This is a genomic window from Duganella sp. CF402 (assembly GCF_900109645.1).
Taxonomy (GTDB): domain Bacteria; phylum Pseudomonadota; class Gammaproteobacteria; order Burkholderiales; family Burkholderiaceae_D; genus Rugamonas.
In genome coordinates, this window is sequence record NZ_FOBG01000001.1 from 3,512,789 (window position 1) to 3,570,071 (window position 57,283).

General features: G+C 64.6%; 49 protein-coding genes and 1 tRNA gene (2 of these 50 cut by a window edge). 22 read left to right on the top strand and 28 right to left on the bottom strand.

The window, feature by feature from the left end; translation table 11 throughout:
* The 5 genes from BMZ70_RS15780 to BMZ70_RS15800 form a co-directional block, all read right to left on the bottom strand.
* Window positions 1-45, bottom strand: partial view of a formimidoylglutamate deiminase gene (locus BMZ70_RS15780; RefSeq protein WP_092276152.1) — the start only. Its footprint begins 1,338 nt before the window's first position; 45 of the gene's 1,383 nt are visible here — the first part of the coding sequence; its start codon is at window positions 43-45; its stop codon lies beyond the left edge, outside the window.
* The gene (gene hutG, locus BMZ70_RS15785) at window positions 42-824 is read right to left on the bottom strand and encodes an N-formylglutamate deformylase (protein ID WP_092276155.1); all 783 of its coding nucleotides are present in this window, start codon (window positions 822-824) and stop codon (window positions 42-44) included. The genes BMZ70_RS15780 and hutG overlap by 4 nt, the downstream gene beginning before the upstream one ends.
* A gap of 11 nt (window positions 825-835) precedes the next feature.
* Window positions 836-2,374 (bottom strand): histidine ammonia-lyase, encoded by a 1,539-nt coding sequence (gene hutH / locus BMZ70_RS15790; protein ID WP_229205422.1) that lies wholly within the window; start codon window positions 2,372-2,374, stop codon window positions 836-838.
* An 8-nt stretch (window positions 2,375-2,382) separates the two neighbouring features.
* The gene (hutU, locus tag BMZ70_RS15795) at window positions 2,383-4,086 is read right to left on the bottom strand and encodes a urocanate hydratase (RefSeq protein ID WP_092276161.1); all 1,704 of its coding nucleotides are present in this window, start codon (window positions 4,084-4,086) and stop codon (window positions 2,383-2,385) included.
* A gap of 85 nt (window positions 4,087-4,171) precedes the next feature.
* On the bottom strand, window positions 4,172-5,824 hold the full coding sequence (locus tag BMZ70_RS15800) for an amidohydrolase (RefSeq protein ID WP_373922495.1): 1,653 nt from the start codon (window positions 5,822-5,824) through the stop codon (window positions 4,172-4,174).
* Window positions 5,825-5,919: 95 nt separating this feature from the next.
* On the opposite strand from BMZ70_RS15800, the gene msbA reads away from it, so the two are divergent.
* A complete protein-coding gene (msbA, locus tag BMZ70_RS15805) occupies window positions 5,920-7,761 on the top strand; it encodes a lipid A export permease/ATP-binding protein MsbA (RefSeq protein WP_092276167.1) in 1,842 nt (613 codons plus the stop codon).
* An 85-nt stretch (window positions 7,762-7,846) separates the two neighbouring features.
* Here the strand turns inward: msbA and BMZ70_RS15810 are convergent, their stop codons facing one another.
* The 4 genes from BMZ70_RS15810 to ada form a co-directional block, all read right to left on the bottom strand.
* Complete coding sequence (locus BMZ70_RS15810) at window positions 7,847-8,572, bottom strand: 3-oxoacyl-ACP reductase family protein (protein WP_092276170.1); 726 nt, start codon at window positions 8,570-8,572, stop codon at window positions 7,847-7,849.
* A gap of 91 nt (window positions 8,573-8,663) precedes the next feature.
* Window positions 8,664-9,242 (bottom strand): TetR/AcrR family transcriptional regulator, encoded by a 579-nt coding sequence (locus BMZ70_RS15815; RefSeq protein WP_092276173.1) that lies wholly within the window; start codon window positions 9,240-9,242, stop codon window positions 8,664-8,666.
* A 13-nt stretch (window positions 9,243-9,255) separates the two neighbouring features.
* Window positions 9,256-10,038, bottom strand: coding sequence for a 2OG-Fe(II) oxygenase (locus BMZ70_RS15820; protein ID WP_092277894.1), 783 nt, complete (start codon window positions 10,036-10,038; stop codon window positions 9,256-9,258).
* A 58-nt stretch (window positions 10,039-10,096) separates the two neighbouring features.
* A complete protein-coding gene (ada, locus tag BMZ70_RS15825) occupies window positions 10,097-11,152 on the bottom strand; it encodes a bifunctional DNA-binding transcriptional regulator/O6-methylguanine-DNA methyltransferase Ada (protein ID WP_092276176.1) in 1,056 nt (351 codons plus the stop codon).
* 126 nt (window positions 11,153-11,278) lie between these two features.
* On the opposite strand from ada, the gene hutC reads away from it, so the two are divergent.
* From hutC to BMZ70_RS15860, 7 genes are all read left to right on the top strand, one after another.
* Complete coding sequence (gene hutC, locus BMZ70_RS15830; protein ID WP_092276179.1) at window positions 11,279-12,001, top strand: histidine utilization transcriptional repressor HutC; 723 nt, start codon at window positions 11,279-11,281, stop codon at window positions 11,999-12,001.
* A gap of 217 nt (window positions 12,002-12,218) precedes the next feature.
* Window positions 12,219-16,508, top strand: coding sequence for a PAS domain S-box protein (locus BMZ70_RS15835; protein ID WP_092276182.1), 4,290 nt, complete (start codon window positions 12,219-12,221; stop codon window positions 16,506-16,508).
* A 1-nt stretch (window position 16,509) separates the two neighbouring features.
* A complete protein-coding gene (locus BMZ70_RS15840; RefSeq protein ID WP_092276185.1) occupies window positions 16,510-16,905 on the top strand; it encodes a response regulator in 396 nt (131 codons plus the stop codon).
* 195 nt (window positions 16,906-17,100) lie between these two features.
* Window positions 17,101-17,427: a thioredoxin TrxA gene (gene trxA / locus BMZ70_RS15845; protein ID WP_090182984.1), complete on the top strand. Its 327-nt coding sequence runs from the start codon at window positions 17,101-17,103 to the stop codon at window positions 17,425-17,427.
* 120 nt (window positions 17,428-17,547) lie between these two features.
* Complete coding sequence (gene rho / locus BMZ70_RS15850) at window positions 17,548-18,810, top strand: transcription termination factor Rho (protein WP_092276188.1); 1,263 nt, start codon at window positions 17,548-17,550, stop codon at window positions 18,808-18,810.
* Between the two features lie 245 nt (window positions 18,811-19,055).
* Window positions 19,056-19,325 (top strand): type B 50S ribosomal protein L31, encoded by a 270-nt coding sequence (locus BMZ70_RS15855; protein WP_092276192.1) that lies wholly within the window; start codon window positions 19,056-19,058, stop codon window positions 19,323-19,325.
* Window positions 19,326-19,426: 101 nt separating this feature from the next.
* Window positions 19,427-21,163: an ArnT family glycosyltransferase gene (locus tag BMZ70_RS15860; RefSeq protein WP_092276195.1), complete on the top strand. Its 1,737-nt coding sequence runs from the start codon at window positions 19,427-19,429 to the stop codon at window positions 21,161-21,163.
* A gap of 2 nt (window positions 21,164-21,165) precedes the next feature.
* Here BMZ70_RS15860 and BMZ70_RS15865 read toward each other — a convergent pair whose 3' ends face one another.
* Complete coding sequence (locus BMZ70_RS15865) at window positions 21,166-21,558, bottom strand: hypothetical protein (RefSeq protein WP_092276197.1); 393 nt, start codon at window positions 21,556-21,558, stop codon at window positions 21,166-21,168.
* A gap of 385 nt (window positions 21,559-21,943) precedes the next feature.
* Between BMZ70_RS15865 and BMZ70_RS15870 the strand changes: the two genes are divergently transcribed.
* Complete coding sequence (locus BMZ70_RS15870) at window positions 21,944-23,914, top strand: AAA family ATPase (RefSeq protein ID WP_092277896.1); 1,971 nt, start codon at window positions 21,944-21,946, stop codon at window positions 23,912-23,914.
* Here the strand turns inward: BMZ70_RS15870 and BMZ70_RS15875 are convergent.
* Complete coding sequence (locus tag BMZ70_RS15875; protein ID WP_092276200.1) at window positions 23,820-25,781, bottom strand: APC family permease; 1,962 nt, start codon at window positions 25,779-25,781, stop codon at window positions 23,820-23,822. The two genes, BMZ70_RS15870 and BMZ70_RS15875, sit on opposite strands and share 95 nt — an antisense overlap.
* A 156-nt stretch (window positions 25,782-25,937) precedes the next feature.
* On the opposite strand from BMZ70_RS15875, the gene BMZ70_RS15880 reads away from it, so the two are divergent.
* Window positions 25,938-26,022, top strand: a tRNA-Leu gene (locus BMZ70_RS15880).
* Between the two features lie 84 nt (window positions 26,023-26,106).
* Here BMZ70_RS15880 and BMZ70_RS28880 read toward each other — a convergent pair.
* Together BMZ70_RS28880 and BMZ70_RS15890 are read right to left on the bottom strand one after the other, a co-directional pair.
* Window positions 26,107-27,033, bottom strand: coding sequence for a VOC family protein (locus BMZ70_RS28880; protein WP_229205423.1), 927 nt, complete (start codon window positions 27,031-27,033; stop codon window positions 26,107-26,109).
* Window positions 27,034-27,035: 2 nt separating this feature from the next.
* Window positions 27,036-27,752, bottom strand: coding sequence for an SDR family NAD(P)-dependent oxidoreductase (locus BMZ70_RS15890; protein ID WP_092277900.1), 717 nt, complete (start codon window positions 27,750-27,752; stop codon window positions 27,036-27,038).
* Between the two features lie 196 nt (window positions 27,753-27,948).
* Here BMZ70_RS15890 and BMZ70_RS15895 point away from each other — a divergent pair, with 196 nt between their 5' ends.
* Window positions 27,949-28,230, top strand: a complete 282-nt coding sequence (locus BMZ70_RS15895) for a TehB family protein (RefSeq protein ID WP_092276203.1) — start codon at window positions 27,949-27,951, stop codon at window positions 28,228-28,230.
* 72 nt (window positions 28,231-28,302) lie between these two features.
* A complete protein-coding gene (locus BMZ70_RS15900) occupies window positions 28,303-28,950 on the top strand; it encodes an alternative oxidase (RefSeq protein ID WP_092276206.1) in 648 nt (215 codons plus the stop codon).
* 54 nt (window positions 28,951-29,004) lie between these two features.
* Here BMZ70_RS15900 and BMZ70_RS15905 read toward each other — a convergent pair whose 3' ends face one another.
* The 6 genes from BMZ70_RS15905 to BMZ70_RS15930 form a co-directional block, all read right to left on the bottom strand.
* Complete coding sequence (locus BMZ70_RS15905; RefSeq protein WP_092276208.1) at window positions 29,005-30,369, bottom strand: YncE family protein; 1,365 nt, start codon at window positions 30,367-30,369, stop codon at window positions 29,005-29,007.
* A complete protein-coding gene (locus tag BMZ70_RS15910; protein ID WP_092276211.1) occupies window positions 30,366-30,779 on the bottom strand; it encodes a DUF305 domain-containing protein in 414 nt (137 codons plus the stop codon). The genes BMZ70_RS15905 and BMZ70_RS15910 overlap by 4 nt, the downstream gene beginning before the upstream one ends.
* Before the next feature lie 93 nt (window positions 30,780-30,872).
* The gene (locus BMZ70_RS15915) at window positions 30,873-31,895 is read right to left on the bottom strand and encodes a zinc-binding dehydrogenase (protein WP_092276213.1); all 1,023 of its coding nucleotides are present in this window, start codon (window positions 31,893-31,895) and stop codon (window positions 30,873-30,875) included.
* A 10-nt stretch (window positions 31,896-31,905) separates the two neighbouring features.
* Window positions 31,906-33,144, bottom strand: a complete 1,239-nt coding sequence (locus tag BMZ70_RS15920; RefSeq protein WP_092276216.1) for an epoxide hydrolase family protein — start codon at window positions 33,142-33,144, stop codon at window positions 31,906-31,908.
* A gap of 15 nt (window positions 33,145-33,159) precedes the next feature.
* Window positions 33,160-34,455, bottom strand: a complete 1,296-nt coding sequence (locus BMZ70_RS15925; RefSeq protein ID WP_092276219.1) for an epoxide hydrolase family protein — start codon at window positions 34,453-34,455, stop codon at window positions 33,160-33,162.
* Between the two features lie 13 nt (window positions 34,456-34,468).
* The gene (locus BMZ70_RS15930; RefSeq protein WP_373922496.1) at window positions 34,469-35,218 is read right to left on the bottom strand and encodes an SDR family oxidoreductase; all 750 of its coding nucleotides are present in this window, start codon (window positions 35,216-35,218) and stop codon (window positions 34,469-34,471) included.
* Window positions 35,219-35,350: 132 nt separating this feature from the next.
* Between BMZ70_RS15930 and BMZ70_RS15935 the strand changes: the two genes are divergently transcribed.
* Window positions 35,351-36,280 (top strand): LysR family transcriptional regulator, encoded by a 930-nt coding sequence (locus BMZ70_RS15935; RefSeq protein ID WP_092276222.1) that lies wholly within the window; start codon window positions 35,351-35,353, stop codon window positions 36,278-36,280.
* A gap of 39 nt (window positions 36,281-36,319) precedes the next feature.
* Window positions 36,320-36,946 carry a response regulator gene (locus BMZ70_RS15940; RefSeq protein WP_165403464.1) on the top strand — a complete coding sequence of 209 codons (627 nt, stop codon included), beginning with the start codon at window positions 36,320-36,322 and terminating at the stop codon, window positions 36,944-36,946.
* Here the strand turns inward: BMZ70_RS15940 and BMZ70_RS15945 are convergent.
* Complete coding sequence (locus tag BMZ70_RS15945; protein ID WP_229205483.1) at window positions 36,933-39,917, bottom strand: sensor histidine kinase; 2,985 nt, start codon at window positions 39,915-39,917, stop codon at window positions 36,933-36,935. The genes BMZ70_RS15940 and BMZ70_RS15945 overlap by 14 nt on opposite strands.
* 81 nt (window positions 39,918-39,998) lie before the next feature.
* Window positions 39,999-40,913, bottom strand: a complete 915-nt coding sequence (locus tag BMZ70_RS15950; RefSeq protein WP_092276230.1) for an alpha/beta fold hydrolase — start codon at window positions 40,911-40,913, stop codon at window positions 39,999-40,001.
* A 195-nt stretch (window positions 40,914-41,108) separates the two neighbouring features.
* On the opposite strand from BMZ70_RS15950, the gene BMZ70_RS15955 reads away from it, so the two are divergent.
* Both BMZ70_RS15955 and BMZ70_RS15960 read left to right on the top strand, forming a co-directional pair.
* The gene (locus BMZ70_RS15955; protein ID WP_092276233.1) at window positions 41,109-41,405 is read left to right on the top strand and encodes a hypothetical protein; all 297 of its coding nucleotides are present in this window, start codon (window positions 41,109-41,111) and stop codon (window positions 41,403-41,405) included.
* A 99-nt stretch (window positions 41,406-41,504) separates the two neighbouring features.
* Complete coding sequence (locus tag BMZ70_RS15960; RefSeq protein WP_092276236.1) at window positions 41,505-42,014, top strand: glycine zipper 2TM domain-containing protein; 510 nt, start codon at window positions 41,505-41,507, stop codon at window positions 42,012-42,014.
* A 1-nt stretch (window position 42,015) separates the two neighbouring features.
* Here BMZ70_RS15960 and BMZ70_RS15965 read toward each other — a convergent pair whose 3' ends face one another.
* Genes BMZ70_RS15965 through BMZ70_RS15980 form a run of 4 tightly spaced genes read right to left on the bottom strand, consistent with a single transcriptional unit; the run spans window position 42,016 to window position 45,174 of the window.
* On the bottom strand, window positions 42,016-42,738 hold the full coding sequence (locus BMZ70_RS15965) for a TorF family putative porin (protein ID WP_165403462.1): 723 nt from the start codon (window positions 42,736-42,738) through the stop codon (window positions 42,016-42,018).
* Window positions 42,690-43,955, bottom strand: coding sequence for a S8 family peptidase (locus tag BMZ70_RS15970; RefSeq protein ID WP_092276242.1), 1,266 nt, complete (start codon window positions 43,953-43,955; stop codon window positions 42,690-42,692). Before BMZ70_RS15970 ends, BMZ70_RS15965 begins: the two co-directional genes overlap by 49 nt.
* On the bottom strand, window positions 43,952-44,626 hold the full coding sequence (locus BMZ70_RS15975) for a zf-HC2 domain-containing protein (protein ID WP_092276245.1): 675 nt from the start codon (window positions 44,624-44,626) through the stop codon (window positions 43,952-43,954). The genes BMZ70_RS15970 and BMZ70_RS15975 overlap by 4 nt, the downstream gene beginning before the upstream one ends.
* A complete protein-coding gene (locus BMZ70_RS15980) occupies window positions 44,623-45,174 on the bottom strand; it encodes an RNA polymerase sigma factor (protein WP_229205424.1) in 552 nt (183 codons plus the stop codon). Before BMZ70_RS15980 ends, BMZ70_RS15975 begins: the two co-directional genes overlap by 4 nt.
* Before the next feature lie 168 nt (window positions 45,175-45,342).
* Here BMZ70_RS15980 and mrtJ point away from each other — a divergent pair, with 168 nt between their 5' ends.
* Genes mrtJ through dsbD form a run of 6 tightly spaced genes read left to right on the top strand, consistent with a single transcriptional unit; the run spans window position 45,343 to window position 52,408 of the window.
* Complete coding sequence (gene mrtJ / locus BMZ70_RS15985) at window positions 45,343-45,681, top strand: JDVT-CTERM system glutamic-type intramembrane protease MrtJ (protein ID WP_229205425.1); 339 nt, start codon at window positions 45,343-45,345, stop codon at window positions 45,679-45,681.
* Window positions 45,682-45,698: 17 nt separating this feature from the next.
* Complete coding sequence (locus BMZ70_RS15990) at window positions 45,699-48,329, top strand: choice-of-anchor D domain-containing protein (protein ID WP_092276250.1); 2,631 nt, start codon at window positions 45,699-45,701, stop codon at window positions 48,327-48,329.
* Window positions 48,326-48,547 carry a DUF4266 domain-containing protein gene (locus tag BMZ70_RS15995; protein WP_092276253.1) on the top strand — a complete coding sequence of 74 codons (222 nt, stop codon included), beginning with the start codon at window positions 48,326-48,328 and terminating at the stop codon, window positions 48,545-48,547. Before BMZ70_RS15990 ends, BMZ70_RS15995 begins: the two co-directional genes overlap by 4 nt.
* 11 nt (window positions 48,548-48,558) lie before the next feature.
* Window positions 48,559-49,692 carry a DUF3570 domain-containing protein gene (locus BMZ70_RS16000; protein WP_092276256.1) on the top strand — a complete coding sequence of 378 codons (1,134 nt, stop codon included), beginning with the start codon at window positions 48,559-48,561 and terminating at the stop codon, window positions 49,690-49,692.
* Window positions 49,686-50,582 carry an FAD:protein FMN transferase gene (locus BMZ70_RS16005; RefSeq protein ID WP_092276259.1) on the top strand — a complete coding sequence of 299 codons (897 nt, stop codon included), beginning with the start codon at window positions 49,686-49,688 and terminating at the stop codon, window positions 50,580-50,582. The genes BMZ70_RS16000 and BMZ70_RS16005 overlap by 7 nt, the downstream gene beginning before the upstream one ends.
* Window positions 50,579-52,408, top strand: a complete 1,830-nt coding sequence (gene dsbD / locus BMZ70_RS16010; protein WP_092276262.1) for a protein-disulfide reductase DsbD — start codon at window positions 50,579-50,581, stop codon at window positions 52,406-52,408. The genes BMZ70_RS16005 and dsbD overlap by 4 nt, the downstream gene beginning before the upstream one ends.
* On the opposite strand, the gene BMZ70_RS16015 is transcribed toward dsbD, so the two are convergent.
* The 3 genes from BMZ70_RS16015 to BMZ70_RS16025 form a co-directional block, all read right to left on the bottom strand.
* Window positions 52,392-53,762, bottom strand: a complete 1,371-nt coding sequence (locus tag BMZ70_RS16015; protein ID WP_092276265.1) for an enolase C-terminal domain-like protein — start codon at window positions 53,760-53,762, stop codon at window positions 52,392-52,394. The two genes, dsbD and BMZ70_RS16015, sit on opposite strands and share 17 nt — an antisense overlap.
* A gap of 85 nt (window positions 53,763-53,847) precedes the next feature.
* Window positions 53,848-56,919, bottom strand: coding sequence for a TonB-dependent receptor (locus BMZ70_RS16020; RefSeq protein ID WP_373922497.1), 3,072 nt, complete (start codon window positions 56,917-56,919; stop codon window positions 53,848-53,850).
* Between the two features lie 234 nt (window positions 56,920-57,153).
* On the bottom strand, window positions 57,154-57,283 hold the final stretch of the coding sequence (locus BMZ70_RS16025) for a S10 family peptidase (RefSeq protein WP_092276271.1). Its footprint extends 1,403 nt past the window's final position; the window shows 130 of its 1,533 coding nt (coding positions 1,404-1,533); its start codon lies beyond the right edge, outside the window; it ends in the stop codon at window positions 57,154-57,156.

Genomic DNA, 57,283 nt, shown 5'->3' on the forward strand with positions numbered 1-57,283 from the left:
CCAGCCGTCCGGCAGCAGCGCATGGCGTGCAAACAGCTTGCTCATGCGCGCACCCAGTCGGCAGCGGCCTGCATCATCGCGCGCAGCGGCTGCTGCACCTGCGACGCCAGATCCGCACGATAGCCATACGGCGCATCTTCATCCATATAAGTAGACTGGCACATCTCCAGCTGAATCGCATGCACGCCCTTTGCCGGCTCGCCGTAAAAGCGCGTGATATGCCCGCCCTTGAAGCGGCCATTGACGGCAACGGTGTAGCCGTCGCCAACACGCTCCACTACGGTCTCGGTCAGGCCGGGCGCGCAACTCTTGCCATCCGCTGTACCAAAGTTCAGATCCGGCAGCTTGCCCTCGAAGAAGCGCGGAACATGCGACGCAATCGAATGCGCATCCCACAGCAACACGCGGCCGTGCAGCGCCAGCAAACGGTCCAGCTCCGCGCGCAGTTGATCGTGATACGGCTTCCAGTAAGCCTGCAAGCGGCGCTGCACCTCCGCCTCGTCCGGCGCACGGCCCGGCAAATACAACGGCTCGCGATGGAAGGTATCGACCGGGCACAAGCCCGTCGTATCCTGCCCCGGATACAGATTGGTGTTCTCCGGCGGCCGATTCAAATCAATCACATAGCGCGACCAGCGCGCCGACAACACCGACGCGCCCATCTCGCCCAAAAACTCATACAAACGGACCAGATGCCAGTCCGTATCCTGCTTATCGACGGCGGCCGGTGTCATCGCCGCCAGCACGTCGTCGGGAATCTCGGTGCCCACGTGCGGCATGGACACCAGCAAGGGAATACTGCCTGCTTTGAACTGATAGTCCATGCCAACCTCCCTTACGGATGCAGCGCCGTGAACAGCTCTTTGCACGATGCGCTCAACTCGCCGCGCATTACCATACCCTTGGCCGCTTCGATATCCGGCGCGAAGAAGCGGTCCTGATCGTAGAACGGCACCTTCTGGCGCAACTGCTCGTGCACATGCTCCAGATGCGGCGAAGTTTTCAGAGGACGATGGAAATCAATACCCTGCGCCGCCGCCAGCAGTTCAATACCGATGATGACAGCAGTATTCTGCGCCATGTCATCCAGACGACGCGCCGCATAAGTCGCCATGCTGACGTGGTCTTCCTGATTGGCCGAAGTAGGAATCGTGTCCACACTGCCCGGATGCGCAATCGACTTATTCTCCGACGCCAGCGCCGCAGCAGTAACGTGCGCAATCATGAAGCCCGAGTTCACGCCCGGATCACGCACCAGGAACGGCGGCAGGCCGGACAAGGTCGCGTCGATCAGCAGCGAAATGCGGCGCTCCGAAATCGAACCGATTTCCGCAATCGCCAGCGCCAGCGTATCGGCGGCAAACGCCACCGGCTCGGCGTGGAAGTTACCGCCCGAAACCACCACCGACAGCTCGCCATCCTTGAACAGCAGCGGATTGTCGGTCACCGCATTAGCTTCAATCAGCAGCGTGCGCGCGGCGTTGTTGATGATGTCCCAGCAGGCGCCCATGACTTGCGGCTGACAGCGCAGGCAGTAAGGATCCTGCACGCGCTCATCGCCGACCAGGTGCGATGCGCGAATCGCGCTGTCCGACACCAGCTGGCGATAAATCGACGCAGCGGCAATCTGGCCCGGCTGGCCGCGCACCTCGTGCACGCGCGCGTCGAACGGCGAATCCGAACCCTTGGCCGCATCCAGCGACAGCGCGCCGGACACCATGCCCGCTTCCAGCAGTCGCTCGGCCATGAACAGGCCATGCAGCGCCAGCGCAGCCGACACCTGCGTACCGTTGATCAGCGCCAGGCCTTCCTTCGCGGCCAGCACCACCGGCGCGATGCCGGCGGCCTTCAGCGCGGCGGTGGCATCTACCAGCTCACCCTTCACGCGCACCTGGCCCACGCCCATAATCGCCAGCGTCATGTGCGACAGCGGCGCCAGGTCGCCGGATGCACCGACCGAACCCTTGGCCGGAATCGCCGGCATGATGCCCGCGTTATAAATCGCGATCAGCGTATCGATAATCAGCGGACGCACGCCCGAGTAGCCGCGCGCCAGGCTGCCGATCTTCATCAGCATGATCAAGCGGCACACCGCATCCGACACCAGCTCGCCCGTGCCCACCGAGTGCGACAGGATCAGGTTACGCTGCAGCTGTTCCAGCTTGTCATCCGGGATGCGGGTCTTGGCCAGCAGGCCAAAGCCGGTGTTAATGCCGTAAGCCGCGTCGCCCTTGGCGACGATGGCCTGCACGGCGGCAGCCGATGCTTCAATCACAGGATAGGCTTCTTCGGCCAGTTTCAGCGGGCCTGCTGCGTTCCACACGGAGCGCAGTTCGGAGAGCGTCATTGCGCCCGGTTTCAGAATCAAGGTCATAGTCAAACTCATTTAATCATTGGGAGGTTCAGGCCATTGCGCTTGGCGCATGCGACCGCAGTTTCGTAGCCCGCATCGGCGTGACGCATCACACCCGAGCCGCTGTCGTTGACCAGCACGCGCGCCAGACGCTTGGCTGCGGCGTCGGTGCCATCGGCCACGATCACCACGCCGGAGTGCTGCGAGTAGCCCATGCCTACGCCACCGCCGTGGTGCAGCGACACCCAGGTCGCGCCGCCGGCGGTGTTCAGCAATGCGTTCAGCAGCGGCCAGTCGGAGACGGCGTCGGTGCCGTCCTTCATCGCTTCCGTTTCGCGGTTAGGGCTGGCCACCGAGCCGGTGTCCAGATGGTCGCGGCCAATCACGATCGGCGCTTTCAGTTCGCCGTTGCGCACCATCTCGTTGAAGGCCAGGCCGGCGATGTGTCGCTCGCCCAAGCCCAGCCAGCAGATACGCGCCGGCAGGCCCTGGAAAGCGATGCGCTCGCGCGCCATGTCCAGCCAGCGGTGCACCTGCGCGTGATGCGGGAACAGCTCCTTGATCTTGGCGTCGGTCTTGTAGATATCTTCCGGATCGCCGGACAGCGCCACCCAGCGGAACGGGCCGCGGCCTTCGCAGAACTGCGGACGGATATACGCTGGCACAAAGCCGGGGAAGTCAAACGCATTCTTCACGCCGTGGTCGAACGCCACCTGACGGATGTTGTTGCCGTAGTCGACCACCTTGGCGCCCAGCGCCTGGAAGTCCAGCATGGCTTGCACGTGCACCGCGCAGCCGGCGGTGGCGGCGGCCTTCAGTTCAGGGTGGCGCGACGCATCCTGCTGCGCGGCCTTCCACTGCTCCACGGTCCAGCCTTGCGGCAGGTAGCCGTTGATCAGGTCATGCGCCGAGGTCTGGTCGGTCACCACATCCGGCACAATGCCGCCGGCCTTGGCGCGGCGCACCAGCTCCGGCAGCACATCGGCCGCGTTGCCCAGCAGGCCGATGGAGATCGCATCGCCATTCGCCTTGTGCAGCTTGATCATCTCCAGCGCTTCGTCGATGGAAGCGGCTTGCTTGTCGAGGTAGCGGGTGCGCAGGCGGAAGTCGATGCTGCTCTGCTGGCACTCGATGGTCAGCGACACCGCGCCTGCCATCGTCGCCGCCAGCGGCTGCGCGCCGCCCATGCCGCCCAGGCCTGCGGTCAGCACCCAGCGGCCTTTCAGGTCGCCGCCGAAATGCTGGCGGCCCGCTTCGGCGAAGGTCTCGAAAGTGCCTTGCACAATGCCCTGCGTACCGATGTAAATCCAGGAACCGGCCGTCATCTGGCCGTACATGAACAGGCCTTTGCGATCCAGTTCATTGAAGTGTTCCCAGTTGGCCCACTTCGGCACCAGATTCGAATTGGCGATCAGCACACGCGGCGCGTCTTCGTGGGTCTGGAACACGCCCACCGGTTTGCCGGACTGGATCAGCAAGGTTTGATTGTCTTCCAGCTCGCGCAGCGATGCCAGGATCTGGTCGTAGCACTCCCAGTTGCGGGCCGCGCGGCCAATGCCGCCGTAGACAACCAGATGTTTGGGATTCTCCGCCACTTCCTTGTCCAGATTATTCTGGATCATGCGGTACGCGGCTTCCGCGCCCCAGCTCTTGCAGGTGCGCTCAGGGCCGCGCGGCGCGCGGATCTCGCGGCTGGCGTCGTAACGTGGGTCGTTGTCGAAGTGGCTGCTCATAGGATCTCCTGCTGCGATGAATGGGAATCATCACAGCATAAGTTGTATATACAACCAAGTCAACAGATTTTTGGCGGTGCCGCTTCTACTTGCGGCCGTAGACCTTCCGTCCGCCCATCCACGTCTGCAGCACTTGTGTTTTACCCAACTGTTCCGGCGCAATCTTGAAGATATCGCGGTCGACCAGGATGAAATCGGCCCACTTGCCCGGCTCCAGCGAGCCAATCACCTTGTCCTGGTTGGCTGCGTAGGCCGCGTCCAGCGTGAAGCAGCGGAACGCTTCGAGCATGGTCATGGCCTGGTTCTTGTACCAGCCGCCCAGCGGCACGCCGGCGTTGTTCTGGCGCGTAACCGCCGCGTGCAGGCCCTCGAATGGATTCGGCGACTCGATCGGGAAATCCGAACCGCAGGCGATCTGCGAACCCTGGTCGAGGAAGCTGCGCCACGCATACGCGCCCTTGATGCGCTCACGGCCGACGCGCTGCTCGGCCATGTTCTGGTCCGAGGTGGCGTGGGTCGGCTGCATCGACGGGATGATGCCGAGCTGCTTGAAGCGCGGGATATCATCCAGCGTCACCACCTGCGCGTGCTCGATGCGATGGCGCAGGCCGACGTTGTTATATTGCGGGATCAACGCGGCGTAGGCGTCCAGGATCTGGTGGTTGCCGGCATCGCCGATGGCGTGGATGTTGACCTGATAGCCAGCCTTCATGGCCTTGTTCATCTTGGCGCGCATCTCGGCGTCCGGGTAGAACAGCAGCCCTTTGGTGGAAGGCATGTCCGAGTACGGCGCCAGCAAGGCCGCCCCACGGCTGCCCAGCGCACCGTCCGAATACAGCTTGACCGCCGCCAGCGCATACACGTCGTTGGCGTAGGACTTCAGCGGACCATCCTTGGACAGCTCATCGAAATCGCCGGCCGTGTCGCCGATCATGGCGTAGACGCGGGTGGTCAGCTTGCCGTGGTCGGCGTAGTCGCGGTAGATATCGTCCTGCGCCACCTTGATGCCGGCATCGTGCACGCTGGTCAGGCCGACCTTGGCCAGCGACGACAGCGCCACATCCAGCGTGGCGCGCGCCTCGGCCGGCGTTGGCAATGGCACCACGCGGTTGACCAGTTCCATCGCCGCGTCCACCAGCACGCCGGTCGGACGGCCGGCGGCGTCGCGCTCGATCTTGCCGCCCGAAGGATCGGCCGTGTTCTTGTCGATGCCCGCCATTTCCAGCGCCTTGGTGTTGACCCAGACCGCATGGCCGTCCACGCGGTGCAGCAGCACCGGACGGTCATTGACCACCGCATCCAGCTCGGCGGCGGTAGGGAAACGGCCGAGTTTCCAGATCTCCTGGTTCCAGCCAAAACCGATGATCCATGCCTTTTTCGGATGCGAGCGGGCGAAATCCGCCACCGCCTTCACCGCCGCATTGAGCGTCGTTGGGCTGTACAGCTCCACACCGGAGGCAATTTCGCCCAGCTCGAACACGTGGCCGTGGGCGTCGATCAGGCCAGGCAGCAGGGTCTTGCCCTGCGCGTCGATGTGCTCCGCCTTCGGCAGCGCGGCCGCCGTTTGCGCCTCGCTGCCCACCGCCACGATGCGGCCCAGGTCATCGAAGGCCAGCGAGGTAAAGCGCTGTAGCTGGCCGGCGGCGTTCAGCGTATAGCCATTGGCGCGGTCGATGATGGTGTCGGCATGGGCCGGCAGGGCCGCCAGCGCGGCGGCGATGATCAGGGGAATGCGCATCGAAATCTCCATTCAGCAGCAAGTTTCAGAGTGTAGCGGAATTTGGCGGCCGGCCGGGTACAATGTCAAAAGTATTAGCTCTAGCGAATAGCCCTGTGTCCAGCCGCCTACTTTATCTCCGCCTCCTCAAGGAATTCCGCCCTTACGCGTGGATCGCCGCCGTCACGCTGTTCGCGGTCGGCCTGGCCGCCGCCACCGACGTGCTGCTGATCCGCCAGTTGCAGAACGTGGTGGACGCGCTGGCGCCCGCGCACAGCTTCGGCCCGGCCAAGGCGCCGGCTACCGGCATCCTCGCAGCGGTGCAGGATGCGTTGGGCCATCTGCTGCCCAAGGATCCGGTCAACGTGGCGCTGTGGACCATCCCGGCGGTGATCTTCGGGCTGGCGGTGATGCGCATGGTGTCCAGCTTCGCCGGCGAATACGGCGCGGCGTGGCTGAGCAGCCGGGTGCAGGCCAACCTGCGCGAGGTCATGTTCGCCCGCATCATGCGGCTGCCGAACGGCTATTTCGACCAATCCTCCACCGGCACCACCCTGTCGCGCGTGGCGTTTGACGCGGCGCAGGTGGCGCAGGCCGGCCTCACCGTGGTCAACGTCGCGGTGCGCGATTCGGTGGCCACCGCAGGCTATCTGATTACCCTGTTCACCATCGACTGGCAGCTGGCGGTGTTCTGCCTTGGCCTGCTGCCGCTGGTGGCGGCCATCGTCACCTTCGCCGGCCGCCGCATGCGCAAGTTGAGCAAGAGCGCGCAGGCCGCGATGGGCGATTTGACCAACGTGCTGGATGAAAGCATCAGCGGCCAGCGCGTGGTGAAGATCTTCGGCGGCCAGAAATATGAGCAGGAGCGCTTCGACGGCGTGGTCAAGCTGAATCGCCAGCTGGCGGTCAAGCATGCGGCGACGTCGGCGCTCAACTCCGGCATCATCATGATGCTGATCGGGATTACGCTGTCGTCGGTGATTTACTTTGCGCTGCTGCGCGCACAGGCTGGCGCGCTGTCGCCGGGCGCGTTCGTGGCCTTCATGTCGTCACTGATGGCGATGCAGTCGCCGATCAAGAACCTGACCAAAATTAATGAACCGATGCAGCGCGGGTTGGCGGCGGCGGAGTCGGTGTTCGGCTTGATCGATCTTGAATCGGAAGCCGACAAGGGCACCAAGACCATTGCCCGTGCAGAGGGCCGCTTGTCGGTGCAGGATGTGAGCTTCCATTATCGCGGCGCCGATGGCAAGCCGCTCGATCCGGATGAACGTCCGGCGCTGGATCACGTGTCGCTCGATATCGCGGCTGGCGAAACGGTTGCGCTGGTGGGCAGCTCGGGCAGTGGCAAGAGCACACTGGCTGGCTTGCTGCCGCGTTTCTACGATGTCAGCGGCGGCAGCATCCAGCTGGATGGCGTCGATTTGCGCGATTACACGATGGCTTCGCTGCGCCAGCAGATTGCGCTGGTGTCGCAGGATGTGGTGCTGTTCAACGACACGCTGGCGGCCAACATCGCTTACGGCGATCCGGCGCCGTCGATGGAACGGATTGAAGCTGCGGCGCGCGCGGCGCACGCCCATGAATTCATTGTGCGCCAGCCGGAAGGCTACAACTCGCCGGTGGGCGAAAACGGCACGCGCCTGTCAGGCGGCCAGCGCCAGCGCCTGGCGATTGCGCGCGCGCTGTACAAGAATGCGCCGATTCTGATTCTGGACGAGGCGACCAGCGCGCTGGATACGGAATCGGAACGTCTGGTGCAGCAAGCGCTGGAAGTGTTGATGAAAGGCCGCACCACGGTGGTCATCGCGCACCGCCTGTCGACCATCGAGAATGCGGACCGCATCGTGGTACTGGATCGCGGCCGCATCGCCGAAGCGGGCAGCCACGATGCGCTGCTGGCGCAGAACGGCATCTACGCCCGCCTGTATCAAACGCAAAAGACCATTCAAACTTAATCGCCGTCGCTCCGGCGAAGGCCGGAGCCCAATTGGACGCGCGCAAGGCGCGCAACTAGATTCCGGCCTGCGCCGGAATGACACGTCAGGCGGTATAACCGCCATCGACGGTGAAGCTGGCGCCGGTCACGAAGCCCGCTTCACCGCTCACCAGATACGCCACCATCCCCGCCACTTCTTCCGGCTTGCCGAAACGGCGCGCCGGAATCATGGTTTGCAACGCCGCGGCGTGCGGACCGTCGGCTGGATTCATATCGGTTTCGGTCGGTCCCGGCTGCACGTTGTTCACCGTGATGCCGCGTGAAGCAAGGTCGATCGCCGCGCCGCGCACCAGCGCCGCCACCGCGCCCTTGGTCATCGAGTACACGCTGGACGTCGGGAACGCCACGCGCACGCTGGCGATACTGCCGATGGTGACGATACGGCCGCCCTCCTTCATCACCTTGGCCGCCGCCTGCATGGCGACAAACACGCCGCGCACATTGGTGGCCACCATGCGGTCGAAATCTTCCAGCGGATAGTCTTCGATCGGCGCCAGGTTCAGGATGCCGGCATTGGTGACGAGGATATCCAGCTTGCCGAAATGTTCCACCGTTTGCGCCACGGCCGCCTGCACGGCTGCCGCGTCGGCGCTGTCGGCGCGGATGGCCAGCGCTTTGCCGCCGCTGGCGTTAATGGTGGCGGCAAGGTCGTTGGCCTTGTCCGGCGAGGATACGTAGGTGAAGGCCACGGCCGCGCCGTCCTGCGCCAGCCGTTTGACGACCGCTGCGCCGATGCCGCGCGCGCCGCCGGTTACCAGAGCTACTTTCATGATGTTTCCTTTCGTTTTGGATCGATTAGTCAAAAACCAAGGTCATGTTAGGATTTCTGGATCAATCGGTCAAGTAAACGTTTTGTGATAATTAGCTACGCAGGCCCTGCACGGCGAAGCTGGCGATGGCGCGCAGAGTGGCGATGGAGGCGCCGGCCTTGGCGCTGATTTTCATGCCGGACAGGGTAGCGGCCACGAAGGCGGCCGCTTGCGCGATATCGGTATCGGCGGCGATTTCGCCATCGGCGGCGGCTTTGCGCAGCCGCGCTTCCAGCGCGTGATGAAGGCGTTTGGCGCTGGCGTCACGCAGGGCGTTGACTTCCTCGTCGCCGGTGCCGAATTCCGCAATCGCGTTGACGCCCATGCAGCCCTTGGCGTTGTCGCGCTTGGGACGGGAGGCGAAGGCTTGCAGCATATTGTCGATGGCCGCCAGCGGGGTGTCGCCTTCCAGGTGGCGCAGCAGGTCGTTGACGCTGGCTTCGTTGTAGCGCTGCAGCGCTTCCAAATACAGCGAACGCTTGTCGCCGAAGGTGTCGTACATGCTTTGGCGGCCGATCTGCATGGCGTCCAGCAGGTCGCTGGTGGAGGTGGCGGCGTAGCCATTTTGCCAGAACACTTCCAATGCCTTGTCCAGCGTATCGATGCGGTCGAACTCTCTTTGCCTTGCCACGGATATTCCTTTGTTAGTTCGCGTCGTGGAAGATGATGCCCAGCGTGTGGCGTGATCCGGACCGCAGCCGGCTCACGCCATGCCGCAGGTTGACGCGGTAGATGCCACGCGTGCCCTGTACGGGACGGTGGTTGACGGCGAAGATTACCATGTCGCCGCGCTTCAGTGGCACCACTTCAACGCGCGATTGCATGCGCGGACGCTGTTCGGTCAGCACGAACTCCCCGCCTTCGAAATCCTTGCCCGGCTGCGACAGCAGCACTGCGGCTTGCAGGGGGAAGACGTGTTCACCGTACAGGTCCTGATGCAGGCAGTTGTAGTCGCCGGCGCGATATTCGAGCAGCAGCGGCGTGGGGCGTTGCTGGCCGGCGGCGTGGCAGCGGGCCAAGAAGTCGGCATGGTCGGCGGGGAAGCGCTCGGGCAGGTCCATCAACTCGTGCCAGCGGTTGGCGATGGCGGCCAGCGGGCCATACAGGGCGTTGCGCAGGGCGGAGATCATGGACGGCAGCGGGTAGCGGAAGTACTGGTACTCGCCGCTGCCGAAACCGTGCTGCGACATCACCACGCGGCTGCGGAACAGTTGCGGTTGAGCGTAATGCGCGGCCATGTCGCGGCATTCGTCGGCGGTCAGCAGGCCGGGGATGATGGCGTAGCCGTAGGCGTTGAGCTGATCGGCAATGCCCTGCCAGTCCAGCGCCGCCACATGCACCGCAATTCCCGCCGCCGCACCAACCGCCTTGCGCGCGGCAGCGTGCACGGCGGCATCGGCCGCGTCGGCGACGACGGTCGGCGGCACGATGCGCGGCTTGCGTTCGTCCTGCGGATCGCCGAAATTCAGCTCACCATTACTTGCATTACTCACTGAGCGCCTCCCGGTTCAACAACTCCGCCTTGCGGTCCACGCCCCAGCGATAGCCGGAAATCGATCCATCATTGCGCACCACCCGGTGGCACGGAATCGCCACCGCGATGGCATTGGCCGCGCAGGCCGACGCCACGGCGCGTGCACCTCGCGGCACGTCGGCCAACTCCGCCAGCTCCGCATAGGTCACGCGCCGGCCGGCCGGTATCGCCCGCAGCACCTGCCACACGCGCTGCTGGAACGCCGTGCCGCGCACGTCGAGCGGCAAGTCCAGTCCCAGCGACGGCTGCTCGACCATGCCCACCACGCGCGACACCACCTGCTCATACTCCGGCTCCGCACCGATCAACTCCGCCTTGGGGAAGCGGTCCTGCAAATCCTTCACCAGAAAATCCGGATCATCATCAATCAGGATCGCGCAAATGCCCTGCGCCGTGCTGGCCACCAGGATCGGCCCCAGCGAACACTCGGCAATTGCAAACTTGATCCGTTCCCCGGCCCCGCCGGCGCGGAACGCCGACGGCTTCATGCCCAGCACCGCCGGCGACTGCGCATAAAACCGCCCGCTCGAATTGAAGCCGGCCGCGTACATCGCATCCGTCACCGACGCCTTGGCCGCCAGTCCGTCCTGCACCCGCTTCGCCCGCGCCGCGTTGGCGTAGGCCTTGGGCGTAATCCCGGTCACCGCCTTGAACATGCGATGGAAATAGAAGCGGCTCACGCCCACCGCCTCCGCCAGCGCGTCCAGATCCGGCGCCTCCTCCGCCTCGTCGATCAAGCGGCAGGCCTGCGCCACGATGGCGGCCTGGCGCTCGGCCAGCGGCGGCTGGTCAGGCTTGCAGCGCAGACAGGGCCGGAAACCGGCCTGCTCGGCCGCCTCGCGGCTGTCATGAAACGCCACGTTCTTGCGCAAGGCCGGCCGCGCCCCGCACGACGGGCGGCAGTACACCCCGGTGCTGCGCACCGAATACCAGAACTGCTCGTCGGCGCCGGCGTCGCGCTGCTGCACCGCCGTCCAGCGCTTCTCTTCGTTTGCGTACTTGCCCATTTCAGACTCCGTCTCAGGTGGAATGCGACCATCTTAGCCAGCGCAAAAAAGTGTCGCACTCCGCCTCTTGCTTTTGAATTGTACAAGCATGCGATGCTAGAATGCTCACTTTCCGGGAGAAGCCGTTTGGACGATCAAGCACCGCAGGACAGCACACCAATTTTCCAGCGCATCAAGGACTACCTGCTGGCGGAAATCACCGCCGGCACGTGGAAGGAAGGTGACGTGATCCCGTCCGAGCAGGCGCTGGTCAAGCAATTCGGCGTATCGCGCATGACCGTCAACCGCGCCGTGCGCGAACTCACCGCCGAGCAGGTGCTGACCCGCCGCCAGGGCTCCGGCACCTACGTCGCCCAGCAAAAATACCAGGCCACCCTGCTCGAAATTAAATCCATCGCCGACGAGGTGCGCGCGCGCGGCCACGCCCACCGCAGCAGCCTGCAGCAGCTGGAACGGGTCAAGGCCAGCGAGTTGATGGCCAAGCAGTTCGACCTGCCGCCCGGCCATCCGCTATTCCACTCGGTGATCGTGCACTTCGAGAACGGCGTGCCGATCCAGGTCGAGGACCGCTGGGTCAACCCGCTCTGCGCGCCCGACTACATGGAGCAGGACTTCGCCCACATCACCCCCAACGAATACCTGATGCAGGCCGCGCCGCTGCAAGGCGCCAGCTACAGCATCGAAGCGCTGGCCGCCCCGCGCGACATCGCCGACATGCTGGCCATCGACACCAAACAGGCCTGCCTGGTGCTCAAGCGCCAGACCCGCTCCGGCGGCATGATCGCCACCCTGGCCACCATGTGGCATCCCGGCCACCGTTATCAATTCGCCGGCAGCTTCAGCCAATAAGTCCCCTTGCTAGCACGGCGCAAGCAACAACGCGCCGTGGCGCACTGCCACATTCTCACCGATTGTCACGAAAACAGCCTGAAATTGTTAAATCCGTGACGCTTTGCCACTGCCGCAGGATGCAATCGTTTTCTTGCGAGCCGTCCGCCTACGGCCCCGGCTTCGATGCTATAGTTGCCTAGGACATAGCACGCATAGATCACCGAAAGGGAAGCTCTTGTTTCACTGCCGTTCCCGCCTGCGCCAGACCGTCTGGCACCGTTTGTCGCTCCGGCTGACGGCGTGCGTGTTCGCGCTTGGGCCGCTGCTGTGCACCATCCCGGCGGGCGCGGCGGAAAAGGTCACCATCCAGCTCAAATGGCAGCACCAGTTCCAGTTCGCCGGCTACTATGCCGCGCAGGACCAGGGCTATTACCGCGACGCCGGCCTCGATGTCACCCTGCTGGAAGCGCGCCCCGGCGCCGACCCGCTGCAAACTGTGATGCAGGGCCAGGCCCAGTACGGCGTCGGCAACACCACCCTGCTGCTGGCGCGCAGCATCGGCCAGCCGGTGGTGGTGCTGGCCTCCATCTTCCAGCACTCCGGCGCCACCCTGCTGCGCCGCGTGGCGGCCGACGGCAAGCCGCGCCCCTGGCCCGGCAGCCGCCTGATGATCGCGCCCAACAACGAAGAGCTGACGGTGTTCCTGAAACAGCAGGGCGTGCGCATGGACAGCATCTACCAGGTCCCGCACAGCTACAACTTCGACGACCTGGCCGAAGGCCGCATCGACGCCATGTCGGTCTACCTGACCGAGGCGCCGTATGTGCTGGACCGCCTGCCGGTGCAGTACGAACTCCTGTCGCCGCGCAGCGCCGGGCTGGATTTCTACGGCGACGTGCTGTACACCACCGAGAGCGAATTGCGCGAGCATCCGGCGCGCGCCCAGGCGCTGCGCGAGGCCACGCTGCGCGGCTGGATCTACGCCATGCAGCACCGCGGCGAGATCGCCGACCTGATACGCGCCCGCTACCCCGAACGCCACAGCCGCGAACACCTGATGTTCGAGGCCGAGCGCATTGCCCCGCTGCTGGAGCAGCCGCTGATTGAACTGGGCTACAGCAATCCGGAACGCTGGCGCGCCATCGCCCGCGACTACGCCGAGCAGGGCATGCTGCCGGCGAACTTCAGCATCGACGGCTTCCTGTACCAGCCGCCGGACGGCAATCCCATGCTGCGCTACGGCGGCCTGCTGGCCGGCGCGCTGCTGCTGGCGGTGTCGCTGGCCGGCGCCTGGCGCCTGCGGGTGCAGGGCCGCGCCTTGCGCGCCGCGCGGGTGGAACTGGGCAGCGCCGAACGGCTGGCCAGCTTCGCACTGGAAGGCTCGGGCGAAGGCAGCTGGGAATGGCGGCTCGACACCGGCATGCTGGCGCTGTCGCCGCGCTACTGCGCGCTGCTCGGCTACAGCGCCGACGAATTCCACCCCACGCTGGCCGAATGGCTGGAGTATGTACACCCGGACGACCGCCAACGGCTGGAGCGCGGCATTCAGGAGTACATGGCCAGCACCAGCGACGCCACCGGCCAGATCCGCAGCGAGCATCGCATGCGCGCCAAGGACGGCAGCTGGAAGTGGGTGCTGGCGCGCGGCATGATCCTCGAACGCGATGAAGCCGGCCTGCCGCTGCGCGCGGCCGGCACGCTGGCCGACATCGGCGAACGCGCCGCCGCCGAGGAGGCGCGCATGTGGGCGGTGGTGGACGCCACGCCGGGCGCGGTGCTGGTGGCCGACAAGAGCGGCCGGGTATGGCACGCCAACCCGGCCTGCGCACGCTGCTTCGGCTACGAAGGCAGCATGGCCGGCCGCTCGATCGAACAGCTGGCGCCGGAAGCCATGCGCAGCAACGGCCGCGTGCGCGAACTGTTCTCGCGCCCCAACCTGCCGGGCCGCGTGCTGTGCGCGGTGCGTGCCGACGGCGGCAGCTTCCCGGCGATGGTCCACATGTCGCCGGTGGAGCTGGGCGGGCAGGAACTGGTGATCGTGGCGCTGCGCGACATGACCCAGCGCCAGCGCGCCGAGGAAGCGCTGCACGCCTCGTCGGAACGCTATCGCCAGATCGTGCAGACCGCCGCCGAAGGCATCTGGATGACCAACGCCGACGACCGCACCACCTTCGTCAATCCCACCTTGGCGCGCATGCTGGACTACGACATCGAGCAGATGATGGGCCGCGCCATGACCGACTTCATGAGCGACAGCGGCCGCGAGCTGCTCAAGCAGCACCTGCAGCGCAGCCTGGCGGGCGAAGCGCGCCAGAGCGACGTGTGCTTCCTGCGCAGCGACGGCAGCACCGTCTGGTGCCTGCTGTCGACCACCGTGATGAACGCCGATTCCGGCCACTACGCCGGCATGCTGGCCATGCTGACCGACATCACCGCGCGCCGCCAGGCCGAGGGCGCGCTGCACGAAACCAGCCAGCGCCTGGCTTCCATCTTCAACGCCGTCACCAACGGGCTGGTGATGGTGGACGGGCATGGCCACATCCTGGAACGCAACGCGGCCGCCGCGCGCATGCTGGCGCACACCGAGGAACTGAGCCCCGGCGGCCTGTGGGCCGGCGTGCGCGAGGACGGCAGCAGCTGCGACGCCAGCAGCCATCCGGTGCAACTGGCGCTGGTGACGGGCATGTCGGTGCGCGACGTGGTGATGGGACTGGACCAGCACGACGGCACGCGCTGCTGGCTGTCGGTCAACGCCGAGCCGATCCCCGACGACAGCGGCAATGTGCATCTGGTGGTGGCCAGCCTGACCGAGATCACCGACCGCAAACGCGGCGAGGATGCGCTGCGCGAACTCAATGAACACCTGGAGGAACGGGTGGCGATCCGCACCAGCGAGCTTGATCACGCGCGCCTGGTGGCTGAGGAAGCCAGCCAGACCAAGGGCCAGTTCCTGGCCAATATGAGCCACGAGATCCGCACCCCGATGAACGGCGTGATCGGCATGGCCTATCTGGCGCTGAAGACCGAACTCGATCCGCGCCAGCGCGACTACCTTGAAAAAATCCGCTTCGCCGGCGAACACCTGCTGGGCATCATCGACGACATCCTCGATATTTCGAAAATCGAAGCGGGCAAGCTGGAAATCGAGCAAGTCGATTTCGCGCTCGATCACGTGATTCAAACGCTCAACACCGTGGTGGCGCCGAAGGCCGCCAGCCGCGAGCTGGAACTGGTGTACGACCTCGATCCGACCTTGCCCAAAGTGCTGCGCGGCGATCCGCTGCGGCTCGGCCAGGTGCTGATCAACTACGCCAACAACGCCATCAAGTTCAGCGAAAAAGGCCGCATCGAAGTGCGGGTGCGGCAGGTGGTGGGCGACGCCGACGGCTGCCTGCTGCGCTTTGAAGTCAGCGACTGCGGCATCGGCCTGTCGGAAGGCGAAATCGACAAACTGTTCCAGCAGTTCCAGCAGGCCGACACCTCCACCACGCGCGAATACGGCGGCACCGGCCTCGGTCTGGCGATCTGCAAGCAGCTGGCGCAGTTGATGGGCGGCGAAGTGGGCGTGCGCAGCCGGCCGGGCCAGGGCAGCACCTTCTGGTTCACCGCGCGCCTCGGCATCAGCAGCGCCACCGTGCCGGCGCTGATCGACCGCGTGAAAGATGCCGCCGCCGAACTGCTGGCCTCCTCGCGCAGCGCCGCCGTGATGTCGGCGCTGAAGAACGCGCGCATCCTGCTGGTGGAGGACAACACCTTCAACCAGCAGATCGCGCTGGAAATGCTGGAAGACGTGGGCTCCTCGGTATGCCTGGCCGCCAACGGCATGGAAGCGCTGGAGCTGCTGCGCCAGACCGCCTTCGACTGCGTGCTGATGGACGTGCAGATGCCGCTGATGGACGGCCTGGAAGCGACCCGCCGCATCCGCGCCGACCCGCGCCTGGCCGACATGCGGGTGCTGGCCATGACCGCCACTGCCACCAGCGAAGACCGGGTGCGCTGCATCGAGGCCGGCATGGACGATTTCATCTCCAAGCCCATCCAGCCGGCGCTGATGTACCAGACCATCGCCAACTGGCTGCCCGAGCGTGACGCCGCCGACCTGCGCGACAGCGGCGCGCCGCGCCCTGCGCGGCCGGCCTTCAAGACCACGCTGGGCGGCGACCCGGCAGTGATCGATTTATCGATCCTGGCCAAGCTGCTGGGCTATCATCCACACAAGGTGCGCAAGTTTGCGTTCAAGTTTTTGCAGAACACCCAGGACGGCCTGACCCAGATGGAAGCGGCGCTGCAGCGCGGCGACCTGGTGGCGCTGCGCGAGCTCGGTCATCGCCTGAAATCGCCGGCCCGCACCGTGGGCGCGCTGGGCATGGGCGAACTGCTGCTGGAAGTGGAACAGCTGCCGGTCACCGACAGCGACGCCGACAACCGCCAGCGCGCGCAGGCGCTGCTGAAGAAACTGTGGCCGCTGCTGGAGCGGATCACCGAACAAATCATGACCAATACGACTTTTGCCGACGATAACTAAGATGCGGATACTACTGCTGGACGACGACCCTTTTATGCTGGACATCCTGGCCGACATGATCTCCGGCCTGGGCGAGCACACCGTGGTGCGCGAGACCGACGGCCGCCGCGCCCTGATCGAACTGCGCCTGCGGCCGCCGCAGCTGGTCATCTGCGACCTGTCGATGCCGGTGATGGACGGCATTGACTTCCTGCGCCTGGCCGCCGCCCAGCAATACCAGGGCGGCGTGGCGCTGCTGTCCGGGGTCGACGGCGCGGTGCTGAAGACCGCCGCCCGGCTGGCCGAAGCCCAGGGCCTGGCCATCCTCGACGCCTGCGCCAAGCCGATGAGCATCGACACCCTGGCCGCCCTGCTGCAGCGCGCGGCGGCGGCCATTCCCAGCAATCTTGGTAAATAGTTTAGAGGGTTGCGACAAACAACCGCACATTTTTAAAAAATGGGTTATTATTTACGCCATCCCTCGCCTGCCGACCTTGTTGCCATCCCCCCCGAGACATTGAAATCGTGCAAATGGCACCCAACTGCTGCTCATGGCAGCGTTTGAGGCCCGTCCCCAGGCGTTATTACTTACATCACCTCGATTGAGGAAAATATGAGCGAAAATATCAAACACATTACCGATGCATCCTTTGACGCCGACGTGCTGAAATCCGACCGCCCAGTGCTGGTGGACTTCTGGGCCGAATGGTGCGGCCCTTGCAAGAGCATCGCCCCAATCCTGGAAGAAGTAGCAAAAGAATACGAAGGCAAGATCCAGATCGCCAAGATGGACGTGGACTCGAACCAGGCTGTGCCAGCCAAGTTCGGCATCCGTGGCATCCCGACCCTGATCCTGTTCAAGAACGGCGTCGCCGCCGCTCAAAAGGTTGGCGCAATGGCAAAAGGCCAGCTGACCTCTTTCATCGACAGCAATATCTAAGATAAGATATCGCCAGTTGTACCAGCGGCGCCGCGCTCGCGGCGCCGCTGAATAAAACGAGACAACCCACGTAGTCCCCTCCCCTACCTTTACTTTCCCGTCGCGGGATACTCAAACAATATGCATCTATCTGAATTGAAGGCCTTACACGTTTCGGCGTTGTTGGAAATGGCCATCGGACTCGATATCGACAATGCGGCGCGCCTGCGCAAGCAAGAGTTGATGTTCGCGATCCTGAAAAAACGCGCCAAATCGGGCGAGCAAATCTTCGGCGATGGCGCCCTGGAAGTGCTGCCGGACGGCTTTGGCTTCCTGCGCTCGCCGGACGCCAGCTACATGGCGTCGACCGACGACATCTACATTTCGCCGTCGCAGATCCGCCGCTTCAACCTGCACACCGGCGACTCGATCGAAGGCGAAGTGCGCACCCCGAAAGACGGCGAGCGCTATTTCGCGCTGGTCAAGGTCGACAAGGTCAACGGCGAATCGCCGGAAGCCTCGAAACACCGCATCCTGTTTGAGAATCTGACGCCGCTGCACCCGAACGAGCCGCTGCGCCTGGAACGCGACATCAACGGCACCGAGAACATCACCGGCCGTATCGTCGACCTGATCTCGCCGATCGGCAAGGGCCAGCGCGGCCTGCTGGTGGCGTCGCCGAAGTCCGGTAAATCGGTCATGCTGCAGCACATCGCCCACGCGATCACCTCGAACCACCCTGACGTCACCCTGATCGTGCTGCTGATCGACGAACGTCCGGAAGAGGTTACCGAGATGCAGCGTTCGGTGCGCGGCGAAGTCGTGGCCTCGACCTTCGACGAACCGGCCACCCGCCACGTGCAGGTCGCCGAGATGGTGCTGGAAAAAGCCAAGCGCCTGGTCGAAATGAAAAAAGACGTGGTCATCCTGCTGGACTCGATCACCCGCCTGGCGCGCGCCTACAACACCGTGATCCCGGCTTCGGGCAAGGTGCTGACCGGTGGTGTGGACGCCAACGCGCTGCAACGTCCGAAGCGCTTCTTCGGCGCCGCCCGTAACGTCGAAGAAGGCGGCTCGCTGACCATCGTCGCCACCGCGCTGATCGAAACCGGCTCGCGCATGGACGACGTGATCTACGAAGAATTCAAGGGTACCGGCAATATGGAGGTGCACCTGGAGCGCCGCCTGGCCGAGAAACGCGTCTACCCGGCGATCAACCTGAACAAATCGGGCACCCGCCGCGAAGAACTGCTGATCAAGCCGGACCAGCTGCAGAAGATCTGGATCCTGCGCAAGCTGCTGTACTCGATGGACGAGATCGAGGCGATGGAGTTCATCCTCGACAAGATGCGCGCGACGAAGAACAACACCGAGTTCTTCGACATGATGCGCCGAGGCGGCTAAGCTCCGCCCGTCGTACCGGCGCAGGCCGGTACCCATAGAACGCGGGCCATCAGGCTCAGCATGGATTCCGGCCTACGCCGGAATGACGATAACAAACAGGCAACCCCGGTTGCCTGTTTGCGTTTACGGGCGTATAATCGCCGATCGCATTATTTTTAAATCTGGCAAGTGAGCGGCAATCGGGTCATGAAGTAGGTTAGACCGACGAAGTGCTGTTTGGCTACCAAACTAACCGAGGCTACAAAATGAAACCAGAAGGTCACCCAGAATACCGCGAAGTTGTTTTCCACGACCTGTCGTGCGACTTCAAATTCATCACCCGTTCGACCATCGGCACCCGCGAAACCATCAACCACAACGGTAAAGACTACCCACTGGTGAAGATCGAGGTTTCGGCTGAATCGCACCCGTTCTACACCGGCAAACACAAAATCGTCGACACCGCTGGCCGCGTTGAGAAATTCCGCCAGAAGTTCGGTACCGTCGGTTCGAAAACCGCCGTCGCTGCAGGCTAATTTCAGCCGCTTCGATAAAAAAAGCAGCCTCTGGCTGCTTTTTTTGTTTGCCGTGCAGTTTTCCTGCATACTCCGGTTCTACTCATAAAAACACACCATCGATGAAGCCAGTCCGTCTTCCTGCCGCCGCCACCTTGGCCTTGCCGCGCTGGGCGCTGTACGCCCTCGGCCTGTTGTACATCCTGCCCGGCCTGATCGGGCGCGACCCGTGGAAGAACGACGATGCCGCCAGTTTCGGCATCATGTGGACGATGGCGCACGGCAGCTGGCAAGACTGGCTGTGGCCGAATGTGGCCGGCCTGTCGTGGCCGGACGAAGGCCCGCTGGCGTTCTGGCTGGGCGCGCTCGGCATCAAGGCCTTCGGCTGGCTGATGGGCGACGTGCTGGCCGCGCGCGTGGGCACCGTGGCGGTGTTCCTGCTGGGCGTGCTGTCGCTGTGGTACGCCACCTATCACCTCGGCCGCCGGCAAGATGCGCAGCCGCTGCGGCTGGCCTTCGGCGGCCAGCCCGAGCCGGACGACTTCGGTCGCACCCTGGCCGACGCCGCCGTCCTGATCTACCTCGGCTGCCTCGGTCTGCTGCTGCACAGCCATGAAACCACGCCCGAAGCGCTGCAGGTGGCCATGACCGCCTTCCTGCTGTACCGCACCGTGCGCTACGTGGAAAAGCCGTCGCTGCGCAACGCCGCCCTGAGCGGCCTGGCGATCGGCCTGCTGACCCTGACCCGTGGCTGGGTCACGCCGGTGTGCCTGATGCTGGCCCTGTTCGCCTGCACCCGCTTCCTGGCCCAGCCGGCCATCCGCGCCATGCGCGACCTTGGCGCCATGATCGCCGTCGGCGGCGCCGTCACCGCGCTGTGGCTGGTGCCGGCCCAGCTGCTGGCGCCCTACCACCAGCAGCCGATGCATGCGTGGCTGGGCTGGAACTGGCTGCAGCTGGCGTGGCCAAGCTGGCCGACCATCAAATTCTTCTTCCGTGTCGGGGTGTGGTTCTTCTGGCCGGCCTGGCCGTTTGCCGCCTGGGCCATCTGGGCCTGGCGCCGCCAGCGCGGCGTGCTGCACATCGTGGTGCCGCTGGCCTTCGTGGTGATGGGCGTGCTGCTGACCCTGTGCCATCCGCAACCTGAACAGGGCCAGTTGCTGGTGCTGCTGCCGCCGCTGGCGGTGATGGCCGCGTTCGGCCTGCTGACCGTCAAGCGCGGCGCCATCAACGCCATCGACTGGTTCTCGGTGATGGCGCTGACGCTGTGCGCGGCCGTGATCTGGATCTTCTGGATCGCCAAGCTGACCGGCTGGCCGGCGCAGGCCGCCAGGAACGCGCTCAAGCTGGTGCCCGGCTTCCACCCGGAACTGGGCTGGGCCGCCTTCTTCGTGGCGCTGGCCGCCACCTTGGGCTGGTTTGTGCTGGTGTACTGGCGCATCTCGCGCCAGCCGGCGGTGCTGTGGCGCGCCGTGGTGTTGTCGTCGGGCGGCCTGATCCTGATCTGGATCCTGCTGATGACCCTGTTCCTGCCGGACGTCAATTACAGCAAGAGCTACGCCAGCGTGGCGCGCCAGATCGCCGACAAGCTGCCGGCCAAGGCCGGCTGCATCGAAACCAATGTCGGCGCCGCCCAGCGCGCCTCATTCGCCTACTACGCCGAGCTGCCGTTTGCCGGCGTGGAAGGCGGCCGCTGCGACCTGCTGCTGCTGCAAGACAGCACCCGGGTGCGCGACGACCGCGAGATCGCGCCGCAGTACCGGGGCAAGCAATGGGTGCTGCTGTGGGAAGGCCGCCGTCCGGCCGACCGCGAGGAACGCTTCCGCCTGTTCCGCCGCGCCGACGCGGACAGCAAATAAGCTTAGCGGCGCGCCATCACGATGGCGTCGCCCGACGCCAGCTTGCCGGCCCCCGGCAGCTTGCCGAAATTGGCGATGCCGACGGTCTCACCCTTATCGGTGAATTCGACGCGGGCGCCATTCTCCGTCACAAAGGCGGTCGGCGAGACGGCATAGATGCGCGTCCGCTCACCGTTGCCCAGCTGGGTGTAATAGTGGTTCATGCGCGAGCTGAAGGTGATTTCCTGGCCGTTCTCCAGCAGGAATGTGCCCTTGAAATCGTGGAAGTCGTACTCCTGCAGGTAGTAACGCTGCGGCGAACGCTGCGTGATTTGCACGCTCATATCGTCAGCGTAGGCGAGGGACAGGGTCGACAGGGCGAGCGCGGCTGCGACGCCGGCGAGGATCGTTTTCATGGTGTGCTCCGTAAGTTGTAGATGCTGGAAAATTACCGGGCGCCACCGCTGCAATCTCCAATTCAGCGGCAGACGTGTACAGATTAACAAAGCCCGCGTCCAAGATCTTGCCCATGCGACGAGCGGTCAAAGCACGCACACCAGCTGCAAAAAACCCGGAATAAACGGTGACAGGACGCCCGGTGTTGCGCGTTGCGCTTTTTTTAGGCACCACGTGATACAAAAGCCGCCGCAGCAGCTATAGTTGCGCATTGAATGCATTGCCGTACGGCAGCATTTAAACCTTATCCGGCCGCGCCCCGCTTTGCGCCGCCGGTCATGGCGGCCCCGGCTGCTGCGCCCCACCCCCGCGCCTGGCCCCGGCAGCATGCCTTTGGATGGCATCATGCTCACTTTGTACAAACTTCAATCCGCCCTGCGCAACAACTATGTGCGCGCCGCCCTGCTGGCCTTGAGCCTCAGCGTGGCCATCCTGCTGGGCCTGCGCGCCGAGGTGCAGCAGGACAGCAGCCCGGTGCTGCACACCCAGGACATCGCCCAGATCACGGCGCTGCCGGCCAAGCGCGCCCAGCTGGAATACCTGCTGGTGGCGGCGCCGCTGTCGGATGCGCCGCGCTACATCATCAAGCTCAAGCAGGATGACAAGCTGTACGTGGTCAAGGTGCCGGGCACCACCCACCTGAGCCTGGAGCGCGAAGTCCTGCTGCGCAACAACATCCCCTACGCCATCGCGCGCGACGATTTCCTGGCCTCGCACAAGGCCGTGATGCGCGACGAGGACGACAGCAAGCTGGCGCGCGCGGGCGCCTTCCTGGCCCGCCATGCGATCGATATCGTGCTGCTGGGGCTGGCGCTATTCCTGCTCAAGCAAGCCCTGCCCGGCAGCGGCGCCAACGCCACCGTGCTGACGCCGGACCAGCTGGGCGGCAGCATGGACGACCTGATCGGCATGGACGATATCAAGCAGGAAGTGCTGCACCTGGAAGACATGATCCGCAACCGCGCCTTGTATAAAGAGCACGCGATCGACAAACCGTTCAACGTCATGCTGACCGGCCCGGCCGGCACCGGCAAGACCAAGCTGGCCGGCTACCTGGCCAAGCGGCTGGACATTCCGCTGATCCAGGCGTCGGCCTCGGCGCTGGAATCGGGCTACATCGGCGGCGGCTCGAAAGCCCTGCATGCGCTGCACCGCAAGGCCTGCGCGCGCGGCAAGTGCATCATCTTCCTCGACGAGGCGCAGGGCTTGTTCATGCCGCGTGGGCGTGGCGAAAAGAAATGGGAAGACGACACCGCCAACACCCTGCTGGGCTTGCTCGACGGCGTGCGCAGCGACAAGGGCGAAGGCGTGATCTGGGTGGTGGCGTCCAACTTCGACGATGCCTCCTCGCGCATGGATGAAGCCATGCTGCGGCGCTTCTCGGTCAAGATCAACTTCCGCCTGCCGAACAAGGGCGAGCGGCGCGAACTGCTGCACGCATTTTTGGCGCGCAAGGCCGAAGGCTGTGTCGACTGGGACGATTTACAACTCGACCACGTGGCCGAGATCACCGCCAACCTCAGCCCGGCGCTGCTGCAGACGGTGGTGGAGCGGGCCAGCATGCTGGCCATCCAGGAAGGTAAAACCATCAACACCGAGCTGATGTTCCGCGCCTTTGAACGCGCCACCATCGGCCTGACCGACCGCGCCACCACGGCCGAAAAAACGCGGCAGCGCGAACGCGTGGCCTTGCACGAGCTGGGACACTTCTTCATGCAGATCGATCCGTGGCTGCGCGAGGGTTTGTCGCTGGCGGAAGTGAAAGAGCGCTCGCCGCTGCTGAAGATTTCGACCGAGTCGGTGTCCAAGCTGGGCGCGCTGGGCTACGTGCTGTCGGCCTCGGACGACGTTGCCTTGCGCACGCTGGAAGAACTGGAACGCGACGTGATCCAGCTGTATGGCGGGGTGGCGGCGGAAGAACTGTTCTACGGCCCGCGCGGCATCTCGGTGGGCAGCCAGAACGACATCGAAAAAGCCACCGCCATGCTGGACCTGATGGTCAACAAACTGTCGATGTACTCACGTTCGAAGATCGACCACAGCCGCTTCAAAAGCCCCGATGCCGGCCTCGACCAGGTAGAAGCCAAAGCCGACGAACTCTACAGCTACACGCTGGGAGCGATCGCCGACTACCGCGACCACATCGAGCAACTGAAAGGCGTGCTGATGGACCAATACGTCCTCTCCAAAGACGCCATCTTCGCGCTGCTCGATGAACGGCTTACACCTTCATCGGCAGGATCACCATCTGCAAGCCTTCCAGGTGCAGACGGCGTTGCGCCGCCAGCGCCGCCTGATTGTGCAGCAAGCGCGTGAACCAGTTGTCGGAAGCGAAGATCAGTTTGCTCGTGAAGAAAATCGCATGCGGGAACTCGCGGCTGATCTCCTCGCACAGCCGCGTCACCTCCTCCACCGCATCCGTGCCGAAGCCCAGATAGGACGAAGCCGCCATATTGTGGCTGTGGCAGAAATCGACGAAGAACTCCAGCGTCTCAGCCGCCTCGCTGCGCATCTGCTCCAGCGCGCCCTCGCCGCCGTAGGCATGTGAATCGACCGTGCGCGCATTCACGAACAGGAAATTCTTGAAGTGATTCGGGAACATGCGCTGCACCCACAGCAGAGCATGCAAGCCGCCGCCGCGCGACGTGCCGACAATGAACACCGCCGTCTGCGCATCCGGATCCGGCTCTATCGGTTCCACGTTCTGGCCGAACGGCTGGCTGGCGAACACCTCGTCCACCGAATGAATCGCCTGCTTGGTTTCGCGGTAGTGCTTGCGGATATAGAAGCAAAACGCCGCCATCGCCGCAATGATGGCCGCCGTGGTCCAACCGCCCGCCGTGAACTTCTCGATCAGCAGCACCACCAGAATCCCGGCGCAAATCACAAAGCCGATCGCCGACAGCAGCCAGCGCCGCTTCCACTGCGTGCCCTTCTTGCGATTGCGCGACCAGTACAGCACCAACCCGAACAGCGAAATGGCAAACGTCAGGAACACCGAAATCGAATACAGCACTACCAGCAAGGTCACGCTGCCGCCGGTCCACCACAGGATGGCCAGTGCGGCAAAGCCCATCACCAGGATACCGTTCTGCGTCACCAGCCGCGTGGAGAGATAGCGGAATTTGTGCGGCACCCACGAATCGGCCGCCATATTCGACAGCACCGACGGGCCGCCAAGGAAACCGGTATTCGCGGCCACGAACAGCAGTCCGGCTTCAAACGCCAGCACCACCACCAGTAGCATCTGGTTCACCACCTCGCCGCCCAGGCCCATGCTGGCGATGATGGTCTTGAAGGTCGATGCATTCAAGGTCTCGCCCGGCACCGGCTGCGCATCCCACAGCAGATACAGCAGAATGATGCCGCCCGCCGTGAACGCCAGCGACAAAGCCATGTACAGCATCGTCACCTTGCCGGTGCGCACGCGCGGCTCGGCCAGCAGGTTGACGTTGTTGGACACCGCCTCCAGGCCGGTATAAGTACCGCCGCCCTGCGAATACGCCAGCAACAGCATGCCCGCCACGCCGACCCAGCCGATATGGCTGGCCAGGTCGGTGGTCTCGGACAGCGTGGTCGGCACCAGCTCCGGCAAATGCGAAGCGTGCGCGAAGATGCCGTAAACAATCAGCACCAGGTGCGTGACCACGAAGCCGAGGAAAATCGGCAGCAGGATCTGAATCGCCTCCTTCAGGCCGCGCAAATTCATCACAATCAGCAGTCCGATGAAAAACACCTCGGCCCATAGCTTGTAGGGCTGGAAGCCGAGCGGCAGGAACGACGCCAGCGCATCGACGCCGGAGGCGATGGAAATCGCAATCGTCAGCACATAATCGAGGATCAGCGCGCAGCCCGAGATCAGGCCCATGTACGGGCCCACCAGCTTGGTCGCCACGCGATAGCCGCCGCCACCGGTCGGGAACAGCTCGATCACCTGGTTGTAGGCCAATGCGATGATGAACACCGTGGCGGCGGTGGCGATCGCCATGTACAGGCCGAGATGAGTGTGGCCGCCCAGCGCGCGGAAGGTTTCCTCGGGACCGTAGGCGGAAGAGGACAGGCCGTCGGCGCCGAGGCCGACCCAGGCCAGGAAAGCGACCAGCGCCATCGAGTGGCGGGTCTCGCTCTTCAGCGGATCGAGCGGCTTACCCAGGATAATCTCGCGAATCTTATTATTTTTCATGCGTCTCGGTGCCGGGGAGGCCGGCAAAGTCTGGCGGTAAGCAAGATGATACCTGCTTCGCGCGGGCAGAAAAACTTGTTCGTTTGTAAAAATTGGAGATAGGGTTGCGGTAGGGTTGCAAATCGGTGATAATGCGGGTCGCATTGCAATACACCTGCCTCGGTGGTGGAATTGGTAGACGCAGCGGACTCAAAATCCGCCGCCGCAAGGCGTGCCGGTTCGATTCCGGCCCGGGGCACCAACAGTTTGTATTCAAGCGCAGCAGTAAAAATTAAAAACCCGCCCATCTTTTATGACGGCGGGTTTTTTGTTGTCTTGTTACCGCTTACTGCGCGGGACGTTTAGCATTCCATAGCCTGGCCTTCGAATTTTTCTCGTAGCCTTTGCCGTTGGGGTAGCCCACCAGTTCCATCTCCGATCCCCAAGGCGACAGGAAGTGCACCCAGGTCTCCCCTTCCGTGTCGCCGCTGGTCATGGTCATCGGCTCGCCCAGCACGGTGATGCCTTGCGACTTCAGGTAGGCCACGCCGGCTTGCACATCATCGGTGTAGAACGCGATGTGCGAGGCGCCGATGTCTTCGCTCTTCGGCATCACGCTGCTGCCACGCGAATTTTTATACTCGAACAGCTCGATGTTGGCGCCGTTGCCGCAGCGGACCATCGCCAGCGTCACGCTGTCGGCACGCGGCGCCATGTTGAACGGACCGATCTGCGTCACCGGTTCGCAGCCGAAGGTCGACACCAGAAACGCCTCCGCCTGCTTCAGGTCCGGCACGTTGATGCCGACGTGGTCGATGCCGGGAGTGCTGACACCGGCCGGGCGCAGCGGGCCGCCCACCTTGTCGAGGAACACATTCAGGCTGGCCAGCCGGCCGTTCTTGATGGTGAAGATGTCTTCGCCATGAATCTGCTCCGGATTATCCTTCGGTCCAAAGCTCCAGGTCACACGGCCAATGCCGTGATTCAGTGCGACCGGCCCCGGTTTGAACGAGAAACCAGGATGGTCACCTTGCACGCGCTGGATCAGGCGGGTGATGTCGGCGTAGCCGGTGGCCACGCCGCCATAATCCGCCATGACCACATCCTTGGTATACACCTGCGGCATCTTCGCTGCCCAATGTGCGGCGTTGGCGTCATTCCAGATTTCGAAGTGACGGTTGACCAACTGCTGGGCGGCCTCGACATCAGTGCCCTGCTGCGCCTGGGCCAGCGACGCGATCAGCATGGCCCCGATAGTGATGAGTTTTTTCATGATTACACCTGGGCCAGGCCGCCGTCGACGAACAGTTCGGTGCCGTTGACGAAGCTGGCGTCGTCCGATGCCAGGAACACCACTGCCTTGGCCACTTCATCCGGCTGGCCGACGCGGCCCAGCGGTACTTGCGATGCCAGGTAGTCCAGCAGGCCTTGTTGGGCGGCCGCGTCGTCGCCAGCCAGTTCCACCAGGCCCGGCAAAAAAGAAACTTTCACGTCCAGGATCCAGCTGCGCGCCAGGTTGCGCACGGCGGCCTTGCTGGCGCTGTAGATGCTGAAGGCCGGGGTGCCGACCACGCCGGCGGTGGAGCTGGTCAGGATCACGGAAGCGCCCTTTTCCAGCAGCGGCAGTGCGCTTTGCACGGTGAAGGTCAGGCCTTTGACGTTGCGGTCGAAAGCGTCGTCGAAGTGCTCTTCGGTGATGGCGCCCAGCGGGGCCATCGAACCGCCGCCGGCGTTCACGTACAGCACGTCGATGCGGCCGGCTTTTTCCTTGATGGTTTCAAACAGGCGTTTCAGGTCGGCGCTGCTCGACGAGTCGGCCTGGATGCCGGTGGCGTTCGGGATGCCGGCGGCGGCTTTGTCCAGCTCGGCCTGGCGGCGGCCGGTGATGAAGACGCGCGCGCCTTCCGCTGCGAAACGCTGGGCGGTGGCCAGGCCGATGCCGCTGGTGCCGCCGGTAACCACTGCTACTTTGCCTTGAAGCTTGCTCATGATGTCACTCCTTCGTGTTGGGTTAGTTGATGGAGTGAAGTGTATTTTGTGCAGTCGGCTGTGTAAATTAGGAGAAAGTGGAATCACTATCCATGTACGTGCACAATAATTTCCAATGCTCTTCCATCCTTTGGGTCTGATCGGCTGGAATACGGTGTGTGATAATCGATTATCAACCATATTCTTTCGAGGGCCTGCCGTGAAAACTATTCCTCCAGACGTCACGCACTACAAAAGCACTGCGGTCTTCACTGAGGAAACCGTACCGGCTGCGCTGCAACGTAGTCACACCACGGCCGACGGTGTCTGGGGCCGCATCACGATTCTCGAAGGCTCCCTGCTCTACCGCATCACCGATGAACGCCACCCGTTTGAAGAGGTTTTGCTGACGCCATCGAACTTCGGCGTCGTCGAACCGCAGGTGAAGCATGAGGTGGCCGTAGTTGGCCCGGTACGCTTCCAGGTCGACTTCCACCGCTAGAACCAATTTCATGCATCCTTGACTCGTCAAACTTAAAGTAGTATTCTGAATACATATTTAAAGGAGCTAAAAATGGATGCGCTGAACAAAACCAAACCGCTGGATGACCATCGCACTGCCCGCAACTTTTCGGACCATATTGCGCTTGGGCTGACGCTGACGCTGCGCTTTTTCGCAGACACTTTCTTTGCCAAACGCTATGGCAACCGGGCGATCGTGCTGGAGACAGTGGCGGCGGTGCCCGGCATGGTCGGCGGCATGCTGGTTCACCTGCGTTGCTTGCGCTGGATGGTCGAGGACCACGGCTGGATCCGCACCCTGCTCGACGAAGCGGAAAATGAGCGCATGCACTTGATGACCTTCGTGCAGATTGCGAAGCCGAACTGGTTTGAGCGTCTGGTCATTCTGACGGTCCAGGCGCTGTTCTTTATCGCATTCTTCCTGCTGTATCTGACCTCGCCAAGAACCGCGCACCGCCTGGTTGGGTATTTTGAAGAACAGGCCGTGATCAGCTACACCCTGTACCTGGCGGAGATTGATGCCGGACGCGTTGAAAATGTCGCGGCGCCCGACATCGCGATTGCGTACTGGCACCTGCCTGCCAACGCCCGCCTGCGTGAGGTGGTGCTGGCCGTGCGTCAGGACGAAATGGGGCACCGCGATGTCAACCACCAATTCGCCGATGCCCTCACCCCGGTGGAAGTCCGCCAGGGCGCATAAGCGTGCGGAGGTTAAATCCCTCCAGCGTCTGCTGTAGGGAGTGCCCGCCGCTGCTTAATTCGAACTAGCCAGCACGGCCGCGCCGCCGGCTTCCTTCACCGTCACGGTTTCGCTGCGCGGCGCGGCATCGCTGCCGGCGCTGGCGCGCACCGGACCGATCATGGTGCCGTTGGCCATGCCCATCGCATTGGTGCGGAAGCTGCCGATCGGCGCCGCCTGGCTGCTCACGAAAATATCGTACTGGGTGTCCGGTTTCAGGCGGTACAGGAACGCTTCGATGGCGTCGATCACGCCCAGGTTGCGCACCACGATAAAGCCGGTGCTGTTGCCGGACAGCGGCTTGAGCTGGATGTTGTGCGAGTCCTGGTTCACACGCGGCACCAGGTTGCTGCGGTCATCGGCCGACTTGGCCACGTTCGACAGATACACCAGCGCTTGCGGCCCCTGCCCGCCGCCGATGGTGGCCACCACCTTGTTGGTGGCGGTATCGATGGCCTGCACGCCGTCGCCGTTTTCCAGGCCGATGTAGACGCGCGAATTGTCATCGGACGTCCAGGCGCCGTGCGGCAAGGCGCCGGTCGGAATGCTGGCCAACAATTGCGCTTGCGGGCCGGTGCTGTAGACCTTGACCAGGTTCTCGCCGCCGATGGTGACGTAGGCGCGCACCTCGTTGCCGACCTTGGCGAACGCCAGGTGGTTGCTAATCAGGCCGGTATCGATCATACCGGTCACTTCCAGCGTGCGGGTGCTGATGCGGGTGACCTTGCCCACGTCCTTGTGGGTCATCCACATTTCGCTGAAGTCCGGCGTGAACTGCAGGAACGGCGAGAACGGGCTGACCACGCTGATGCGCTTGATGATGGTGTGCGAGGCGACATCGATCACATCCACCTCCGGCGTGAAGCTGGATACGGCAAACGCCAGCTTCCCGTCCGGCATGAACTGCACCATGCCGGGGCCGATCGCCGTTTGAATGCGGCGGGTTTCTTTGAAGGTGAGTGGATCGATCACCGAGATATAGTCCTCGCCGCGCACCACCACCCACACTTCCTTGCCGTCGGCGGTAAAGAAGCCCTCGTGCGGCGAGCGCCCCACATAAGTCTTGCCTTTGACCTGATTGGTGGCGGTGTCGATGAAGGTCACCGAGTTGGAGGCGTTGGAAATCACCAGCAGCGTTTTATGGTCGGGCGAAAAGCCCATGCCGTGCACATTGGTCTCGCCGCGATACAGCGGCGACAGCACGTCGGGACGTACATTGCCCAGCTTGATCTGGCCCAGCAGGGTATTGCTTACCGGGCTGAACACGGAAACAGTATTACTGTTTTGATCGGCGGTGTAAACACGGTCGAGCGGCGACGGCGCCGCCACGGCGGCAGTGACCATCAACATGCCGGTGATGAGTGCGAGTGGTTTTTTCATTGGGTCTTTTCCTTCTGTTGACGTTGCAGCCAGGCCTGCATGACTTTGATTTCGTTCTGCTGCTCGGCGATGATGCCGAGCGCCAGGTTGCGGATTTCAGGATCCTGGGTGTAGAGCAGCACGGCCTTGGCCATGTCGATAGCGCCTTGGTGGTGCGGCATCATCATGGTCACAAAGTCGTGTTCGGCGACGCCGTTCATGGGCGCCGCCATCATGCCGGCATCCATCACGTTCATGGCGTCGTCCATCAGCTTGCCGAACGGCTTGGCGGTGCTGGCGACAAACGCCGGAGGGTTGGCCGCTGGCGGCGCGTTCATATGGTGATGTTCCTGCGCGCCGGCCTGCACGGCGACACAGGCCCATGCAGCCATGCCGAGCCGCAGCCAGGCGGCCGCTGTACGGTGGGGCATATATTCTCCTTGGGGTGATTGGAAACTTTCAGTGTAAGCAGCCGTTGCTGACAACAACATGACGCAGAAATGACAGCTTTGTCATGCTCCGCTTTACCGGAGCTCCGTCAGCAGTACCGCGCCATCCTTGCCGGCGCGCTCGGCGTGCTGCACGGCCTCGCCCACCGCCGCCAGGCCGTATTCGGCCGCCACGCGGAAGATGTCCGGCGCCGACTGCGCCAGCGAGATCGCCATCGCCAGGTCGGCGGCGCGCACCGCGTCCGGCAGCGCCGGCCAGCGGCCCACCGACACCCCACGGATGCTGATGCCGCGCGTGGAAAAAGACAGTGCCGGCAATTCCAGCGGCGTCGCCGACAGGTCACCGTAGGAAATCAGGGCGCCGCCATCGGCCAGCAGCGCGGCCAGCGTGCTGGCCACCTTGCCGCCCACCGCATCCAGCACCACCTTGACCGGACGGCCCTTGGTAAGCGGGAAGATTTTTCTCGCCCAGTCGGCCTGCTCGGTGCTGAGAAATTCCATCTGCGGCGTTTGCTGCGACAAGGCGGCGGCCGCCTGCTCCGAACGCACCACGCCCAGCGGCTGGTAGCCGGCGTCCAGCAGCAGGCGCGCCGTCACGCGGGCCACCAAGCCGCCCGCTGCGGACAAGGCAATCACATCGCCGCGCTGCGCGCCTGCCTCCTGTGCCGCACGCAGCAGCAACGCTGCAGTCAGCGGCGCCACGTGCAATTGCGCCGCCACGGCATCCGGCACGTCGTCCGGAATGGGCGTGACGAAGCGCGCCGGCGCCAGCACCCTGTCGCTCCAGGCCCAGCGGGCCGGGAAGAACGCCACGCGAGCGCCAGGCGTCAGGCCCCGCGCCGGATCGATGCCGGCGCCGACCGCTTCAATCACGCCCACGCCTTCAAAGCCCGGCCGCGCGCCGTCCGGTCCGACCGGCGCGTTATTGCCCGGCGCACGGTAGCGGCCGCGAATGCCGATCAGATCGCCGGGATGCACCGGCCGGCTGCGCACGCGGATCAGCACCTCGCCTTCGGCCGGGGCCGGCAGTTCGGGCACTTCGGTCAGGTGCAGTACCACGGACGGCTCGCCATACTGGTGATAAATCACGCTGCGCATCGGGTTCTCCTTAACGCAGCTTGGCAAAGCCGGTGCGCAGTTCGGCCACGAACAGGGCCGGCTGCTCGAAGGCGGCAAAGTGGCCGCCGCGTTCGACTTCGTTCCAGTAAATCATTTGCGGATAGGTCGCCTCGGCCCACGAGCGCGGCGCGCGGTAGATCTCTTTCGGAAACACGCTGACCGCCACCGGCAAGTCCAGCCGGCCCCCGGAAAAACTGGACGGCGAATTTTCCCAATAGATGCGCGCGGACGAGGCGGCGGTATTGGTCAGCCAGTACAGCGAAATATCGTCCAGCATTTCATCGCGCGTCAGCACGTTCTCGACGTCGCCGCCGTTGTCGGTCCAGGCCTGAAACTTTTCGTAAATCCATGCGGCCTGGCCCACCGGCGTCGAGCTCAGCACCTCGCCGACGGTTTGCGGCCGGGTCGCTTGCTCGTTGAAGTAGCCATACTCGCCGCTGAGGAAACGGCCGACGCCATCGACCGCGCGCTGCTCGTCGGGCGACAGTGTGGCCGGCATTTTTTCCGGGAACACGAACTGCCAGTTCAGATGAATGCCAGCCAGCCCGGCCGGCTTGATGTGGCCCAGCGCGGTGGTCACGCCGGCGCCCCAGTCGCCGCCCTGCGCCGCCCATTTGCTGTAGCCGAGGCGCGCCATCAGCGTGCCCCAAGCCTTGGCGATGCGCACCACGTTCCAGCCTTTCTCGGCCGGCTTGTCGGAAAAACCGAAGCCGGGCAGCGACGGCACCACCACGTGGAAGGCGTCCTCGGCCTTGCCGCCGTGCGCGGTCGGATCAACCAGCGGGCCGATCACTTTCAGGAACTCGAACACCGAGCCCGGCCAGCCGTGTGTCAGGATCAGCGGCAGCGCGTTCTCATGCTTCGAGCGCACATGCAGGAAGTGGATGCCGAGACCGTCGATCTCGGTGCGGAATTGCGGGAAGGCGTTGAGTTTGGCCTCGGCGCGGCGCCAGTCATAGCGCTGTTGCCAGTGCTGCACCAGCGCCTTCATGCGCTGCAGCGGCACGCCCTGCGACCAGCCGGTGCCGGTTTCGCGGTCCGGCCAGCGCGTCATCGACAGGCGCAGCTTGAGGTCGTCGAGCAGCGCTTGCGGCGCTTCGGCGCGGAACGGTGTGATGGCGGCGCTGGCCGGCGGCAGGATCAGGCCCTGCGGCGCGGCACGGCGCGCGGCCGATGGTTTGCCAGCCAAGAACGCGCGGCGCGCCGGCTGGATGATAGATGCTTGCATGGTGTTCTCCTGGGCTTAACGAATGGTGGCAAAAGCGCGGCGCAACTCGGCCGTGAACAGCATCGGCTGCTCGAAGGCCGCGAAGTGGCCGCCGCGCGCCGCTTCGTTCCAGTAGTACAGCTTCGAATACATGCGCTCGCCCCATTTGCGCGGCGGGTGGTACAGCTCGCCGGGGAACAGGCTGACCGCTACCGGCAGGTCCAGCTTCTGCGGCGAGAAGTCGGTGCTGAAGCTTTCCGCATACAGCCGCGCGGACGAGGCGCCGGTCCCGGTCAGCCAGTACAACGTGATGTTGTCGAGAATCTCGTCGCGGCTCAGCAAGGATTCCGGGTCGTTGCCGCTGTCGCTCCATTCGGCCAGCTTTTCGTAGATCCATGCGGCCTGCGCCACCGGCGAATCGGCCAGCGCATAGCCGATCGTTTGCGGCCGCGTGCCCTGCAGCTTGGCGTAGCCGGACTTGCCGCCGTCGAAGGCGATCAGCTGGGCAATCGCGGCTTGCTCATCCTTGTCCGGTTCGCCTTCAATCGGCGGCGGGAACAGGATAGGCAAGTTCAGGTGCACCGCCGCCAGGCCGTCGGCATGCTGCTTGGCCAGCCAGGTGGTGACGCCGGCGCCCCAGTCGCCGCCTTGCGCCACCCACTTGCGGTAGCCAAGGCGGCGCATCAGCGTGGCCCAGGCGCGGGCGATGTGCGGCAGCCCCCAGCCGGCCGCTTCCGGCTTGCCGGAAAAACCGTAGCCCGGCAGCGATGGAATCACCACATGGAAGGCATCTTCCTCCTTGCCGCCGTGGGCGGTCGGGTCGACCAGCGGGCCGATCACTTTCAGGAATTCGAACACCGAGCCCGGCCAGCCATGCGTCAGCACCATCGGCAGCGCGTTCGCGTGTTTGGAGCGCACGTGCAGGAAGTGGATATCGAGGCCGTCGATGCGGGTGGTGAACTGCGGCAAGGCGTTCAGCCGCGCTTCGGCCTGGCGCCAGTCGTAGCTGTGCTGCCAGTAATCCACCAGCGCTTGCAGGCGCGGCAGCGGTACGCCCTGGGACCAGTCCGGCACCGTGGCCTGCTCCGGCCAGCGCGCCAGCGACAGGCGCAGCTTGAGGTCGTCCAGCGCCGCTTGCGGCACCGTCACCTTGAACGGCTGCACGCCGGGCACGCTGGCCGGACGCTCGAAGGCGACCGGTGCGGCCTTGGCCGCCGACGCTGCCGAGGCGGACGACGGCATCAGGCTGGCAATGCCGCCCGCAGCGGCGGCGGCGGCCATGCCGCGCAGCGCTGCGCGGCGCGCTGGATCTGGATGCGTGAACTGGTCCATGTATCGTCTCCGCTTAAACCTGGGCCAGGCCGCCGTCGACGAACAGCTCGGTGCCGTTGACGAAGCTGGCGTCGTCCGAGGCCAGGAACACCACGGCCTTGGCCACTTCATCCGGCTGGCCGACGCGGCCCAGCGGTACTTGCGATGCCAGGTAGTCCAGCAGGCCCTGTTGGGCGGCAGCGTCGTCGCCGGCCAGTTCCACCAGGCCCGGGGTGTGGATCGGACCAGGGCTGACCACGTTGATGCGGATGCCGCGCTCTTTCACGTCCAGGATCCAGCTGCGCGCCAGGTTGCGCACGGCGGCCTTGCTGGCGCTGTAGATGCTGAACGCCGGCGTGCCGACCACGCCGGCAGTGGAGCTGGTCAGGATCACCGAAGCGCCCTTTTCCAGCAGCGGCAAGGCGCTCTGCACGGTGAAGGTCAGGCCTTTGACGTTGCGGTCGAACGCGTCGTCGAAGTGTTCTTCGGTGATGGCGCCCAGCGGGGCCATCGAACCGCCGCCGGCGTTCACGTACAGCACGTCGATGCGGCCGGCTTTTTCCTTGATCGTTTCAAACAGGCGTTTCAGGTCGGCGCTGTTGGACGAGTCGGCCTGGATGCCGGTGGCATTCGGGATGCTGGCGGCGGCTTTGTCCAGCTCGGCCTGGCGGCGGCCGGTGATGAAGACGCGCGCGCCTTCCGCTGCGAAACGCTGGGCGGTGGCCAGGCCAATGCCGCTGGTGCCGCCGGTAACCACTGCTACTTTGCCTTGAAGCTTGCTCATGATGTCACTCCTTCGTGTTGGGTTAGTTGATGGAGTGAAGTGTATTTTGTCCAAACAACTGTGTAAATTAGGAGAAAGTGGAATCACTATCCATCCATGTGTACAATAAACGTTTTACGATGGAGAGCATGCATGGATCAACTCTTAGCGCTGCGGACCTTCGTCCGTATTGCCGAAGCCGGCAGTTTCAGCAAAGCCGCCGACCAGCTCAATGTGCCGCGCTCGACCGCGAGCAAGCTGCTGCAGGATCTGGAAGAACACCTCGGCACCAAGCTGATCCACCGCACCACCCGCACCATCACCGTCACGCCGGAAGGCGCGCAGTACTACGAGCGCGCGCGCCGCCTGCTGGGCGACCTGGAGGACATGGACAGCGCCACCCGCCACACCCGCGCCCAGCCCAAGGGCCGCCTGCGGATCGACATCGGCTCCATCCACGCCAACCAGATCCTGCTGCCGGCGCTGCCGCAGTTCCAGGCCGCCTATCCCGACATCGAACTGCGCCTCGGCGTCAGCGACCGGTCCACCGATCTGATCAGCGAAGGCATCGATTGCGTGATCCGTGGCGGCGCGCTGGCCGACACCACGCTGATCGCCCGCAAGCTGTGCGAGATGGACTTCGTCACCTGCTGCCACGCCTCCTACCTCGAACAGCATGGCCGCCCCTCGACCCCGGCCGACATCGAGCAGCACCACATCGTGGTCGGCTACTTCTCTTCGCTGACCGGCAAGGTGTTCCCGCTGCGCTTCAAACGCGGCGACGAGTATGTGGAAGTCAATGCGCACGCGGCGGTGGCGGTGAACGAAAGCACGGCCCACCTGACCGCGCTGTCCAACGGCCTGGGCATCGGCCAGACCTTTTCCTGGTTCATCAAGGATGCCGTGGCGCGCGGCGAGATCGTCACCGTGCTGGACGACTGGCAGCCGCCGCGCCACCCGCTGTACATCATGTACCCGCCCAACCGCCACCTGAACGCCACCGTGCGGGTGTTTGTCGACTGGGCGGTGCAGCTGTTTGCCACAGTGGACAACCGCGCGCCCCACTCTTTGGAGGGAGCTTGACGGCGCAGGTTTTCCGCTAGAATCGGCACCATGAGAGCCATGGATTTAAGCACCATCCGCGTGGTGATCGCGGACGACCACCCGATGATGCGCGAGGGCGTGGCCAACACGCTGCTGGCGCATGGCGCGTTCGAGATCGTGGCGCGCGCGGCCGACGGCCATGAAGCCGTGGCGCTGTACGACAGCATGAAGCCGGACGTGGCCCTGATCGACCTGCAAATGCCGGAGATGGATGGGCTGGAGGCGATCCAGGAAATCCGCCGCGGCCATCCCGACGCGCGGCTGATCGTGCTCTCCACCTACTGCGGCGACGCCCGCATCGCCGCCGCGCTGAAAGCCGGTGCGCGCACCTACCTGATGAAGAATGTCCACGGCCCGCAGCTGGCCGCCACCGTGCGCGAAGTGCACGAAGGCTGGCATGTGCTGCCGCCGACGCTGCGCCAGGAGATCGCCGCGCAGTACACCGGCAACACACCGTCCACACGCGAGCTCGACGTGCTGCGGCTGGCCTCGAACGGCAAGTCCAATCGCGAAATCGCCACCACGCTGGTCATCAGCGAAGCGACGGTCAAGGCGCACATGAGCACCGTGCTGATGAAGCTGGGCGCGGCCGACCGCGCGCATGCGGTGGCGCTGGCGTCCAAGCGCGGCTTTATCGAACTGTAGCCTCGGCCCTGGCCGCTGCCTTGGCCGCAACCTTGGCCGGATATGCGCGCCGCTCCGACAGCCGCAGCGTGATGCGCGTGCCCTGTCCCGGCGCACTCTTTATCTCCAGCGTGCCGCCGGCATCGTGCGCGCGCTCGCGCATGCCGACCAGTCCCCAGTGGCCGGGGCGATGGCCGCGTTCCAGCACTTCCGCACTCATGCCGCGTCCTGCATCGCGTACCTGCAAGGTGAACTGCCTGTCCGCATAACGCAATTCCACAGTGACCTCTTCGCTGCGCGCATGGCGGAACGCGTTCAACATGGCTTCGCGCGCAATCGCGTAAGCTTCCGCCGCCACCCTCGGCCGCAGCGGACGCGGCTCGCCCTGCACCACCAGCGCAAAGCGCGCGCCATGACGTGGCCCGAGGATCTCGCCCAGTCCTTCCAGTGCCGCTTCGAGGTCGCCGCTCAGTTCGTGATTCAGGCGCAGCGCCAGCACCTGTTCGCGGCCTTCGGCCAGCACGCTGTCGGCGGTGTCCAGCGCCAGCTCGATTTTTTCCTGCACCGCGTCGGTCGGCGGCAGGCTGTATTTGATCAGGTCGAATTGCATCATCAGCGCCTGCACGCTTTGCAGGAAGTTGTCATGCAGCGTGCGGGCGATGCGCTCGCGTTCGCGCTGACGCTCGCCCAAACGCTCGGCCATCCGGCGCGTGGCCAGCGCCAGGCGCCACCAGTACAGCAATGCCACCAGCAGCAGAAACAGCAGCACGCACAACACCTTGAACCACATGGTCTGCACAAAGGCCGGCTCGATCCGGAACGCCAGCGCGGCCGGCGCCGTGCTCCACACGCCATCCTCGTTGGCGGCCATGACCTCAAACCGGTAATTGCCCGGTGCCAGATTGGTGTAGAAGGCCGCGCGCCGCCCATCCGACTCGCGCCAGTCCTTGTCCTGCCCCATCAGGCGATAGCGAAAGCGCACCCGTTCCGGAATGCTCAGCGCCGCTGCGGTGAAGTCGAGCTGCAGATCGGTGGTGTGTTGCGGCAGCACGGTGCCGGAAGTGTTGCCCCAGTCGCGGCGGTCGGTACGCAACGCCGTAATTTGCGGCGACGGCGGCAGCGGGTTGCGCGGGATATGGGCCGGATCGATCCAGCCCACACTGCCCGAGGTGGCGTACCACAGGCGGCCGTCCGGCGCTTCGGTCAGTTCCGCCAGCGGCCGCATCAGCGCCGGTTTTCCCTGATAGCCATCGAGATAATCGAAACGCTCGACTTCCACGCGCAGGCCGCCGGTGCCGGGAACGGCCGCACCGATGCGGGCCAGTCCGTCGATCCCATGCAGCCACAATTCGCCGCCACGGGTCGACACCAGGGCCGACACGCCGCCCAGCGCTTGGCCGGCGGCTGTCAACACCGGCTCGAATCGTTCACCGTCGAGTACCGCCAGGCCCTGGTCGCCGCCGGCATACAGCCGGCCCTGATGCCTGACCATCGTCGTCACATTGCCGACATCAAGCCCATCCGCAGGGCCGAATTCGCGCAACGAGGCGCCGTCCAGCACTGCCACGTGGCTGGCCGGGTAGCCCAACCAGAGGCGCTGCTGGCCATCGGCGAACAGCGACACCGCCGGCCGCCCGGCCAGGGCGGCAACGCCGCCGCCGGGCTGCCACTGGCCATCGCGGAACACAAACACACCGCGGCGCGGCACCGACACCCACAGGCGGTCATTGCCGTCCACGGCCAGCGCCTGCACATCGAAGCCGCCCATTGCCGGCGGCATCGGCCAGGATTTCCACTGCCCTTTCTGCCGGCGCCACAGCGCCTTGGAACTGCCGAACCACAGCGTGCCGTCGGCGGCACGAGTGCTGTGCGATACGTGGCTTGCTGGCGCGGCGATCCAGTCGCCCCGTGGTGTCAGCGCCATCGTCCTGCTGACAAGCTCCACTGTATCGCGGTAATCACTGACCCACAACGTGCCGTCATGCCCAGCCTGTACACTCACCCAGTCATACACCTGCGGCGGCAAGTCGATGGTGGTGAGGCGAGCTTCGCGAATGCGGTCGACGCCATTTTCCGTGGTAATCCACAAATTCCCTTCGCGGTCTTCGAGCGATCCGTAGACCAGCTTGCCACTCAGTTCGGGCGCAGAAAACACGTGCTTTGCTTTCAGGTCTGGTCCCAGCAAGGTCACGCCGCCGCCGGAGTTAACCCAGAGTCCCCCTCTGGAATCGTAGAAGGAGGTATAAGTTGGCCGTCCTCCCTTAGGCTGGACAATCGGCGCTAGCTGTTGATCAGCGATGGAATAGCGGAACAGCGCGCCGGCTTTGTCGCCCAGCAGCGCGATGCCATCCGACCGGACCCGGGTTCCCACTAGATGGTATTTTTCGTCCAGCGGGATTTTCTGGAACCGGTGCGTATCGGGCGCGCTGAGATAGAAGCCGTACTGGCTCTCGACCAATATGCGACCGTCTGTGAGCGTCGCAACGCCGCGCATTTCACCGATGGGCAGGCCATCTTCGGGCGTCACCCGTAACCACTTATCATCGTTCAGCCAATAGAGGCCGCCCGCACAATGCACCCAGATGGTGCCATTACGGCTGCGCAGGATATCCAGCACAGTACGCGCTGGCAAGCCATCCTGTTCGCCGTAATGGCGCACCTTGCCTTGGTCGAAGACACTGACGCCGCCGAAGTTATAGCCGACCCATAAGGCCGTGCCGACTGCCAGGATGCCGTTGGTATTGGTGGAACGCAGCGGATTGCCGTCGATGGCTGACAGGCGGTCGAAACGCACGCCATCGAAACGATAGACCCCGTCGGTCGAGGCAAACCACAGCATGCCGCGCTCGTCCTGGGTCATGCGGTAATTCACGGTCGGCGCGCCGTCGCGTTTGAGCCAGGCGGTGTGGACCAGGCCGTCGCGCCAGAACGGCCGCGCCATGGGTTCCGCAGCGTGGACGCCGATGAAGCCGGCGGCAACCATCAAACACATCAAACGCAACAGGCACTGCAGGAATACGCGGCAAAATCTCATCCGCCCATTGTAGAGGAAGCAAGCAATGGGCGGAATCAATTACTTGATGAAGCCAATCAACGCCGGGATGGTTTGCTGTGGCGCCTCTTCCATCAGCCAGTGGCCGGAGCCCTGGATCACTTTGCCGTCGACATCGTTGGCCACCAGCTTGACCTGGTTGACCAGGAACTCGCCGCCCGATTTTTCACCGGCGATAACCAGCACCGGCATGGTCAGCTTGGTCTTGCCCAGCTCGGCGAAACGTTCGGCGTCGCGCGGGAAGGCTTTGAAGTATTCGAAGCCGGCGTGGATGGCGCCTGGTTGTGCGTAGGCTGCTGCGTACAGCTTGCGGTCCGCTTCAGGAATCGAGTGATGGCGGTCGGCGGCGAAGTCGTTCCAGAAGTGTTCGAAGTAGGTGCGCTCGCGGCCTTTCACTAGCTGTTCGGGCGTCTCGCCGAAGAAGTGGAAGTGCCACAGGTCGCGCAGCAGGAACATATCTTTCCAGTTGCCGATGCCGGGCAGGAAGGCGTCCATCAGCGCCACTTTGCTGGTGTCTTGCGGATATTGCGCGGCGTAGGCGTACGCCACCATCAAGCCGATGTCGTGGCCGACCACGGTGGCTGGCTCATTGCTCACGGTTTTGACCAGTTCGTGGATGTCGGTCGCCATGTCGGCTTTTTCGTAGCCGCCGGCCGGTTTGGCCGAGGCGCCGGCGCCGCGCAGGTCGGGCACGATCACGGTGTGGGTTTTGGCGAGTTCAGCCATGACGGGACGCCACATGTGGCCGTTTTGGGTGTAGCCATGCAGCAGGACCAACGGGGTGCCTTTGCCGCCGACCATGTAGTGGATCTGGGTGCCGTTCACTTGCGCCACCTTGTCGGCATAGCCGCTCGGGGCTGCTGCCTGTGCCAACGATGCGCCAGCCAAGGTGGCGGCCAGTACCAGTTGACGGAAACCTTTGATTGCCTTGTTCATTTTGTGCTCCTCAAGTAAGGGTTGATGAGCACAGTATGGCCTTCCGATTACATCCCCGGTAGCCATAAATTACCCGCTACAGTTTCAACCAATCGTATCAAATAACTGTGGCGCGCTGTGTTTTTTTGATTTCCCTCACAATGGCTTTTATCACCCGGCCCACCATGAACGCTCACTCTTGCCATCGGTGCGATCATGTCCACTCCTTTCGATAACCACAAATATGCCAAGCGCCTGATGGAGGCTGGCATGCAGCCTGCTCTTGCGGAAATTCAGGCGGAGACTACCGGGCAATTATTTAACGAACTCAGTCAGCTATCCATCAAACTACAAGAAGTTGAGACCCGATGTAACGCAAAAATTGAGCAAGCTGAACTTAGACTGGAAGTGAAGATTGCAGAAGTACGTACCGAGGTGGTGCGGTGGGTGGTTGGCATCGCCATTTTGCAATCGTCCTTGCTCACTGGCTTCATGCTGAAACTGATCCATTAACATTTGCTTACTCTAGAAACACTTTTTGCGTCACCGCGTTCTCTACCCGGCTCGTTATATGGGCAAGCGCCACTGATGGCGATATTCAGGAGAGAACAAATGGAAAACACTACCCGCACCCGTATTCACCCAATGATGGCTGTTGCCGCTGCTTCGGTAGCGCTGGTTAGCCTGGTTGGCGCCGCGTCGATTGCCGGCTTGCTGCCGAGCTCGAATGCCAAGAACTCCCCAACCGATGCGCCTGTCGCCGCCGTTGCCCCAGAGGCAGCGTCAGTGGCACCGGTCGCCGCGCCAGCCCCTGCGCCTGAACCACGCCGCGTGGTGGAGCATAAAACGGTGGTGCATCATGTCACCGCGCCGCAACCACAAGCGCAGCAGCAAGTAGCGCAAGCGCCCGCTCCAGCACCGGCTCCGGCCCCTGCTCCGCAGAACAGCGCAGTCGGCATCGGCATTGGTGCGGTGGTGGGTGGCCTGCTGGGCAACCAGGTGGGTAGCGGCAATGGCCGCAAGCTGGCGACCATCGCTGGCGCGGTAGGCGGCGGCTACGTCGGTAATGAGGTCGCCAAGCGCAACCAGCAACAACAGCAGCAACAGCAACCGCAGCAGTAACTCAGAACGTGCGGGCGACGGTGAGGACGAACACGTGCCTCACCTCGCTGCTGCCGCCAGTGGTGACGCCATAAATGTCGGTGGTCGCACTGCCGCGCAGGCGCACCAGATCCAGCGACAGCTGCGCGCGCCACTCCTTGTATGAACTGGCCAGTCCCAGCCGCGCCTCGCTGCGGCTGGACTGCGCGTTATCGAGCGAATGGTAATAGCCGCCGTGCCAGAACGCCTGCCAGCGCGGCGCCAGCACCCAGCCGCCATTCAGTTCGCCATACAGCGAACGCTCGCGCATACCCAGATAGTCGGGCGAATAATGCAGACGCGCGCTCACCACCTCGCCGGCCAGGCCAACATACACTTCGCGGAAATTCCAGTTGGGATTCTTAGGAAACGCATACGCCGTCACGCCGGTCTCCCACGACAGGCCGGATGGCAGGCGTTGCGCATAGCCCGCATAGCCGGTCCATTGCGCGCTGCGGTGCGTCTCCACCGCCAACTGGCCGGTCACCACCTGACCGCCCGCGAACCAGCCCGAGGCGCCGTCGTAATTCAGGGCGGCGCGCGCCACCGGCTTGTCGTCACTGAGCGAGATGCCGCGGTACAGGTAATTGGAGGCGATGCCGGCACTGCCGCTCAGCTGCGCCTGCGCATCCAACGCCAGCAGCCAGGGCAGCACGCTCAGGGCGAGCGCGCGTAGCGGTTGGCGGAACTGGTGGGACACGCGCATGAGCATTTTCCTGTAGAGCGAAGGATGGTGGCACAAAGATCAATACCGGTCAAAGGTGCGCTGCCCTCGCTCAGCACGATGCTGTCGCGCAGCCGGGCCGCCGGCAGTTGCGGCTTGAGTTCCTCGATCAGCGCCAGCATGCCCGAGACATGCGCGGCGGCATACGAGGAACCGGCGACCACGCCCCAGCGCCCGCCGGGCAAGGTGGTCGGGATGTCGCGTCCCGGCGCCAGCAAGGCGCGCACGCCGTTGCGCGGCGGCGCGCCATCCGCTGCCACGGCAAACACACCGGGCGTATTGGCGGGAAAGCCGCCGTCGGCACGCGCCGGATCGACCGCGCCCACCACCCGAATGCCGCGCGCCTGCGCAGCTTCCACCAGCTGTTGCAGCAGCCGGTCCTGCGGTCCGGACAGACTGAGGTTGATCACTTGCGCGCCATTCAGCAGTGCGAAGTTGATGGCCTTGGCCAGCGTGAAGCTGTTGCAGCGGGTGGCGCTGCCGTTCTGCCAGCAGGCGCGCAGGGCCATCAGGCGCGCATCCGGCGCCACGCCTTCGATGCCGACGCCATTGCCGGCGCGCGCGGCAATCACACCGGCGACTGCGGTGCCGTGCAGTTCGGCCACATACTTCTGGCCGTCGACGAAGTTTTCTTCCACTGTCACCTGTCCGGCCAGATCGGGATGGCTGCTTTCAATCCCGCTATCGACCACCGCCACCGTGACCTTGCGGCCGGTGGCGGCTTTGCGGACTTCGTCCAGTTGCCAGGCGCTGGCCGCCGGCTGCATGCGGTACAGGGGATCGCTGCCGGCTTGCGCCACGAAGTCCTGGATCGCCTGCGCCCACTCGACGCGCTTGTCGCGCGCCAGCGCTTCCAGCACCGGGGTGGCGTCTTTGCCGGCGGGCAGGCGCATGCGATAGCAATCCACGCTCAGTGCCGGCATGGCCCAGTCTTCCATCAGTTCCAGCTGGTAGTCCTGGGCGATGGCGGCGGCGAGGCGTAGACGCGCGGCGTGGCCGGCGTCGTCGCGGTAGTTGGCGCCGCCGTAGTTGTCGGCGCGGTAGTGCGGCGCCGGCAGATGGAACATGACCAGGATCTCGGCGTTGGCCTGCGTTGTTTGCGCTGTGGCCGGCGCAGAGGCCGGCACGATTTGCGGCAGGTCTTGCGCCATCGTGATGGTGGCGCCCAGGAACAGCAACAGCGCCAGCAAGTGCTTCATGGCTGGCTCGCGGCGGTGAGCGACTCGGCCCGCTCCACCGCAGGATCGGCGCGCAGCGCGGACAGCAATTGCGGTTGGTGGGCGGCGTCGACGTCCAGCATGTAGGCGCCGGTGACGGTGGGGCCGCCGACGATCTGGGCGTGATGGTCCTGCATCAGGCGCTGCACGTCCCGCAGCCGGGCGTCGGGCTTGAAGACCACCAGCACGTCGGGCATGGCGGTGGCGCCGTTGCCCAAGGCGCGATAATCCGGAGCGGGAGCGCGCGGCAGCAGCTGCACGGCCAGTACGGCGATTACGGCGCACTGCGCCACCAGCGCACAGCCCTGCCAGCCTGCGCCATCCAGCCACGCGCGCAGGCGGTCCAGCATCGACGGAGCCGACGCGGACGGCGCGGCGTGGGCGGCGGCGGGTGCGGCGTCAAGTTGCGGCATCAGTCGCGCAAGCGCGCGTTCGGGATCGAGGCCGGCCGGCAGCGGGCCTTCGGTTTCCAGCAGCTTGCGCTGCCAGCCCAGTTCCGCGCGGCAGGCGCCGCATGCTTGCAGGTGCTGCTGCACCTGCGCCGCCTCTTCCTCGCTCAGCGCACCGGACGCGTACCACGGCAGCATATCCTGCAATGCCAGGTGCGCAGCATTGCTATCGCCGCTGCTGATGTTGGTCGTGTTGGTACTCATCGCATTTCTTCCATATGATCGGACAGCATGTCCTTGAGCTTTTGCCGCGCATGGAACATGCGCGTCTTCACGGTATTCACGGGGCAGTCCATCGTCTCGGCGATTTCCTGGTAGGCCATGCCGTGGTAATACGTCAGGCTGACCACCATACGCTGCTCCATCGGCAGCTGGTCCAGCGCCCGGCTGACGCCGCGCTGCAACTGCCGCGCCGCCAGCGCGTGCTCCGGCTGCGCGCCGGCTTCCGCCGTCTGGTCCTCCTGCGGCTCCAGCGGCACATCCAGCCCGCGCAGCGCTTTCAGGGCCTGGCGGTAGGCGATGGCAAAAATCCAGGTCGACAGCTTGCAGCTGCCGTCGAACGTATCGGCCTTCTGCCACACCACCAGCATGGTGTCGTTGATGATCTCCTCCACCAGCGGCACGTTGCGCGTCATGCGGTCCAGAAAACGCGCCAGCCGCGAGAAATAGGCCCGATACAGCATCTGAAAGGCGAGCTTGTCCCCGCCGCGTATCCGCAGCAGCAATCCACTCTCATCCAATTCGTCGGACACGCCCGTCCCCCTGCCTGTTCGCATGCATTTTCTCCCCTGGTGCGGTGAATACGCGGCCGGGGACGAAAGGTTCAAAAAAACCGCAAAAATATTTATCCCGCCAATTTTGAACCATCTTTTCGCGGGCGGCTATTGACCGCTACAACATTAACAGATTGCTCAGCCCCAGTGTTTGCCTCCAGCGCCTTGTGCGGACCGGCCCTGCTGTCGCCCGATCCTGCCGCCGTGTTTCGCCTGCTCCTCGCAGTGCCCCTGCTCGAGGAGTGGATCGTGCGCGCCGGCCTGCATCAGTGGCTGCTGCAACGGACCTCGCCGCTGCCGGCATGGCTGGGTAGCGCCGCCGCCTTCAGCGCCCTGCACCTGGGCTCGGGCCTGACGGCAGCGCTGCTGGTGTTCTGGCCCGCGCTGCTGTTCGGCGCGGCCTACCAGCGCTGGCGCGACTGGCGGCTGTGCGCCCTGTTGCATGGCTTGTGCAATGCCTTTGCCATCAGTGCATGTGCTTTTTAACTTCGATTGGAGAACCGATGAAACGAATCCGTCCCTCCCACCACGGCGCGCTGTCTGCCGCCGGCTTGTGGGTTCTGCTTGCGCTGGTGCTGGCGCCTGGCGCGCACGCAGCCGACGCCCTGAACGGCAAGTCGCTCTATCTGAACGGTCCCACCTCGGGCGGCACCAGCTGCGCCTCGTGCCACGGTCCCACGCCAGCCAGCAATGTGAACGGCATCCTGGCGGCGGCCAACAATCCCGCAGTGATCAGCAGCGCCTTTGCCGCCAACCGTGGTGGCATGGGATCCCTGTTCAACGGTAAATTCTCGACGGCGGAACTGGCCGACCTGGCAGCCTTCATCGGCAATCCGAATGTGACGGCGGCGCCGGTGGCATCGCTGGCGCCGGCCAGCCTGTCCTTCGCCGGCACCACCGTCGGCCAGAGTAGCGCCGCGCTCAGCACCACGCTGACCAACAGCGGCAACGCAGCGCTGAATATCAGCGCCATCGGCGTCGGCGGCGCCAATGCGTCGGAGTTTGCCATCACCGGCGGCAGCTGCAGCGCCGGCGGCTCGGTGGCGGCAGGCGCCAACTGCAATGTGCAACTGGTGTTCACGCCAGCGGCGGCCGGTGCGCGCAGCGCAGCGCTCAACATCAGCCACAACGCCACCGGCGGCAGCAGCAGCGTGGCGCTGGGCGGCACCGGCAATGCGGTGGCTGCGGCGACCATCTCGGTTTCGGCCAATGCGCTGAACTTCGGCGCACTGGTGACTGGCAGCGCATCGCCGGTGCAGAGCATCACCGTCAACAATGCCGGACAAGCGCCGCTGAGCTTCAGCAGCATCGCCCTCTCCGGCGCGAATGCAAGCATCTTCACACTGGGCGGCAGCTGCTCGACATCGGCCGCAGTGGCGGCGGGCGGCAGCTGCACCGTCACTGTGCTGGCCACGCCGACGGCAGCGGGCGCGTTTGCCGCCAGCCTGAATCTCGCCTCCAACGCCAGCAACGGGAATGTGGCAATCGGCCTGTCCGGCAGCGCCAGCGCAGCGGCGCCGTCGCTGTCGGCCAATCCAAGCGCGGTGGCGTTCGGATCGCAGACCGTGGGTGCCGGCGCCACCGCGCAAAACGTCACCATCACCAACCGCGGCAACGTGCCGGTGATCTTCACCAGCGTCGCCGTCAGCGGCGCGGCTTCCGTCACCATCGGCAGCGGCGCTTGCAGCGGCACGCTGGCGGTGGCAGCCAGCTGCAATGTCCCGCTGTCCTTCGCGCCGACGGCGGAAGGCAATGTCAGCGCCACGCTGCTGTTGCGCTCCAACGCGCCCGACCTGTCGATTGGCGTGACCGGCGCCGGCACCTCGGCCGCCGTCGCACGTCCTGTGCTGTCGGACGCCACGCCGTTCGCTTTCGCTGATGCGCAGGTGGGCCAGCAATCGGCGGCGCACAGCATCACCTTGAGCAATAACGGCAACGCCGCGCTTAAAATCACGTCGCTGGTCCTTGGCGGCAGCAATCCCGGCGACTTCGCACTGGCCGGCACCTGCGCGATGAATGGCACGGTCAGCCCCGGCGCCAGCTGTACCATCGACACCAGCTTCAAGCCCGCCGCCGCCGGCGCGCGCACTGCCGACCTGCTACTGATGACGGACGGCGGCGCGCAGTTCACCGTGCGCCTCAGCGGCAACGGCATGTCGGTGCCAAGCACCACGCCGAGCTTGAGCACCGCTCCCCAGTCCTTCGACTTTGGCAGCGCCATCGTCGGGGACACGGGCCCCGTCAAGCGCTTCACGCTGACCAACACCGGCAGCGCGCCGTTGACCATCAACAGCGCCACCTTCAGCGGTCCTTACGCAGCGGCCAGCGACGCCAATGCCTGCGCCGCCTTCCCGCTGACGCTGGCCGCCGGCGCCTCATGCGAGCTGCCGGTGCGCTTCACTCCGACCACCAACGGCAACGCCGCCGGCAGCGTGACGCTGCAAGCGACAGGCGCCAGCTGGAACATCGCGCTGAGCGGCCAAGGTACGGCATCGACGCCCAACACTGGCGGCGGCATGCAGAACCACGGCGGCGGCGGTTGCTCGTCGGTGAAGGACGGTAACGATCCGATGCTGGCCTTCCTGGTTGTGCTGGCGGCGGCCGTGCTGCTGTGGCGTCGCCGCCAGGCGCGTGCCGCCGCCGGCACGCTGGCTGCGTGCGCCGTGCTGTCGCTGTCGTCGCTGCCATCGCCGGCATCCGCGCTGGAGCCGGGCAAACCGGCGCCGGCGTTTGCACTGAGCGGCCCGGATGGCGCGGTCAAGCTGGAACAGTACCAGGGCAAATTGGTGTACATCGATTTCTGGGCCTCGTGGTGCGGCCCTTGCCGCCAGTCCTTCCCCTGGATGAACGAGATGCAAGCACGCTACGGCAAACAGGGCTTGCAGATCGTCGGCATCAACGTCGACGCCAAGGCCGATGACGCGCGCAGCTTCCTGGCCGCCACGCCAGCGCAGTTTGTGATCGCCTTCGATCCGGCCGGTAGCGCGCCGCGCACCTACGGCATCAAGGGCATGCCGAGCAGCGTGTTGATCGGCCCCGACGGCAAGGTTCTGTATGAGCACAGCGGCTTCCGTGCCGCCGACCGCGAGGCGCTGGAGAGCCGCATCAAGGCCGCGCTGGGAGCCGTCAAATGAAGGCGCGCATCGTCATGGCGCTGTGCGCCGCCACGGCAGGCCTGTCCGGCTGCGCGCTGCCGCCGGTACAGCCGTGGGAAAAAGGCCAGCTGGCGCGCAGCGACATGCTGCTGCAGGGCGATCCGCTCGGCACCCGCTTCAATGAACACATCTACACCAGCAAGGAAGCTGCTTCCGGCGGCAGCGCCGTCGGCGGTGGCGGCTGCGGCTGCAACTGACAAGGAACATCATGGATAAAGACAAACAGCCCGCCGTCGGACCAGCGCTGCTGGCAGCGGCCATGCTGCTGCCGGGCCTCGCGCATGCCGAGGCGGCGCCGGAGCGCGGCGCCATCAACGTCAAATACCTGTACTACAAGGAAGACCAGCCGGGCCTGGACCGCGTGCAGGTGCATGCGCCATCCGTCTCGGTGATGGCGCCGATCGCCGGCGAATGGTCGGTCACGGCCAGCGCCACGATGGACGACGTCTCCGGTGCGTCGCCGCGCTATCACACGGCGGTATCGGGCGCGTCGCGCATGGACGACCTGCGCAAGGCCGGCGACATATCGGTGACGCGCTATCTTCCGCACGGCACGGTGAGCGTCGGCGCGGCCTTCTCCACCGAACACGACTACCGCTCGCGCGCGCTGTCGCTGCAAGCCACCTTCGACAGCGACGACAAGAACACCACCTGGGCGCTCGGCCTGGGCGGTTCGGACGACGCCATCGATCCGGTCAACCGCATCGTGCGGAATGAAGGCCGCCAGACCGTCAGCGTGCTGGCAGGCGTCACGCGCATCTTCACATCGGTCGATATAGGCCAGCTGACCTACACCCACAGCACGGGCCACGGCTACTACTCCGATCCGTACAAACTGGTCGACAACCGCCCGCGCAAACGCGATCAGGACACGCTGCTGGCGCAATGGAACCACCGCTTCATCAACGCCGACGCCACCAGCCGCCTGAGCTACCGCTACTACCGCGACAGCTTCGGCGTCAGCGCGCATACGCTGTCCGGCGAATGGGTGCAGTCGCTGGCCAATGGCTGGACCGTGACGCCGGGCCTGCGCCTGTACTCGCAGCGCGCGGCCGACTTCTACTTCGATCCGGTCTACGACAGCAAGACCGGCGCGCCCTTCCCTCCCGGCTATGTATTCGGCGGTTCGGCCTTCACCTCGGCCGACCAGCGCCTGTCGGCGTTCGGCACCGTCACGGCGGGACTCAAGGTGGCGAAGCAGATTGACCGCGACTGGAGCGTCGACCTGAAGCTGGAGCACTACGAGCAGCGCGCTGCATGGCGCGTGTTCGGCGCCGGCAGTCCGGGCCTGGCGCCGATGCGCGCCAACAGCCTGCAAATCGGCTTCACGCGGCTATGGTAGAAGGCATCTACGGCGTCGGTTTCGCCGCGATGGGCAGCCGCTGCGAGGTACGCCTCGCAGCGGCAGATGAAGACACGGCGCGACGCCTCGCTACTTTCGCCATCGACGAAGTGCGCCGCATCGAGCACAAATACTCGCGCTATCGCCGCGACAGTGTGGTCGGACGCATCAATGCCGGCGCCGGCCGCTACGAGATCGCATGCGACAAGGAGACGCTCGCGCTGCTGGCCTATGCCGATACGCTGTACGCGGCCAGCGATGGCCGTTTCGACATCACATCCGGCGTGCTGCGCAAGGCGTGGGACTTCCGGCGCGGCGTAGTGCCTGAGCCGGAGGCCTTGCAGGACTTGCTGCCGCTGGTGGGCTGGCAGCAAGTGGAACGCGACCAGGCCAGGGTGTTCCTGCCGCACAAAGGAATGGAATTGGACTTCGGCGGCTTTGGCAAGGAGTACGCGGCCGACCGCGCGGCGGAAGCGCTGGCGGAACGCGGCGTGACGCACGCCTATCTGAACCTCGGCGGCGACATGCGCTTTCTCGGTCCACGCCCGGATGGCGGGGCGTGGGATATCGGCATCCAGGATCCGCGCGACATGGACGCCACGGTCGCCAGTATTCCGGTCAGCCTTGGCGCGCTGGCCACCAGCGGCGACTACGAGCGATTCATGGAAATCGGCGGCCAGCGCTACTGCCATGTGCTCGATCCGCGCAGCGGCATGCCGGTGTCGCACTGGCGCTCGGTCAGCGTGCTGGCGCCGCTGGCCATCACGGCCGGTAGCTGCACCACCATTGCCATGCTGCTGGAGGAAGACGGTATCAGCTTTCTCGAACGTTCGGGCATGAGTTATCTCGCCATCGACCATCAAGGGCATATTTTTCGGAGAACAAGATGAGGTCTATTTTTCACTGGCTATGCGTGCTGCTGTTGGCGGCCTGGCTTCCCGCCGTGCAGGCGGATGATTTCCTGCCGCCGGAGCAGGCCTTTGTGCTCAAGGCGGAATTGCGCGATGCACGCACGGTGAGCCTGCGCTGGAGCATGCCCGCCGGCTATCACCTGTATCGCGAGCGGCTGTCGTTCACCGGGCCAGGCGTGGCGCAGCCGCAGCTGCCGGCAGGGCAGCGCAAGTTCGATGAGAACTTCGGCAAGGAGATGGAGACCTACTACGGCACGCTGGACTTGCAGGTGCCGGTCAGCGGCAATGCGCCGTTCGACCTGACTGTCGGCTATCAGGGCTGCGCGGATGCGGGCTTGTGCTATCCGCCGGTGGCTGTGACCTATACGATCAACCCGGCGACGCCGGGCGTGCTGTCGGCGAAGACGGCGGACGCTGCGCCAGCGCCGGGCGCGGCGGCTCCAGCGGCCCCGGTAGCTCCGGCAGCTCCGGTAGCTCCGGCTGTGGAAGACGACACCTCGCTGGCCCAGCGCACGCTGCAAAGCGGCAGCGCCTGGCGTATCGGTGGCGCCTTCCTGGTATTCGGCCTGCTGCTCTCCTTCACGCCGTGCGTGCTGCCGATGGTGCCCATCCTGTCGTCGATCATCGTCGGCGAGGGCAGCGTGACGCGCAAGCGCGGCCTGCTGCTGGCGGGCGCCTACAGCATCGGCATGGCGCTGGTCTACACCGCGCTCGGCGTGGCCGCCGGTCTGGCCGGCGAAGGCCTGGCCGGCGCGCTGCAAAAGCCGTGGGTGCTGCTGACCTTTGGCGCGCTGCTGTTCGCGCTGGCGCTGTCGATGTTCGACGTCTATCAGCTGCAACTGCCTGGCGCCCTGCAAAGCCGCCTGACCGAATCGAGCGGCCGCCAGAGCGGCGGCAAGCTGATTGGCGTGTTCATCATGGGCGCGCTGTCGGCGCTGATCGTCGGTCCTTGCGTGGCGGGTCCGCTGGCCGGCGCCCTGCTCTACATCAGCCAGACCGGCAACGCCGCCACCGGCGGCTGGGCCTTGTTCGCAATGGCCACCGGCATGAGCGTGCCGCTGCTGCTGACCGGCCTGTCGGCCGGCAGCCTGCTGCCGCGCGCCGGCGGCTGGATGAACAATGTGAAGAAAGTCTTCGGCCTGCTGCTGATCGCGGTGGCCATATGGATGATCGGCCCGGTGCTGCCGGTCACCGCCGTCATGGCGCTGTGGGGCGCGTTCGCCATCCTGTGCGCGGCGTTCCTGCGCATCGGCGACAGCCTGCCGCAAGGTGCCGGCATCGGCGCTTACGCCGCCAAGGCGCTGGGCGTGGTGATGCTGCTCGGTGGCCTGTTTGAACTGGTGGGCGCGGCCAGCGCCGGCACCGATGTGCTGCAACCGCTGGCGCACCTGCGCGCCAGCGGCGGCAGCGCAACGCCGGGCGCACAGGCTGCGGCTCACGACGGTCCGCGCTTCACGCGCATCCGCACGGTGGCCGACCTCGACCGGGTGCTGGCCACCACCACCAAGCCGGTGATGCTGGACTTCTACGCCGACTGGTGCGTGGCCTGCAAGGAAATGGAGCGCATGACGTTCTCCGAAGGCCGCGTGGCCGCCGCCATGCAGGACATGCAGCTGATACAGGTGGACGTCACCGCCAACAACGCCGACGACCGCGCGCTGATGAAGCGCTTCCAGCTGTTCGGCCCACCCGGCATCATCCTGTTCGACGCCCGTGGCAAGGAGGTGCCGCAGGCGCGCGTGATCGGCTTCATGCCGCCGGAATCCTTCGTGCGCCAGCTACAGCGAACTAGCGAACAAAGCTAGGCCGCTTCGGCGAGTAGACGAAGTCCGGCATCAGGTAGCGCATCGCCATCGCGTCGTCGCGCGCGGTGGTGGCGACTTTCTTGTACAGCGCATGCGCCGCCGCGATGCGGTCCATATCCGGCTCGATGCCCAGGCCCGGCTTCTGCGGCACCTGCACCGCGCCGCCGACAATCTGCAGCGGCTCGCGCGTCAGGCGCTCCTGGCCTTCCTGCCAGATCCAGTGCGTGTCGATGGCGGTGATCTGCCCCGGCGCAGCGGCGGCGGCGTGCGTGAACATCGCCAGCGAAACGTCGAAGTGGTTGTTCGAATGCGAGCCCCACGTCAGTCCCCACTGCTCGCACAGCTGCGCCAGTCGCACCGAGCCTTGCATGGTCCAGAAATGCGGGTCGGCCAATGGAATATCCACCGCCCCCAGCAGATGCGAATGCGCCATCTGGCGCCAGTCGGTGGCGACCATGTTGGTGGCGGTCGGAATGCCGGTCGCGCGGCGGAATTCAGCCATGATCTCGCGCCCCGAGTAGCCGTTCTCCGGACCGCAAGGATCTTCCGCATAGGCCAGCACATCGCCCCTGCCTTTGCACAGTTCAATCGCCTCGCGCAGCGACCACGCGCCGTTAGGATCCAGCGTCACGCGCGAATCCGGATAGCGCTTCTTGATCGCGGTGACGGCTTCCATCTCTTCCGCGCCGCGCATCACGCCACCCTTCAGTTTGAAATCGCGGAAGCCATATTTGTCCACGGTCGCTTCCGCCAGCTCGACGATTTCGGACGGCGTCATCGCTTCCTGGTTGCGGCGCGCGTACCAGCCGCTGGCGCCGTCACCGGTCAGATAAGGCAAGTCGGTGCGGCGGCGGTCGCCGATGTAGAACAGGTAGGCCAGCATCGGCACGCTGTCGCGCTGCTGGCCGCTGCCCAGCAGTTCGCACACCGGCACGCCCAGGTGCTGGCCGAGCAAATCGAGCAGTGCCGCTTCCACTGCAGTCACCACATTTTCCAGGCGCAGGTTAATTTCGTGCGGCTGCTTCAGCACCGCCTCTTCCGCCGCCGAGGTCACCTGATACTGCTGGCCGGGCGCATCCTGTCCCGCGATGGCGGCGCGCAGCGCATTCAGCGTGCGGTTGTAGCGGCCGATCTGCGTGCCCACCACCAGCGGCACCGCGCGCTCCAGCGCCGCCAGGATGCCAGCGCCGCCGGGCACTTCGCCCATGCCGGTATTGCCGGCGCTGTCGGTCAGCAGCACCAGGTTGCGGGTGAAGAAAGGTGCGTGCGCACCGCACAGGTTCAGCAGCATGCTGTCGTATCCCGCCACCGGGATCACCTGCATTGCAGTGATTACAGGAGTTGCATTACTCATGGATTCGATTCCGGAAAAAAAAACCGCCCCGGCGGGGGCGGGTAAAGGCCCCCGCTGGAGACGGGGGCCAGACGATCACGAGAGATCAGAACTTGGCGCGCAGGCCCAGCGAGAAGGTACGGCCTGGCGAATACTGCGAGAAGTTGGCATTGCTGAACTGGTAGTACGTACGGCGCGAGTCGTTGTTGAGATTGACGATGTCAAAGCTCAGGCTCGGCCAACCGTCCTTGTCGAACACTTCACCCAGGTCGATGCTCGACGAGAAGTCCAGCTGCTTGTAGTTGTCCGAGAACAGCGCGGCATTGGTGATGCCGTTCTGGTTCGCGCCAGCTACCTGGCTGCCCAGCGAGAAGGTGTGCGACAGGCGCGCCATGTAGCCGTGGTTCTCGTAGTAGACCGAGAAGTTGTTGGTACGCTTAGGCACGCCCAGCGCCACGAAGCCGTTCGAACCTTCGCCGCTGGCACGCTGCGTGATGAAGGTCGCGGTTTCGCTGATGCCAACGCCGCGGAACGGCAGGATCTTGTCCAGCGGCTGCACCCAGCCCAGCTCCAGGCCGCGGATCGTCAGCTCGCCGCTGGCGTTGCGGGCACGGGTCAGCACCACGGTAGCCGCGTCAGGACCGCCACGCGAGTTGATCGCGGTCTGCTGGTTCGGGGTCAGCGTGTTGTAGTTGATGCCGTACGCCGCCAGCGAGCTGAATGGCGCGGTGATGTTTTCGTTGATGGTGAAGCCGTCCACCTTCTTCTGGAAGCCGGTCACGCTGACATAGCCTTCGCGGCCGGTGTACCAGTCGATGCCCAGGTCGATATTATCCGACAGGTATGGCTTCAGGCCTGGATTGCCGACCGAGCCCACGTCCGCCGACACCGACGAGAAGTTCACGCCAGGACGCAGCGCGTTCGGGTCGGCACGGGTCATGCTGCGCGACAGGGCGGCGCGTGCCACCAGATCGCTGCGCAGATTGACCGCCAGGGTGCCCGATGGCAGCGTGTTGCTGTAGGTGGTATCCAGATAGACCCACTGGTCGATGTTCGGATACTTGCTGCCGTTCAGGGTCAGGGTGGCGTTGCGTGGATCGCTGATCGAATTCAGCGAGCCGACCGACTGGCGGGTGCGGATGTAGCGTACGCCGCCGTTGTAACGGGCCGGGAAACCAGCCAGGTCGAACTGGCCATTCGCTTCCAGGTACAGGCCGGTGGCTTTCTCGCCGATGAAGCCCGAGCTGGCGCCGGTCGACGACGAACCGCTGACCGGTGCGTTGTTGTAGTACTGCTGGTAGTTGGAATCCTTGGCGAAGCGGTCCCACGCGATCACCGGCTTGCCGTAAGGGCCAGGCACGATGTAGCTGGCCAGCGCGGTTTGCGGAATCAGCGAACCGCCGTAGGTCAGCGGCGTGGTGGCGCCGGCGGTGTAGCCGGTGCCATAGCCTGGATACAGCGCGGCGGCGCTGGCGCCCGGGGTCGAAGCGCCGTTGCAGGCCGGACCGCCGTTAGGGCCGAGCAGGAACACGCTAGGGTTGTTGCCGCACACCGCAGCCTGCCAGGCCGCCGAGTTGTCGGTGGCGCGGATGCGGCGCTCGATATCGTCGTAAGCGACGCCACCCTTCAGGTTGAACTTCTCGGTGCCCCAGGTCAGGTCGCTGTGGAAGCCCTTGGTCTCGGTCTGGCGGAATTCATTCTGCACGTTGACGCGGCCGGTGTTCCAGACGTAGCTGTTCGGGTCGTTCAGGTTGGTGCTGGACACCACCGACGGGATGCCGCCGTTGTTGTTGTTGAAGGTGACCGTGTTGCCGCTGTTCGGCGCGGTGATCACGTACACCGTCGGCGCTTCGTGGCTGAAGTTACTCTTGGTGTAGTTGAGCTGGGCGTCCAGTTTCAGGGTCGGGGTGATCTTCCACTCCATGCCCGGATTGATGCCCTTCATGTCCACCTGGTCGCGGCGATAGCCGTGCTCGAAGAAGTTCTGGGTGTTGGCGAAGGTGCCACCGGTGACGGTGCAACCGTTGGCGCAATCGGTCTTATCGACCGTCATGTTCAGCGGGATCATGCCGCCGTTACGGACCGACCAGTCGTAGTCCATGCGCGTCATCTTGTCGTCGCGCTTGCTGTACATGGTGTCCAGGTAGAAGTGCAGGTTTTCGGTCGGACGGTATTCGGCGCTGAAGATGGCCGAGCCCTTGTCCTTGGTGCCGAAGTAATCCATCTGGCGGCCCAGGCGCGGGATGATGGCGTTGTCGATCTGCTGGATGGTCAGGCCTGGGTTGTGCGCCAGCAGCCATGCCTGGTCGATTACTTCACCGGTGACCAGGCCGTTGCCGGCGCCGGCTGGCACGGTGGCCGGAATGGTGTAGTTGCCGCCGCCGGTGTTGTTGCGGGTCGAGGCCGGATTCTGCGCGGCCGACAGGTTGGCGTTGGTGTAGCCCACGGTTTCCCAGCCGGTGGTGTGCACCTGCTGGCGCGAGATCGCCACGCCGCCGAGGATACCCCAGTTGCCGAAGGTCTGGCTGGCCAGGAAGGAGCCGCGGCCGCCGGTCTTGTCGGCGATCTGCTGCTTGGTGGCGGTGACGCTGGCCGAGATGGTGCGGCCTTCCTTGTCGAACGGACGCGCGCTGCGCAGGTTGACCACGCCGGCCGCGCCGCCTTCGATCATCTCGGCGGTCGGGCTCTTGCTGACGGTCAGCTTGGTGAACAGGTCGGTTGGCAGCAGGTCGAGGTCGACCTCGCGGTTGGTGTTGGCGCCGTCGATCGGGCCGGACGAAGCAACTGCGATCGGCGCGCCGTTCAGCAGGATCTTGGTGAAGCTGGAGCCGAGGCCGCGAATCTGGATGGTCGAGCCTTCGCCGGTGATGTCGCGCGACACGCCCACGCCCGGAATGCGGCTCAGCGATTCAGCGATGTTCTTGTCCGGGAATTTACCGAAGTCTTCGGCGTTGATCGAGTCCTGGAAGCCGACGGCTTCCTTCTTGTCCTTGGCCGACGACAACAGCGAGTTGCGGTAGCCACTGACCTGCACCACCGTCATTGGGGCCGCTTCGTCCTTGCCGGCAGCGGCAGCCGGGGCCGCGTCCTGAGCGAATGATTGCGCAATCAAACCTGCCATGATGGTCAGGCCGAACGCCATTTGCCGACGCGCTTGCCGGCCTTTCTGTTGATTCACAGGCATTTCCAAGTCTCCTTCGGCACATTGCCGCAGTTATTGTTATGAGTAACGCAACAGAAACATAAAATGGTTGCGCGATCATTTGAGTTTAAAAGTGATGGAAAGTGCTTGTCAACCGAAAAATGTTATACGCAACCATTTTTACGCAGACAGGGGCGAATGGCAGGGAAAACGTGTGACGGAATTGCGACGCCGGCGGTTTTTCAACCGCCGGCCGGGAGGGCAAAGAGATCAGTACTTGGCAGGCGCGTTCGGCGCCGGGGTGGCGGATTTGATGAAGTTGCGCAGGTCGTCGTTGGCGGTGGCCAGGTCTTCCGAACGCAGGTACATCATGTGGCCGCTGCGGTAGCCGGCGAACGAC

What these genes read in the sequence shown, in the direction of transcription:
- BMZ70_RS15915 (WP_092276213.1), bottom strand. Translation starts at nt 31,895, where the DNA reads ATGCGCAGCGTGATTTATCACCAGTATGGCGAGCCGTCCGTGGTACTG.
- BMZ70_RS16000 (WP_092276256.1), top strand. Translation starts at nt 48,559, where the DNA reads ATGGATAAAGACAAACAGCCCGCCGTCGGACCAGCGCTGCTGGCAGCG.
- BMZ70_RS15905 (WP_092276208.1), bottom strand. Translation starts at nt 30,369, where the DNA reads ATGAAAAAACCACTCGCACTCATCACCGGCATGTTGATGGTCACTGCC.
- BMZ70_RS15970 (WP_092276242.1), bottom strand. Translation starts at nt 43,955, where the DNA reads ATGAAGCACTTGCTGGCGCTGTTGCTGTTCCTGGGCGCCACCATCACG.
- BMZ70_RS15940 (WP_165403464.1), top strand. Translation starts at nt 36,320, where the DNA reads ATGGATTTAAGCACCATCCGCGTGGTGATCGCGGACGACCACCCGATG.
- BMZ70_RS15935 (WP_092276222.1), top strand. Translation starts at nt 35,351, where the DNA reads ATGGATCAACTCTTAGCGCTGCGGACCTTCGTCCGTATTGCCGAAGCC.
- BMZ70_RS15925 (WP_092276219.1), bottom strand. Translation starts at nt 34,455, where the DNA reads ATGGACCAGTTCACGCATCCAGATCCAGCGCGCCGCGCAGCGCTGCGC.
- BMZ70_RS15945 (WP_229205483.1), bottom strand. Translation starts at nt 39,917, where the DNA reads ATGTGTTTGATGGTTGCCGCCGGCTTCATCGGCGTCCACGCTGCGGAA.
- BMZ70_RS15855 (WP_092276192.1), top strand. Translation starts at nt 19,056, where the DNA reads ATGAAACCAGAAGGTCACCCAGAATACCGCGAAGTTGTTTTCCACGAC.
- BMZ70_RS15840 (WP_092276185.1), top strand. Translation starts at nt 16,510, where the DNA reads ATGCGGATACTACTGCTGGACGACGACCCTTTTATGCTGGACATCCTG.
- BMZ70_RS16005 (WP_092276259.1), top strand. Translation starts at nt 49,686, where the DNA reads ATGGTAGAAGGCATCTACGGCGTCGGTTTCGCCGCGATGGGCAGCCGC.
- BMZ70_RS15810 (WP_092276170.1), bottom strand. Translation starts at nt 8,572, where the DNA reads ATGAAAGTAGCTCTGGTAACCGGCGGCGCGCGCGGCATCGGCGCAGCG.
- BMZ70_RS15860 (WP_092276195.1), top strand. Translation starts at nt 19,427, where the DNA reads ATGAAGCCAGTCCGTCTTCCTGCCGCCGCCACCTTGGCCTTGCCGCGC.
- BMZ70_RS15930 (WP_373922496.1), bottom strand. Translation starts at nt 35,218, where the DNA reads ATGAGCAAGCTTCAAGGCAAAGTAGCAGTGGTTACCGGCGGCACCAGC.
- BMZ70_RS15875 (WP_092276200.1), bottom strand. Translation starts at nt 25,781, where the DNA reads ATGAAAAATAATAAGATTCGCGAGATTATCCTGGGTAAGCCGCTCGAT.
- BMZ70_RS15920 (WP_092276216.1), bottom strand. Translation starts at nt 33,144, where the DNA reads ATGCAAGCATCTATCATCCAGCCGGCGCGCCGCGCGTTCTTGGCTGGC.
- BMZ70_RS15865 (WP_092276197.1), bottom strand. Translation starts at nt 21,558, where the DNA reads ATGAAAACGATCCTCGCCGGCGTCGCAGCCGCGCTCGCCCTGTCGACC.
- BMZ70_RS15800 (WP_373922495.1), bottom strand. Translation starts at nt 5,824, where the DNA reads ATGCGCATTCCCCTGATCATCGCCGCCGCGCTGGCGGCCCTGCCGGCC.
- BMZ70_RS15990 (WP_092276250.1), top strand. Translation starts at nt 45,699, where the DNA reads ATGAAACGAATCCGTCCCTCCCACCACGGCGCGCTGTCTGCCGCCGGC.
- BMZ70_RS15955 (WP_092276233.1), top strand. Translation starts at nt 41,109, where the DNA reads ATGTCCACTCCTTTCGATAACCACAAATATGCCAAGCGCCTGATGGAG.
- trxA (WP_090182984.1), top strand. Translation starts at nt 17,101, where the DNA reads ATGAGCGAAAATATCAAACACATTACCGATGCATCCTTTGACGCCGAC.
- BMZ70_RS15870 (WP_092277896.1), top strand. Translation starts at nt 21,944, where the DNA reads ATGCTCACTTTGTACAAACTTCAATCCGCCCTGCGCAACAACTATGTG.
- BMZ70_RS15950 (WP_092276230.1), bottom strand. Translation starts at nt 40,913, where the DNA reads ATGAACAAGGCAATCAAAGGTTTCCGTCAACTGGTACTGGCCGCCACC.
- BMZ70_RS15995 (WP_092276253.1), top strand. Translation starts at nt 48,326, where the DNA reads ATGAAGGCGCGCATCGTCATGGCGCTGTGCGCCGCCACGGCAGGCCTG.
- BMZ70_RS15965 (WP_165403462.1), bottom strand. Translation starts at nt 42,738, where the DNA reads ATGCGCGTGTCCCACCAGTTCCGCCAACCGCTACGCGCGCTCGCCCTG.
- BMZ70_RS15910 (WP_092276211.1), bottom strand. Translation starts at nt 30,779, where the DNA reads ATGCCCCACCGTACAGCGGCCGCCTGGCTGCGGCTCGGCATGGCTGCA.
- ada (WP_092276176.1), bottom strand. Translation starts at nt 11,152, where the DNA reads ATGGGCAAGTACGCAAACGAAGAGAAGCGCTGGACGGCGGTGCAGCAG.
- BMZ70_RS15960 (WP_092276236.1), top strand. Translation starts at nt 41,505, where the DNA reads ATGGAAAACACTACCCGCACCCGTATTCACCCAATGATGGCTGTTGCC.
- hutU (WP_092276161.1), bottom strand. Translation starts at nt 4,086, where the DNA reads ATGAGCAGCCACTTCGACAACGACCCACGTTACGACGCCAGCCGCGAG.
- hutH (WP_229205422.1), bottom strand. Translation starts at nt 2,374, where the DNA reads ATGACCTTGATTCTGAAACCGGGCGCAATGACGCTCTCCGAACTGCGC.
- rho (WP_092276188.1), top strand. Translation starts at nt 17,548, where the DNA reads ATGCATCTATCTGAATTGAAGGCCTTACACGTTTCGGCGTTGTTGGAA.
- dsbD (WP_092276262.1), top strand. Translation starts at nt 50,579, where the DNA reads ATGAGGTCTATTTTTCACTGGCTATGCGTGCTGCTGTTGGCGGCCTGG.
- BMZ70_RS15975 (WP_092276245.1), bottom strand. Translation starts at nt 44,626, where the DNA reads ATGAGTACCAACACGACCAACATCAGCAGCGGCGATAGCAATGCTGCG.
- BMZ70_RS16015 (WP_092276265.1), bottom strand. Translation starts at nt 53,762, where the DNA reads ATGAGTAATGCAACTCCTGTAATCACTGCAATGCAGGTGATCCCGGTG.
- BMZ70_RS15900 (WP_092276206.1), top strand. Translation starts at nt 28,303, where the DNA reads ATGGATGCGCTGAACAAAACCAAACCGCTGGATGACCATCGCACTGCC.
- hutG (WP_092276155.1), bottom strand. Translation starts at nt 824, where the DNA reads ATGGACTATCAGTTCAAAGCAGGCAGTATTCCCTTGCTGGTGTCCATG.
- BMZ70_RS28880 (WP_229205423.1), bottom strand. Translation starts at nt 27,033, where the DNA reads ATGAAAAAACTCATCACTATCGGGGCCATGCTGATCGCGTCGCTGGCC.